36 protein-coding genes are annotated in these 50,934 nt (G+C 51.0%); 22 read left to right on the forward strand and 14 right to left on the reverse strand.

The features are described from left to right. Nucleotides 1-180: 180 nt before the first annotated feature. Nucleotides 181-681 carry a nuclear transport factor 2 family protein gene (locus RIC19_RS17565; RefSeq protein WP_350179655.1) on the reverse strand — a complete coding sequence of 167 codons (501 nt, stop codon included), beginning with the start codon at nucleotides 679-681 and terminating at the stop codon, nucleotides 181-183. 230 nt (nucleotides 682-911) lie between these two features. Here RIC19_RS17565 and RIC19_RS17570 point away from each other — a divergent pair, with 230 nt between their 5' ends. The 6 genes from RIC19_RS17570 (at nucleotide 912) to RIC19_RS17595 (ending at nucleotide 11,416) form a co-directional block, all read left to right on the forward strand. Continuing rightward, nucleotides 912-1,997 carry a glycoside hydrolase family protein gene (locus RIC19_RS17570; RefSeq protein ID WP_350179656.1) on the forward strand — a complete coding sequence of 362 codons (1,086 nt, stop codon included), beginning with the start codon at nucleotides 912-914 and terminating at the stop codon, nucleotides 1,995-1,997. After that, nucleotides 1,997-3,466 (forward strand): sulfatase, encoded by a 1,470-nt coding sequence (locus tag RIC19_RS17575; RefSeq protein ID WP_350179657.1) that lies wholly within the window; start codon nucleotides 1,997-1,999, stop codon nucleotides 3,464-3,466. Before RIC19_RS17570 ends, RIC19_RS17575 begins: the two co-directional genes overlap by 1 nt. A gap of 54 nt (nucleotides 3,467-3,520) precedes the next feature. After that, the gene (locus RIC19_RS17580) at nucleotides 3,521-6,154 is read left to right on the forward strand and encodes a GH116 family glycosyl-hydrolase (protein ID WP_502930847.1); all 2,634 of its coding nucleotides are present in this window, start codon (nucleotides 3,521-3,523) and stop codon (nucleotides 6,152-6,154) included. A 4-nt stretch (nucleotides 6,155-6,158) separates the two neighbouring features. Beyond that, nucleotides 6,159-7,343, forward strand: a complete 1,185-nt coding sequence (locus tag RIC19_RS17585) for a DUF6786 family protein (protein WP_350179658.1) — start codon at nucleotides 6,159-6,161, stop codon at nucleotides 7,341-7,343. An 88-nt stretch (nucleotides 7,344-7,431) separates the two neighbouring features. Next, complete coding sequence (locus RIC19_RS17590) at nucleotides 7,432-8,946, forward strand: glycoside hydrolase family 28 protein (protein ID WP_350179659.1); 1,515 nt, start codon at nucleotides 7,432-7,434, stop codon at nucleotides 8,944-8,946. Between the two features lie 10 nt (nucleotides 8,947-8,956). Continuing rightward, complete coding sequence (locus tag RIC19_RS17595) at nucleotides 8,957-11,416, forward strand: hypothetical protein (protein WP_350179660.1); 2,460 nt, start codon at nucleotides 8,957-8,959, stop codon at nucleotides 11,414-11,416. Nucleotides 11,417-11,513: 97 nt separating this feature from the next. Here the strand turns inward: RIC19_RS17595 and RIC19_RS17600 are convergent, their stop codons facing one another. The 3 genes from RIC19_RS17600 to RIC19_RS17610 are packed head-to-tail and all read right to left on the reverse strand — an operon-like array spanning nucleotide 11,514 to nucleotide 15,308. Beyond that, nucleotides 11,514-12,707: a M43 family zinc metalloprotease gene (locus tag RIC19_RS17600; RefSeq protein WP_350179661.1), complete on the reverse strand. Its 1,194-nt coding sequence runs from the start codon at nucleotides 12,705-12,707 to the stop codon at nucleotides 11,514-11,516. Then, nucleotides 12,685-14,085, reverse strand: a complete 1,401-nt coding sequence (locus RIC19_RS17605) for a T9SS type B sorting domain-containing protein (RefSeq protein WP_350179662.1) — start codon at nucleotides 14,083-14,085, stop codon at nucleotides 12,685-12,687. The genes RIC19_RS17600 and RIC19_RS17605 overlap by 23 nt, the downstream gene beginning before the upstream one ends. Nucleotides 14,086-14,144: 59 nt before the next feature. Further along, complete coding sequence (locus RIC19_RS17610; RefSeq protein ID WP_350179663.1) at nucleotides 14,145-15,308, reverse strand: T9SS type A sorting domain-containing protein; 1,164 nt, start codon at nucleotides 15,306-15,308, stop codon at nucleotides 14,145-14,147. Nucleotides 15,309-15,712: 404 nt separating this feature from the next. Between RIC19_RS17610 and RIC19_RS17615 the strand changes: the two genes are divergently transcribed. The 9 genes from RIC19_RS17615 (at nucleotide 15,713) to RIC19_RS17655 (ending at nucleotide 28,664) form a co-directional block, all read left to right on the forward strand. Beyond that, entirely contained in the window at nucleotides 15,713-16,909 is a 1,197-nt protein-coding gene (locus RIC19_RS17615; protein WP_350179664.1) for a TolB family protein, read from the forward strand. A 7-nt stretch (nucleotides 16,910-16,916) separates the two neighbouring features. Next, nucleotides 16,917-18,029: a glycoside hydrolase family 88/105 protein gene (locus tag RIC19_RS17620; protein ID WP_350179665.1), complete on the forward strand. Its 1,113-nt coding sequence runs from the start codon at nucleotides 16,917-16,919 to the stop codon at nucleotides 18,027-18,029. Nucleotides 18,030-18,109: 80 nt separating this feature from the next. Then, nucleotides 18,110-19,711, forward strand: coding sequence for a sulfatase (locus RIC19_RS17625; protein WP_350179666.1), 1,602 nt, complete (start codon nucleotides 18,110-18,112; stop codon nucleotides 19,709-19,711). A gap of 187 nt (nucleotides 19,712-19,898) precedes the next feature. Further along, entirely contained in the window at nucleotides 19,899-20,411 is a 513-nt protein-coding gene (locus RIC19_RS17630) for a GNAT family N-acetyltransferase (RefSeq protein ID WP_350179667.1), read from the forward strand. A 92-nt stretch (nucleotides 20,412-20,503) separates the two neighbouring features. Further along, complete coding sequence (locus RIC19_RS17635) at nucleotides 20,504-22,048, forward strand: glycoside hydrolase family 28 protein (RefSeq protein WP_350179668.1); 1,545 nt, start codon at nucleotides 20,504-20,506, stop codon at nucleotides 22,046-22,048. 80 nt (nucleotides 22,049-22,128) lie between these two features. Further along, nucleotides 22,129-23,238, forward strand: coding sequence for an alpha-amylase family protein (locus RIC19_RS17640; protein WP_350179669.1), 1,110 nt, complete (start codon nucleotides 22,129-22,131; stop codon nucleotides 23,236-23,238). Nucleotides 23,239-23,256: 18 nt separating this feature from the next. Beyond that, complete coding sequence (locus RIC19_RS17645) at nucleotides 23,257-25,161, forward strand: heparinase II/III domain-containing protein (protein ID WP_350179670.1); 1,905 nt, start codon at nucleotides 23,257-23,259, stop codon at nucleotides 25,159-25,161. Nucleotides 25,162-25,179: 18 nt separating this feature from the next. Continuing rightward, nucleotides 25,180-26,823: an arylsulfatase gene (locus RIC19_RS17650; protein ID WP_350179671.1), complete on the forward strand. Its 1,644-nt coding sequence runs from the start codon at nucleotides 25,180-25,182 to the stop codon at nucleotides 26,821-26,823. Further along, nucleotides 26,820-28,664 carry a hypothetical protein gene (locus tag RIC19_RS17655; RefSeq protein ID WP_350179672.1) on the forward strand — a complete coding sequence of 615 codons (1,845 nt, stop codon included), beginning with the start codon at nucleotides 26,820-26,822 and terminating at the stop codon, nucleotides 28,662-28,664. The genes RIC19_RS17650 and RIC19_RS17655 overlap by 4 nt, the downstream gene beginning before the upstream one ends. Nucleotides 28,665-28,716: 52 nt before the next feature. Here the strand turns inward: RIC19_RS17655 and RIC19_RS17660 are convergent, their stop codons facing one another. The 3 genes from RIC19_RS17660 to RIC19_RS17670 form a co-directional block, all read right to left on the reverse strand. Next, complete coding sequence (locus tag RIC19_RS17660; protein WP_350179673.1) at nucleotides 28,717-30,951, reverse strand: alginate lyase family protein; 2,235 nt, start codon at nucleotides 30,949-30,951, stop codon at nucleotides 28,717-28,719. A gap of 59 nt (nucleotides 30,952-31,010) precedes the next feature. Beyond that, complete coding sequence (locus RIC19_RS17665; RefSeq protein ID WP_350179674.1) at nucleotides 31,011-32,216, reverse strand: glycoside hydrolase family 88 protein; 1,206 nt, start codon at nucleotides 32,214-32,216, stop codon at nucleotides 31,011-31,013. 148 nt (nucleotides 32,217-32,364) lie between these two features. Next, nucleotides 32,365-33,390, reverse strand: a complete 1,026-nt coding sequence (locus RIC19_RS17670; RefSeq protein ID WP_350179675.1) for a Gfo/Idh/MocA family protein — start codon at nucleotides 33,388-33,390, stop codon at nucleotides 32,365-32,367. Nucleotides 33,391-33,500: 110 nt separating this feature from the next. On the opposite strand from RIC19_RS17670, the gene RIC19_RS17675 reads away from it, so the two are divergent. Genes RIC19_RS17675 through RIC19_RS17685 form a run of 3 tightly spaced genes read left to right on the forward strand, consistent with a single transcriptional unit; the run spans nucleotide 33,501 to nucleotide 38,510 of the window. Further along, nucleotides 33,501-35,534 carry an FAD-dependent oxidoreductase gene (locus RIC19_RS17675; RefSeq protein ID WP_350179676.1) on the forward strand — a complete coding sequence of 678 codons (2,034 nt, stop codon included), beginning with the start codon at nucleotides 33,501-33,503 and terminating at the stop codon, nucleotides 35,532-35,534. 12 nt (nucleotides 35,535-35,546) lie between these two features. Further along, entirely contained in the window at nucleotides 35,547-37,172 is a 1,626-nt protein-coding gene (locus tag RIC19_RS17680; protein WP_350179677.1) for an arylsulfatase, read from the forward strand. Between the two features lie 3 nt (nucleotides 37,173-37,175). After that, nucleotides 37,176-38,510: a Gfo/Idh/MocA family protein gene (locus tag RIC19_RS17685; RefSeq protein WP_350179678.1), complete on the forward strand. Its 1,335-nt coding sequence runs from the start codon at nucleotides 37,176-37,178 to the stop codon at nucleotides 38,508-38,510. Nucleotides 38,511-38,557: 47 nt separating this feature from the next. Here the strand turns inward: RIC19_RS17685 and RIC19_RS17690 are convergent, their stop codons facing one another. Genes RIC19_RS17690 through folP form a run of 3 tightly spaced genes read right to left on the reverse strand, consistent with a single transcriptional unit; the run spans nucleotide 38,558 to nucleotide 41,793 of the window. Next, nucleotides 38,558-39,526, reverse strand: a complete 969-nt coding sequence (locus RIC19_RS17690) for a YheT family hydrolase (protein ID WP_350179679.1) — start codon at nucleotides 39,524-39,526, stop codon at nucleotides 38,558-38,560. Nucleotides 39,527-39,539: 13 nt separating this feature from the next. After that, nucleotides 39,540-40,946, reverse strand: coding sequence for a hypothetical protein (locus tag RIC19_RS17695; RefSeq protein WP_350179680.1), 1,407 nt, complete (start codon nucleotides 40,944-40,946; stop codon nucleotides 39,540-39,542). Between the two features lie 4 nt (nucleotides 40,947-40,950). After that, entirely contained in the window at nucleotides 40,951-41,793 is an 843-nt protein-coding gene (folP, locus tag RIC19_RS17700; RefSeq protein ID WP_350179681.1) for a dihydropteroate synthase, read from the reverse strand. Nucleotides 41,794-41,931: 138 nt separating this feature from the next. Between folP and RIC19_RS17705 the strand changes: the two genes are divergently transcribed. The 3 genes from RIC19_RS17705 (at nucleotide 41,932) to RIC19_RS17715 (ending at nucleotide 44,898) form a co-directional block, all read left to right on the forward strand. Then, nucleotides 41,932-43,329: a c-type cytochrome gene (locus RIC19_RS17705; protein WP_350179682.1), complete on the forward strand. Its 1,398-nt coding sequence runs from the start codon at nucleotides 41,932-41,934 to the stop codon at nucleotides 43,327-43,329. Nucleotides 43,330-43,331: 2 nt separating this feature from the next. After that, complete coding sequence (locus RIC19_RS17710) at nucleotides 43,332-43,913, forward strand: hypothetical protein (RefSeq protein WP_350179683.1); 582 nt, start codon at nucleotides 43,332-43,334, stop codon at nucleotides 43,911-43,913. A 217-nt stretch (nucleotides 43,914-44,130) separates the two neighbouring features. After that, a complete protein-coding gene (locus tag RIC19_RS17715; RefSeq protein WP_350179684.1) occupies nucleotides 44,131-44,898 on the forward strand; it encodes a hypothetical protein in 768 nt (255 codons plus the stop codon). A 179-nt stretch (nucleotides 44,899-45,077) separates the two neighbouring features. Here RIC19_RS17715 and smc read toward each other — a convergent pair whose 3' ends face one another. From smc to RIC19_RS17730, 3 genes are all read right to left on the reverse strand, one after another. Continuing rightward, nucleotides 45,078-48,641: a chromosome segregation protein SMC gene (gene smc, locus RIC19_RS17720; RefSeq protein ID WP_350179685.1), complete on the reverse strand. Its 3,564-nt coding sequence runs from the start codon at nucleotides 48,639-48,641 to the stop codon at nucleotides 45,078-45,080. Between the two features lie 671 nt (nucleotides 48,642-49,312). Continuing rightward, a complete protein-coding gene (locus tag RIC19_RS17725) occupies nucleotides 49,313-49,615 on the reverse strand; it encodes a type II toxin-antitoxin system RelE/ParE family toxin (RefSeq protein WP_350179686.1) in 303 nt (100 codons plus the stop codon). Continuing rightward, entirely contained in the window at nucleotides 49,612-49,872 is a 261-nt protein-coding gene (locus RIC19_RS17730) for a hypothetical protein (RefSeq protein WP_350179687.1), read from the reverse strand. The genes RIC19_RS17725 and RIC19_RS17730 overlap by 4 nt, the downstream gene beginning before the upstream one ends. Before the next feature lie 37 nt (nucleotides 49,873-49,909). On the opposite strand from RIC19_RS17730, the gene RIC19_RS17735 reads away from it, so the two are divergent. Next, nucleotides 49,910-50,365: a helix-turn-helix domain-containing protein gene (locus RIC19_RS17735; protein WP_350179688.1), complete on the forward strand. Its 456-nt coding sequence runs from the start codon at nucleotides 49,910-49,912 to the stop codon at nucleotides 50,363-50,365. Nucleotides 50,366-50,798: 433 nt separating this feature from the next. Here RIC19_RS17735 and RIC19_RS17740 read toward each other — a convergent pair. Continuing rightward, nucleotides 50,799-50,934: transposase (locus tag RIC19_RS17740; protein ID WP_350176855.1), on the reverse strand; the 136-nt coding region annotated here is incomplete at its 5' end.

Consider the following 50,934-nt stretch of genomic DNA (forward strand, 5'->3'; position numbering starts at 1 on the left):
GTCGAAAACTAGCAATTTTTTGGTTAGACGAGACCCGAAAACCGGAGTTTAGCCTAAGCTAAATGAGGATTTTCGGGGCGAAGTATAAGCGAAAAAGTGCAGTTTACAGACCGATTACTAAAGTCCCAACACGCTCTAAAACAGAACTGTAATGGTTTGGTATCTACTTAAATGTCCTGACTATTTTTTACCGGGGGATTGATGATCGTAACTCAGTATACGCTTAAGCTTCCACTGGTCATTTTCAAGTATCCAAACATGGGTAAATTTAGCCGTACTTGTCAAATACTTAGGCTTGCCCGGCTCTTCTCCGTAGAATTCATGCTCCCCTTTCTGTATGGCACCGTATAGCACCCCGTTGGAATATAATGGAAAAACCTCCATGCTTCCATCTACCAAAACCCGAGTGGGCTTGTAATTCATATTACAAAGATTGGGGATGTTCCGGATGAAATTTTCTTTTGAATCCAGAAGTCCGCTTTGGTCATGATAAAACTCAAAATCATCGCTAATCAATGCCCTTAATTGGGCAGTATCACATTCGTTGAAACCGAGGTTGAAAACCAAGCTGTCTTTCTGCATTAATTCTGTGAATAATTTCTGAAGCGTAAAATCATCCTGCTGGCTAAATACCGGGGCAGAAAGAAGAAGGCAGCATAACACATTCAATGTCAACTTCATAATCTGTTAATTGGGTGCTTCAACTGCCTAAGATATCAAAAGCCACATTATTTACTTCCCCTTTTTCGACGTACTTCGTTTTCGATCCGTGATAATAGCGAGCATATGCATGGATATAACAACTAATTAATAACAAGAGCCGAGGTTACCTAACCAGGGTCTACTTAACCTTATTAGCATGCCTGAAGCAATAATCTGGAATTATCCATTCTCATCACAGACTGACTAACATGAACAGGTTCTTACTATCATTACTAATCCCACTATGCGGCTTCCTGAGTTGTAATGCTCCGGAAAACCCAAGTGGGCATATCACAGACTTTTCTAACCTTCTCCTCCCTGCGCCAATAAGTGGCGGATTCAAAATGGAAGAATACTGGATCTGGGGTGGATCAGCCATCAAGAGCCCCGATGGACAGTACCATCTTTTTGCTTCCCGCTGGCCTAAGCAATATCCCTTCAATCAGGGTTATGTGTACCATTCCCAGGTGGTTCATGCTACAAGTGATAAGCCAGAAGGCCCCTATACTTTTAAAGATGTCGCACTCCCCCGCCGCCCCGGATACTGGGACGGCAAAATGACCCACAATCCGACCATACAGCAATGGGAGGATACCTACTATCTCTTTTACATTGGCTCCACTTACGAAGGGGAAAGCCCGGATGCGGATTCACTTCGTAAAATCCGCAAAATCTATAAGAAGCCGGCTTACAAAAACATTCGCATTGGCGTGGCACGATCCACTTCCCTGGATGGGCCCTGGGAAAGATTGGACAGCCCCATACTCGCACCTCAGCCCAATGGTTTTGACAGCGTGGTCGTTACCAATCCTGCGCCTTACATCAACGAAGACGGCAGTGTGGACCTCATCTACCGCACCCATATCCGCGGTACCGGCAACCGCCTGGCTTACGCCCGGGCAGACCATCCCTTAGGCCCTTACCGAAGAGTCATACAAGCGCCCATTTCCACTGCTATTGTGGAAGACCCGTTCATCTGGAAACAAGACAGTACCTACTACATTCTGGCCAAGGATATGGAAGGCTCCATCACCGGAGAAAAGCACGCGGGCGTTTTCCTAACCGCCAAAGACCTGACACAATGGACGCTGGGTGAAAACCCTAAAGCCTATTCCCGGACCGTCAAGTGGACCGATGGCACCCAAACGGTGCAGGGATCCTTCGAGCGCCCTCAGCTCCTCATACAAAACGGAAGGCCCACCCACCTGTTTGCCGCCACTGCCGATGGACCGGGCGGATTCCGTAATGCGAACCACACTTGGAATATGGTGACGCCTTTAAAACAATCCGAATAATGATTTCAATAGCGCAACCCAACCATCTGATATTCCTGACCGCTGTGCTAAGCGTCTTGTCATTTTCTTGCGCTCAAAGCCCGGCGGATGCCACGCTGAGTGGTGGCAATCAGCCCAATATCATCTTCATTTTAGCAGATGATTTAGGCTGGGCAGATGTCGGCTTCAACGGAGCAAAGTACTACGAGACACCTAACCTCGACCGTCTGGCCGCCTCAGGTATTACCTTTTCCAACGCCTACGCTAATGCGGCCAATTGTGCCCCCACTCGTGCAAGTATACTGAGCGGGCAGTACACGCCCCGGCATGGCATACTGACCGTTAAAGCCTCCAATCGGGGCGACCAAAAGGCGCAGCGGCTTATCCCTGTCCCCAATCAATCGGTACTGGATACGGGTACCTTCTCTATGGCAGAAATGCTTAAAACAGCAGACTACCATACCGCCTTCATCGGCAAATGGCATATAGGCAACCACCTGGAAAGCAGCCCACTAGCTCATGGCTTTGATTACACGCTGGCCGGATGGGAGCGGGGCAGCCCGCAGTCCTATTTCAGCCCCTATCAGAACCCTGCCCTGGAAGACGGCCCCGGGGGCGAGTACCTCACCGACCGCCTAACCAGCGAGGCCATGAAATATATTCAGTCCCGAAATGCCAGTAAAGACCCTTTCTTCCTCTACCTGTCCTACTACGCCGTACATGCCCCCTTTGAAGCCAAAGACTCACTGATCGCCAAATACCGAAGCAAGAACCCGGCGGTAGAGGGCCGCGACAATCCCATATATGCCGCTATGATCGAAACGCTGGATGCCAATATCGGACGGCTGCATCAGTATCTGGAAGAACAGGGGCTCATGGACAATACGATCCTGGTGTTTTGGTCAGACAACGGCGGCTCTTTCCGGGCTACTGTAAATGACCCGCTAAAAGGAGCCAAAGGGATGCCCTGGGAGGGCGGTATCCGGGTGCCGGCTTTCGTGTATTCCCCCACCATTTTTCCCAAAGCCCAATCGATAGACGAACCCGTCATCAGCACAGATTTGTACCCCACTCTTGCGGAATGGGCAGGCGCTTCCCTGCCTGATGACTATCCTTTAGATGGAATGAGCCTTGCGCCCTTATTGAAGGGACGCCCCTTGAATGAGCGGTCGCTCTACTGGTATGCTCCGGTCTACCTGCCCGGCGGTGAAGATTATGCGTTCCGGATGGTGCCTTCCGCTATCATTCGCAAGGGAGATTACAAGCTCATTTGGGAATACGGGACGAACCAAACCCGATTGTACAATCTGAAAGAAGACTCCGGGGAAACCCGGGACCTCAGTCTGCAGCAGCCCGGGCTGAAACAAAAGCTTTTGAGTGAACTGAGGGACTGGCATCAGGCTACCAGAGCCAAAGTCCCAACCCTTACTAATCCTCAATTTGATCAGGATTACACCAAAGACCGGTACGAGTCAATAGGGTATGAATGATGCCTCTACCAATGGGGACAGCACTTTTCCTTATAAGCACTTTACGCTTCAACTATGAAAGACTCCAACTTAAGCTGTTTACTTTTGACCTGCTTTTTCGCCTGCCTCCTAACCCATTCAACGCAGGCACAACAAACCCTCCTTAGCGAGCGCATACCGATGCTCAAAACCTACGATGCCGACCATTTGCTGCAAGTGGCGTTGCCATTGGGCGGCATCGGCACCGGCACAGTCTCCCTGGGTGGACGCGGGGAACTGCGTGACTGGGAGATTATGAATGTGCCTGCGAAGGGCTACAGTACCGTTACCGATGGCAATGACGCCCCGTTCTTCGCTATCTATGCAAAGCCCGAAAACGGAGACCCTATAACAAAAGGGTTAATGGGCCCGCTGTACGATGCAGAATACCAGCATGCGGAAGGGCGCTCGGTCAACCACCACGGCTTGCCCCGTTTCCGCGAAGCCTCCTTTGAAGCCACCTACCCCTTCGGCATCGTCAACCTTAAAGACAGCGTTTTTCCTGCCACGGTCAAAATCGTGGGCTACAACCCCTTCATCCCAGGCGATTCCGATGATTCGGGCATCCCAATGGCCGTTTTTGAAATGGAAGTACACAATCCCACCGGACAGGATATGGAAGTGGCCATTGCAGGAAGCATCCGCAACTTTATCGGCAAAGACGGGCGGGAATACCAAACCGACTGGAAGGGCGACTACATCCCCCTGGGGGCAAAAAACAATGAAAATACCTACCGCAGGGGCAAGGGTTTTTCGGGGGTTTTCATGCACTCCAACGGGCTGGATTCCCTGCACCCTGCCTGGGGCACAATGGCCCTGACCACATCCGCACCAATAGGTCAGGTTAGTTATCGGACCAGTTCCGAAAAGAACGCCTGGAGCCGCGGCATCCTCGACTTTTGGGACGACTTTAGTGCTGATGGAATGCTAACGGAAAAAACAGCATCCGCCGACCCCGACCCCATGGCTTCTTTAGCCGTAAAACAGGTAGTGCCAGCCGGGCAAACCAAAGTTTACCGTTTTTACCTCACCTGGCACTTCCCCAACCGGCAGTCCTGGGGAAGTTGGAGCGAGGTGCAGCCCGTGGTCAGGGTGGGGAATTACTACATCACGCAGTACGCGGACGCCTGGGAGGTTATCAAACAAACCCTGCCCCGACTGCCACAGCTCACCAACAAAACCCTTGCTTTTGTGGAAGCGATGATGGCGAGCGATTACAGCGAAGTGGTGAAGGAAGCCGCCCTGTTCAACCTCAGCACCCTGCGCTCGCAAACGGTTTTCCGTACGGAAGACGGCAAGATGTTCGGCTGGGAGGGCGTGTTCGACCGCTTTGGTTCCTGCTTCGGTTCCTGTACCCACGTTTGGAATTACGAACAGGCGACCGCCTTCACCTTTGCCGACCTGGCACGCAGCATGCGGGAGGTGGAGTTTGGGCATGCCACGCGTGAAGACGGCTTCATGAGCTTTCGGGTGAATTTACCCCTTGACAGTGCCCACCTCTACCGCAAAGCCGCTGCCGACGGGCAAATGGGTACGATTATGAAGTTTTACCGGGAATGGCAACTCTCCGGAGATGATGCCTTCCTGAAAAGGCACTGGCCGCAGGTCAAGTCTGCCTTTACCTTTGCCTGGATAAAAGGAGGTTGGGACGGCGATCAGGACGGTGTGATGGAAGGCGTGCAGCATAACACCATGGATGTGGAGTACTTCGGCCCCAATCCGCAGATGCAGTTCTGGTACCTCGGTGCGCTCAAAGCCATGCAGGAGATGGCGAAGTATTTAGGTGAAAAAGACCTGGCGAAGAAGTGCCAAACGCTTTTCGAATACGGCAGCCAATGGACGGACAAAAATCTGTTCAACGGAGAATATTATATCCACCAGCTACAAGTCCCGGAATCACTCGATGACATCGCCAAAGGGTTGATGGGCGGCATGGGCAGTGAAGATCTGGAACACCCAAAGTACCAACTGGAAGAAGGCTGTCTGATTGACCAACTCGTGGGGCAGTATATGGCGCATGTGGTGGGGCTGGGCTATCTGGCCAAGCCCGAAAACCTTAAAACCACCCTCCAAAGTATCAACCGCTACAACAAACGGGAAACCCTGTTCGAGCATTTCAACAACATGCGGTCCTACGCTATGGGCGACGAAAAAGCCCTATTGATGGTGAGTTATCCGAAAGGCGGGCGTCCTGAGGTTCCCTTTCCCTACTGGTCGGAAGTGATGACCGGCTTTGAGTACACGGCCGCTATTGGCATGCTTTACGAAGGCATGGAAGCTGAAGGGCTGGAGGTAATCCGGAATATTCGAAGCCGCTACGACGGCAGCAAACGCCCCCCCTTTGATGAAGCAGAATGCGGGCATCATTATGCGCGGGCGATGGCTTCCTGGGCAGGTGTTTTGGCACAGAGTGGTTTTCAGTTCTCAGCGGTGGAGCAGTCAATGCAATTCCATCCCAAGGCCGGTAAGTGGTTTTGGTCGAACGGGTCTGCCTGGGGCACTTGCCTTATTTCAAATGAGAATGGGAACTGGGTGGTAAACCTGAAAGTATTGCATGGGAAGATCAGATTGAAGTCCTTTCAGTTAGGAGAAGGGGTAAAGAAACGCTTTAAGGAGGTTCAAACCGTTGGTGAGGGCAATAGATTGACTTTTGAACTTTATACAAAATAAATCCATGAAGCAAATAAAAACCCTAATCTGGCTCCTGTCTCTGCTTTCTATCGTGGCTTGCGATGAACAGCCTGGGGAAGGTACGTTCGGATACGATATCCATTTTCTGAAAGCCCATAAGAAAACAGTCCTCCTAAAAGAAAACGATGGCCAATCTCAGATAGCCATTGTACCCGACTATCAGGGGCGCGTGATGACAAGCACTGCTCAGGGTGAAAAAGGGAAGAGCTACGGCTGGATCAACCACAAGCTGATTGCCTCCGGAGCAATCCAACCAAAGATCAATGCGGTGGGCGGTGAAGATCGGTTTTGGCTGGGTCCGGAGGGTGGTCAATATTCCGTTTTCTTTTCCCCTGGTGCTTCTTTTGACTTTGCCAATTGGGAAACACCGAAAGTGATTGATACCGAACCCTTCGATATAAGTTCAGTTTCCGCGGACCGTGCTGTATTTGAAAAGCGTTTCCAGCTTAGAAATTATCAAGGCTTTGTTTTTGATTTAAAGGTAGAACGGGAAGTTTCCATTTTTGGCAAGAAAGAAATAGAACAAAATCTCGGCATCACACTGAAGGATGATTGCGCTTATGTAGGGTACCAAAGCCAAAACAAAGTGACCAATCAAAATGTGGAGGACTGGAGCAGGGACAAAGGACTGCTGTCTATCTGGATCCTAGGTATGTTCGCCCCTTCTGAAGAGACGGTCATTCTGTTGCCATACAAGGATTCCCTTCAGCTCAACTCCGCATATTTTGGCTCTATTGATGATTCCAGGCTTCAGGCAGATAGCGGTGTGGTGTACTTCAGGGGCGATGGAAAATACCGGTCTAAGATTGGCCTTCCTCCGGCTAATGCGACAGGGCGGTTAGGCAGTTATGACCCGATCAATCAGGTGTTGACCATTGTAAAGCATTCTTTTGACGGAGACAGTTTATATGTCAATTCACTTTGGGAGCACCACGAATACCCCTACCGTGGCGATGTTGTCAATGCCTATAATGACGGCCCGCTGGAAGATGGCAGTCAACTGGGTCCATTTTTTGAGTTGGAATCGTCCTCCAGCGCGAAGGCCCTTCAGCCGGGGGAAGCTATGACGCATATCCATGCTACTTTTCATTTTGAAGGCAAACAAGAGGCTATTTACCGGATAGCCCAGGAAGCATTGGGTATAGATTTATCTAAAATTCCTTATTAAAAAAACGACTAAACACAAACAGCTCAGCCTGGCCCTATTCCTCCCAACAAAAGGAACGTTCAGCTGGCCAAAAATACATCGGAAAAATATGCCAACTACCATCCGTCAAGTCTTATTGCTTTCCTCCTTACTACTACTCTTCTCAGGTAAAGGTGGTGCAAAAACACCGCTTGTTCAATATTCGATCACCGATTTTGGGGCCGTTGGGGACTCCATCACTCTAAATACAGCAGCTATTCAGGCTGCCATTGACACTGCGCATGCAAGAGGGGGTGGGGAAATCATTATCCCGCCCGGCATCTTTTATTCCGGATCAATCGTACTAAAAAGTAATACCCATCTTTTCCTGGCTCCCGGCTCCAAATTACTCGCCAGCACTGAGCTAAAGGATTACCCTATGTTGGAAGTGGATTATACTTCCATAAACCGATCTTATGGAGGACACGAAGTAATGGCAGGTAAGACTCGTTTCGCCTTTATCATTGCCTTTCGTTCCAAAAATATCGGTATTTCCGGACAAGGCACCATAGATGGAAATGGCGGTAATGGTGCGGACTTTAAAGTGACTGTTGATGATCAAGGCAAATGGCATAAACCCAAGAGGCCCGCCATGATCCACTTTATTTCCTGCGAAGACATCCTGCTAAGGGATGTTGATATACAGTACTGTCAGAACTGGCACGTCCACATGGAAAACTCTGAGCAGATCAGGATCGAAAATATTGATATCACTGGCCATGCTAATGCGAATGACGATGGCATAGATATCAATTCCTGCCGGGATGTTACTATACAAAACTGTAGGGTTGACGTAGGAGATGATGGCCTGGTGTTTAAAACCAAAGGCAAAGCACCCAATGAAAATATCATGGTAACCAACTGTGTATTTGCCAGTGAAACCCGGTGCATTCAGTTTGGGTCAGAAACGGAAGGTGACATGCGAAATATCGTCATACGGAATGTGCTGCTCAAACCAACAGCCATTCGCCCGGAATGGCCGGAACCCGGAGCCAAACCTATCAGCAAGTTAATAAAACGAAGCCTTGGGACAGGGATTTCTATTAACTCCAATGATGGAGGAACACTGGAAAACATTACCATCAGTCAGGTACGATGCGTTGACCTTCCCTCTCCGCTCTACCTGCATAACGCCAGGCGCCTCTGGAAATACTCAGAGGGGCGGTACGACACCACTATGGAAGCTGGCACTTTACGGAATATTTTCATCAACGACTTTGTGGCCACCGGGATCAAAAATACGGCCAATCCAACAATTATGGGCCTTCCTGAGCGCCCGCTCGAAAACATCCATTTGTCTGATCTGTACTTTGAGTTTACCGGAACCTTTGACCCAGCAAGCCTATTGACGGATTTAACTGATCTGACTGAGCATTGCGCCTGGCCAGGCTATTGGGGTAAAGAAAAGCACTATCCTGCTTATGGGCTGGAATGCCGTTATGTAGAAGGCTTATCCTTCGACAACCTTACGTTTAGCATCAAAGAAGACCCCAGGCCCGCCATTATTCTTAGTCATACCGGTACATTACAGATTGGATCAGTAAGCAACCTTGGAGGGACAGGAAAAACTATTGTGACCAAATAATGGAATGAATATGACCTACCGGATAATAACACTGCTCCTTTTTTTATTCCTACTTAATTCCTGCACGGAGGAGGCTAAGAAATCTGATCCGCTGCCTCAACTCAGCGGCATCTACCCTCACCTCGCCTACTACAACAGCGAAGGCGAGTGCGGCACCGGAGCCATAGTGCCCTGGGCTGACCGGCTTTGGGCCATCACTTACGGGCCCCACCTGCCTAACGGTTCCAGCGACAAGCTATACGAAATCACGCCGGACCTCAAGCAGATTGTACGCGAAGAAAGCATTGGAGGAACGCCTGCTAACCGCATGATTCATACTGAAAGCCAGCAGCTGTTTATCGGGCCCTATGCTATTGATCAGGAAGGGCAGGTCAGAACTATCCCCTACGAACAGATGCCGGGACGGCATACCGGTAATGCCCGCCACCTGGAACAGCCAGAAAACAAGATCTACTACGGCACCATGGAGGAAGGCTTCTACGAGGTGGATGTCCACACCCTGGAGGTACAGGAATTGTACCAGGATGCCAATACCCTGAAGGGCGATCAGTACAGCACGCTTTTACCGGGCGCCCACGGCAAAGGGCTCTACACCGGTCAGGGCGTTGTGGTGTATTCCAACAACGGGGAGCCCTCCGAAGAAGCGCTGAAGCAGTTTGATATCCCCTCCGGCGTCCTCGCAGAATGGGATGGTACAGATTGGAAAACCGTCAGAAGGGCTCAATTCGTGGAAGTGACTGGACCGGGAGGGATTCATGGCAATAAAAATCTGGCTACTGACCCTATCTGGGCTACCGGCTGGGACTACAAGTCCGTCCTGCTGGGTGTACGCGATTCCGAAACAGGATGGAGCTTTTACCGATTGCCAAAGGCCAGCCACAGCTACGATGGAGCGCACGGCTGGAATACGGAATGGCCCCGAATCCGGGATGTAGGTACTGAAAACCAACCCGACTACCTGATGACCATGCACGGAATGTTCTGGCACTTCCCGGGAAGCTTTACCCCAAGTAGCAGCGCCGGGCTGCGCCCACGGTCCGCCTATCTAAAGGTCATCGGCGACTTCACCCGCTGGAATGACCAACTGGTTTTTGGGTGCGATGATTCCGCCAAAAAAGAATTCTTAAACAAACGCAAAGTAAAGGGTGGCATTGAAGGGCCCGGGCAGTCCAACTCCAATCTCTGGTTTACTGATTTGGGAAAGCCTGACCAACTGGGGCCCAATACCGCCGCCGGAGCTGTTTGGTTAGAAGAACCGGTAACAGCCCATACGCCATCGGAGCCCTTCCTCTTTGCCGGTTGGCCGAAACGCAGCTGCTGGCTGCAGAATGCAGGCACTGCAACCGTGACTTTCACCTTCGAAATCGATACCGATGGCACAGGCAACTGGCAGCCGCTTACCACCCAAATCATTGAAGCGGGCAAAAACGCACGCGTGGCTTTCAACCGGGGCCAAAGTGGAGAATGGATTCGGGTGAAAGCAGATCGGGCAACCACCGCCACCGCCCATTTTTACTACGCAGATGAAGAAGAGCGTGATACAAAGGCAGCCCCCGTATTTACCGGCCTTGCCTCTGTCGACCAATCCGAAGTTCATGGCGGATTGCTATACGGGCTGGGCGACAACCGACGGGCGCTCGGCCTAGCCGCCACGGCCTTTTCCGGCACGGAAGATGGTGATTACCGTTATTACGAACTCAACGAAAAGCTGGAATTACTGCCTAAAAAAGATCCAGAGACGCTGGACTTCATCACTGCCCAATTTGCCATCCCAAAAGAGGTCGTGACAGTAGAAGAAAGCTCCGTATTGGTAGTCGATGACTCCGGAAGGCGATGGCGGTTCCCACTCGGAGACCCCAAGTTTTCCGCACTAACGGATGCCGGAGCATTGCGCATCGCCCGGGAGGTCGCCACCGAACGCGACCTGCTCAACCTGCACGGCACCTTCTACGAGCTGCCGGCTGAAAACGCCGATGGCTTTGCCAAGGTCCGGCCGGTGGCATCTCACTCATTACGCATTCACGACTACGCCAGTTACCGGGGATTGCTGGTGATGACAGGAATTGACCCCGAAGCCGGAAAAGACAATGAGCATGTGATCGTTTCAGCAGATGAGCAAGCAGCCGTTTGGGCAGGAGCGATTGATGACCTTTGGCAGCTGGGCAAGCCCACCGGGCAGGGCGGCCCCTGGAAAAACACAGCAGTTCAAGCCGGCGAGGCTTCCGACCCTTACCTCATCGGTTTTTACGACCGCCGCAGCCTTGAGCTTTCACATCAATCCGCTGAGCCGGTTACCTTTACCATTGAAGTGGAGCCCATTGGTCATGGTCCGTGGATGGAATATCAGCAGGTCACAGTACCGCCTGGCGAAACCTATACCCATCAGTTTCCGGCAGATTTCCAGGCGCGGTGGATTCGGTTCCGGGCGGATCAAAACACGACGGCTACGGCCTGGCTGGTTTATGAATAGCAGGAAGGAGTCTGATTTAAACGCAGATCAAGATTCAGTATTAGCTTTATTTTTCGGGTTTTATAATAGACTTTTCTGAAATCTGTTCAACAACTTACTAAATCTTAACTAACCTGTATATTTCTCTTTCTATGCTCAGAAAATAAACACCTGCCGGAAGTGTTTCAAGGTTAAGATAGAAATCTTGGTTGATTAGCTGCTCTTCTGCTCGAATAAGCTGACCGACAGCGTTATAAAGTCCATACTTTATGATTCGCATCGGAGCGACGCTAAACCTACAATGGAATAAGCCTCTACTTGGATTGGGGTAAATTGAAAGCGGAGATAACTGAAGGCTATTTGGCATAATACATTTATTGTTGCCACTCAGAAGTCCACTTCTATAGGTATTTAAAGTTGCTAATATTCTATTGGATTGCCCCTTCGTGAACAGAAACATGCACGGATCATCTACATAATCCATAAAATTCATAAACATTTCACTTTCTGAGCAGCCGCTTTGTGGATAACCAGGACAATTCGTATGCGCGTTTCGCTGTGGTGGTGTGTCTTCGACTTCATCATCAGTGGTGCAATCCCTGTCGTCAGCCCATAAATGTCTCAAACCAAAATAGTGCCCAATTTCATGCGTTGCTGTCCTGCCCATTCCGTATTTCCGGTGCCTGTTCATTCCAAAATATTTTGGATGAATGACTACTCCAGTCTTCTCAGGTATTACCGAATTGGGATAGCTTCCAAAACCAGAAATCAAGTTCCCCGTATTGGCTACCCATATATTAAGATATTTTTCGGTATCCCAGGCATCTGAGCCTCCACGGGCACTGAAGAATACATCCTCAGAAACGCCCATCTCGGGCCTATCACATTGTACTCTGATAATACCTGTCGTATAATTGCCGCTGGGATCAATTGCTGCCAAGCAAAAACGAATACGTGGGCTTCCAATCACTGGCTTGAACTCATCAGGTACATTTTGAATGTCACTATTTTCTGCATTGAAATCTCTGTTCAGGGCGTCTATTTGAGATAAGACCAATGCATCTGATAGATTTTCTTCGCCCTTGTGCCATACGATGTGGACTACTACCGGTATTATGATTTCAGAACGAGTATTTATGGCGTTTTGCAACAAATAATCTTCTATGATTTTATCTGCTTCACTCATTTTTTCAATTGAAACCCTATCGGTAAAAAATACCTCGTTTCCGCAAACAGGCTTTTGCCCATTTAAGCCAGCGCAAAAAAACAAACCTATGAGCAAGCAAATACTATCTAAGAATGTGTACTTCACCACTGATGGTTTTATGGTTAACCATGCCATTCCGGATGTATTCGTATTCAAAAAACCAAGCATAGACGCCGGGATCAAGCGCTTTGCCTTTGAAAGTGCCGTCCCAAATGATACTTTGGATATCTGACGATTTATTGGAATAGACGAGGCCTCCCCAACGGTCAAAAACCTGAAAGCGAATAGCTTGATATGGAAAATCACAACCTATGTAGCATTCCAAAACATCATTATTGCCATCGCCATTTGGTGAGAAAGCAGTCGGTATGTATACATTGCAGCCACAGATTTCAGTTGTTACTTCGAATGAATGATTAAAAACACCACAATCGTTTTGAATCTCAACCGTGTATGCCCCATCCTCACGGATTGAAATCTGATTGCTGCCTGAGCCATCTGACCATAAATAAGTGCCCGGCAGCGGTATGCTCAAGTCAAGTTCTTCGCCTTCGCAAAGCAAGGTATCAGCTGGCAGCAAGCTTAACTGCTTGTCATTTTCTAAGACCACAACCGTATCGCTAAATACACAATTGCCCAGGGTCGCATTTACGATGTACCGGCCTTCCTGATTGATGGTCAAAATGCTATCGGCCGCACCTGTATTCCATGAGTACGTTGCGTCCAAAAATGATTTCCCGATGGTTCGCGATTCGCCCTTGCATAAAACCAGTGTATCTGGCAACGGGTCAAAATCATACACGCCTACATCATCTACATAGTAATAGGAGCCGGTTACGCCAAAGCAGCCCTCGCTTTGCGTATTAGCGCTGGTTTTGAAACTGCCGATAATCGCGTACTGCTCCGTTCCGGTAGCCGTATAGCAGCCACTGATTTCCATCCAGTTGAGGGTATCGTTTAATATTCGCCCTGCCGGATTTTGAACGGCTGGAGTAAAGGGCGGTATTTGCTCCGCTCCTCCTATTACCGCTTCCCGGTACAGGGTGTCCGAAAACGCTAACCCCATTGCATCGGAATGGCAGGGTTGATGACCGTCACAATTACGGGAGGACACGAAGAACTGTATGTAGTATTGCCTTCCTTTGGTCAATTTTTCATTTATCTTGGCCTCCATGTATTCGGTAGTACGAGGAATTGTAAAATACTGAGTAATCCCAGCATAACCATTCCCGCTGTGTGCCGGTTGATAACAATTGGTGCTATTTAATGGTATCCCTCTATCCTGTGAAGAGGAGCATCCGTTAAAAATATCAGGAGTTGATAGTGCTTTATCCCAGGAAAATGCTAAATCTATTGATGCATAATCTATACTTGGACAATCAGAGATTAATTCGAAACTAAAATTGGGGATTAAGTTATGTTGTCCAATTGCACTATTGTTGATCAATAATAAAACAATTACCAGTACAGCAATTTTATTCATAGCAAAATAATAAAGTGGATATACCTGAACAAACAGGCACATCCACAGATGAAAAAAAATTATTTTACTATTGAAAGTTTGGTTGTAAGCAGTCTATTGCCGTTCTCCCAGATACTTACTAAATAAAGCCCATTAGCGAGGTCTGAGATATCAAAACCTGGTGAACCTATATGTTCAAACGATTTTACTATTCGGCCATTCATATCCATCAGTACGATACGCTGCTGTTTAGTGATGTCTACATCATAGTTTAGCAATTGAAATGAATGGTTGGCAGGATTTGGGAAAACTCTAATTTCTTCATTTTCTGCAATACGGCACCCAAGACCTGAAGGGCAAACGGCGAAATTTCGGTTCAAATTCGTCCAGGAAGTGTTACATTCAGCAGAAATTGCGAATTGAACAGTATAGGAAACGGGAATTTGAGCAAAATCGTTAGTTCCACTTTGAAAAGCCCCACTCGTCAACGCGTTTAAATCTATCTGATCACCTGGAATTTGCCCTTCTGTCCAGTAATTTGACCACCAACGGTTTTGCCCTCCGTTCTCAAAAATAGCAACCCACCAGGCATCATAGTTTTTTGTTCCGGTTGTATTCATTCTGATTGGTTCCCCTGGGTTGAACAAATCATTTCCATTAGCATCAATGAAATTCCAGGCAATGTCACTTTGATCTGTAACACCAACTGTGACCGTATTGCTGTAGGTAGGTGGAGTGCCGCCAAAGGGGCTATTGTCCCATGTGCCCAAATAACCGATAAACTGACCATTGTCGTTGAATAAACAAGTACGACCCCTGATTATGTTGCCAAATTTATCTGTACCGCATGCATTTTCCGCAATATCTGGATTTTGAACTTTGATCCTATAGGTTCCTTTTGCCAAATTGTTAAATACTGTACTCGTTTGTGGCCCTTCAACTTCAAGCCAAGAACCACTACCATATTGCAATTGCTCTAGATATATACGAGGTTTGCTAGGAGTGCCAGGGCTAGGCAATGATCGGCAACAAGCTGGTCGCCCATCTTCGTCACAGCCTGCGTAAAAACCGCCACCATCTCTACAAGCGAGAAAACTGCCCTGCATATATACAGTTGGGTAAGGAGGCAGGTTTGTTACTGTAATGCTATTGTTACTACAATTTACCGTTGCAGTTTGTGCAAAGGAATCTTGAGCGATGAAATGGCTCAAAAAAGCCAACATAAAAAGTTGAAAGAATTTCATCTTTGAAAGAGTTTACGTTGTCCTTACTTTGTTTTTAAGTAGTGTTCAGGAATAATTCCACCATTAATTGATATTTATGCTTAGATTCAAGAAAACGCTATGAACTGGCAGAAAGCGACTGTTTTGATTTTTACCCGTGTTGTATTTCTTTTGGGTTCTGCATGGTGTTCCTTTCCGCGTTCAGAAAAGGAAATTGTATTTATTTCAAAACTATACCTAAAAAAGCTATAAACAAATGACAAATGTCATACGGTTAGATGACATTGCAGTGTGCTTTAGAGTAAATTACGAATAAGCCATAAGGAGCCATTCTTTTGCATTACAGTCCTGACACCAAATAGTCATTACTTTAGACACAGGCTCCTGGTCTTAATTCCTGACTATGAGATAAACCATTGGTGTATATGCGATTCCTGCACCTCTTTTTCCTAATTGTTTTGATATCCGCTTCAGCAAAGGGGCAAAAACTCCTTAGCGAATATGTTACTCCAGTCTACAATGGGCCGGAAAGTACGGGGTTAAGCATCTACAACACCAACCCAGAAAGCCCGGACGGCCGATTACTGGCCTTCATAAAGTACAAGCATATTGTGCAGGGTGGACACGCCGGGCCGCCAACTGAAGCCTACCTGATGATCCGGGAGCGGGCGACCGGGAAGACCCGGCTTTTGGACACCGTTTGGGCAACGAACCACAACGGCGCTAATGCCATTTGGATTAATGATAGCCTGATTGCTTGCCAAATCGGGCATGTAGAGGATTTCGAAGTGTTCCACGCAGGAACCGGCGCGTCCGTGTCGGGCAGGATAAGAGGAGAACTGGGCCACAAAGCCGTGCATAACACCATTTATTTTTCCCGCTCCAACGAGCGGATGCGAGACCGTCACCCTGACCGCCTACCCTTCCGGGCAAGCGAGGAAGGTATTTGGCGTTACGAAGTGCTCACCGGAAAAATGGAGCAGGTGGTGCCGCTCTCTGAAATCATTCAGGCCTTCCAGCAACAAAATCCAAATATAAACGGAGCGGGCGCCCAACTGCTGCACGTCGACCCCAATGCTACCGGTGAACGCATTCTGTTTGACTACCGGCACTTCCGGCAAAAGACCGATAAGCGCAGAAAGCAATTGCAAGGCTACGTCAACGCTGATGGCACCGGCCTGCGTTGGGTACCCACACGGCCCATGCATGTGATCTGGTTTGACGACACCACTATGATGGGCGTGGACATGGAAGACCCGGAGAAGAAAATATACCGGTACGACCTGTACGGTCAACAGCTGGAATTGCTGGCCGGAAAAGCCTGCCACCTGGGCATTTCCCCGGATCGAAAATGGATAGCCGGGGAGTTCGGCTTTTACCGGGCTGAGCCGGACGGTTATACCCGTCTTTATCTTTACGCCAATGGAGAACCGGAACCGCGGGGAATCGTCGACCAATGGACCAATGAAAAGATCACCTGGTGGTGGGTCGCCCATGTTAACCCTTCCTTTTCGGCGGATGGCCAGCGGCTGTACTTTATACGAGCCGTGGATGGCGAAGAAAAGTTTGAAGCTGCCGTGCTGGACTTAACAGCCGCAGAGATAATTACCAAGAAAAAATAAATGCCTTATGAAGAAGTGGATTTACCTTTTCAACCTCGTGCTGCTCCTCTCAGCTAACCCGCTGCTGGCCCAAAATTCTTTCGACGTGCAGCACATCAAACGCACCATGGAAAAAGCCACATTCTGGCAATTGGACCATCCCAAACACAAGGATTACGACTGGACCAATGGCGCGTTCTACGCCGGCGTCTTTGCCGCTTATGAGACGACCCGGAACGAGGCTATTTTCCAGGTGCTGCTGGATATGGGCAAGCGCGTGGACTGGCGCCCGGGGCTAAGGCTTACCCACGCCGATGACCACGCCATTTGCCAGACCTATATTGATGTGGCCCGGGTGCTGGAGGAAAGAGGCGAAAACACCTGGCGCATCATGAACCCCACCCGTGTGGTCTTTGAAGACTTCATTGAATTTGAATATGTACAGCGGGAACGCCGGGACTCCATCACCTGGTGGTGGTGCGATGCCTTATTTATGGGGCCACCAGCACTCGCCAAGTACGCCAACTTCACGGATAACAAACGATTTCTGGACTTCAATGATTCCTTATTTCAGGAAACCTACGATCTGCTTTGGGATGAAGAACACCACTTGTTTGCCAGAGATGTGGATTACTTATGGAGAGGTACAAAGAACTATAAGAAAGAGGCAAATGGGAAGAAAATCTTCTGGAGCCGTGGCAACGGCTGGGTCATGGGCGGGCTGGTGAGGCTGTTAGACGAACTACCCGCTGACTACTCTAAACGTTCGTTTTACGAGCGCATTTTCAAAGATATGGCAGCCAGGATCGTATCTATTCAGCAAGAAGACGGGCTTTGGAGAGCCAGCCTGCTTGACCCGGAATCCTATCCCGGCGGAGAGACCAGCGGTAGTGGTTTTTACTGCTATGCCCTGGCGTGGGGCATTAATCAGGGGCTGCTGGACCGTGCAACTTATGAACCCGCCATCCGAAAAGCCTGGTCTGCCCTTTACCAAAATGTAAACGAAGAAGGCCGCGTAGGCTGGGTACAGCCCATTGGTCAGGATCCGCGGAAAAACTTTGGGCCGGATAGCTGGGAAGTTTACGGTACCGGCGCTTTTTTGCTGGCGGGGAGTGAGATGGTCAAGATGATTGGAGAGTAACGGCTCATTGTCCGTCTTTTGAAGAGCCGTTTTGGGAAAATCTAAGTACCTTTTACCAACCATAGCAAAACTACTCAGGTATGAAACAACGATCTCACCTATGGCTCCTGGCAATTGCCGTGGTGGCTCTGGTCGCCTGCAATGGTGAAAACCCTGCCGACTCATCAGAGACGCCACCCAACATCGTTTTTATACTCGCCGATGACTTCGGCTGGAAAGACGTCAGTTACAATGGCTCTGGCTACTATGAGACCCCCCACATCGACCGGATCGCGCAGGGAGGCTTCACTCTCACCAATGGATATGCTACTTGCCAGGTCTGCAGCCCCTCGCGGGCGAGTATTATGACTGGCAAATTTCCGGCTCGGCATGGCATTACCGATTGGATTGGAGCCCGGGCGGATACGGCCTGGCGGAGTGCGGGGCGTTTCAACCAACTCCTGCCAGCGGAATACGAGCGGGTGCTCAATGCAGAAGACACCACGCTCGCGGAAGCTTTCAAGGCCGCAGGCTATCAAACATTCTTCGCCGGCAAATGGCACTTGGGCAATAAGGGCTCCTGGCCGGAAGACCACGGTTTTGACATCAATAAGGGAGGCTGGGATAAAGGCTCACCCATCGGCGGGTACTTTTCCCCCTGGACCAACCCAAACCTTGATAACCAGCAAGCGGGAGAAAACTTATCGCTGCGGCTCGCAGACGAAACCGTCAACTTCTTCCAAACTCACCACCCGGACACCACGGGCCAGCCTTTTTTCGCCTTCTTATCCTTTTACGCCGTCCACTCCCCCATACAAACCACAGAGGAGAGGTGGGCCAAATACAGGGCCAAAGCCGAGGAGCAGGGCATCGCACCAAGCGGCTATAAAATGGGGCATTTCCTGCCCATCCGGCAAGTGCAGGACAACCCCATCTACGCCGGACTGGTGGAAACCATGGATGAAGCTGTTGGAAAAGTGCTTACAGGACTGGATGAACTGGGGCTGGCAGAAAACACCATCGTGATCTTCACTTCCGATAACGGCGGTGTTGCTGCCGGCGATGCCTTTTCCACCTCCAACCTGCCCCTGCGTGGCGGCAAAGGTTATCAGTACGAAGGGGGCATACGGGAGCCTTACCTGGTCAAAGTGCCCTGGATAAAAGAAGGGGCTGCTGAAATCACCACTCCTGCTACTGGCACCGACCTTTACCCTACCCTGTTGGAATTGGCAGGGTTACCACTCCTCCCCCATCAGCATCAGGATGGAGTAAGTCTTGTCCCTGCTTTCGAAGGCAAAGCAATACCCGAACGCCCGCTGATTTGGCACTATCCTCACTATGGGAATCAGGGCGGAGAACCTTCGTCTATCATCCGGCTGGGGAATTGGAAACTGATCCATTACTACGAAGACGGCCGGCAGGAGCTCTTCGACCTGTCCAGAGACCTGGAAGAACAAAACGACCTTGCAGCCGAACGCCCGGAAGTGGCACAACGACTGCACCGGCAATTGTTTGAATATTTGGAAGAGGTTGGTGCCCGGTTCCCCCGGAAAGACCCACTTTACGATGCCCAAAAGGAGCAGGCCTATCTGCAAAGTATCGAGAATGAGCTATTGCCCCGTCTGGAGGAGCGACGGCTACACACCCTTTCCCCGGATTTTGACGGTGGGGATTGGTGGGGTAGTCAGGTGGTAGAGGACTAGTTTATAGCGTTTCTTGAGATGTACAGACAAAGACGTACCCCCGGTTGAGCAGAAAATACAACTATGCCTGACTTCACCGGGTAGACCGGTTATCCGAAGTCTTCCAACGATGCTGGTTGTACCAAGCCTCCCCTGGTTACGGATAACGCTCCAGGAACCAGCCCAGTAAATTGGAAAAATGAGACCCATGATAACACTAAGGTTGGCCACCCCACAAGACCAGGCCCTACTTGAATACTGGGATACCAAACCTCACGTCATTGCCTGCGACCCTGACAGCGATTGGGAATGGGAAAAGGAGCTACAACGGAGCCCTACCTGGAGAGAACAACTGATCGCTGAATTCAATACAAAGCCCATTGGCATAATTCAGATTATTGACCCTGCGGAGGAGGAGACTAAGTACTGGGGACAGGTAGAGCCAAACAAAAGGGCAATCGACATTTGGATAGGCGAAGCGTATAACCTCAACCAAGGCTATGGCACGATCATGATGAAGTTAGCTATAGAGCGATGCTTCGCCAACCCTGACGTGACTTCTATTCTGATTGACCCCCTAAAATTGAATACCCAGGCCCATCGGTTCTACGAGCGGCTTGGGTTTGAGTTTTTGGAAGAACGGCAATTTGAGGATTACGTTTGTTTCGTTTATGAATTGAAGAGGGCAGCCTGGCATGGCAGGCATTACAAGGGAGGCTAAAAAAGGTCACTCTGAGGTAAACTGTGTTCATCAAACCTGATCCACCGGGTCAACTAAAGATGTAACGAATTGAACCTTAGAAAAAATACAATATGCCAACGTGTAATAGACCTTGTCCCTATACTTTCCCCGGGTGCCAATTATTCTTTTTCATTGCCCTGCTGCTTACAACGGTTTTCAATCAGGCAGGGGCTCAAAATGGTGCTTTCCGCATTACCGATTACGGCGCAGTGGGTGATGGCACCACTCTGACTACTCAAGCCATTCAGGCAGCTATTGATGCCGCGGCAGAAGCTGGGGGCGGCAGGGTCATCGTTCCTCCAGGCAAATACCTCACCGGTGGCATTGAGCTGCGCGATAATATCATTTTCGAACTACAGGGCGGTGCGACCCTGCTTGGTACCGACCAACTCAATGCCTACGCCACCCACGAAGGGACTGATCAGCATGGGAAGGCCATACAAAGGCGCTACCTACTCTCCGTTACCGGAGTAAAGAATGTCCTGATTGAGGGTAAAGGCACCATCGACGGACAGGGTAAATTTTACTGGGAAACTCCTGCCTCCCCGCCGCCGCAGTGGATCAAAGCCAAAACGCCCCGCCCTAATGCCCTGCTGGAGGTTGCAGATTCTGAAAATATTACCATTCGCGATATTACCCTGACCAATTCGCCCAACTGGACCTGCCATATTATGCACAGTCAGGACGTGGTAGTGGACGGCATACGGATCATCAACGACCTCTTTGCCCCCAACGCCGATGGAATCGACATTACCGGCAGTCAGCGGGTGCGGGTCACCAACTGTGACATTACCACTTGCGATGATGCGATTGTATTGAAAACCTGGAAAGACGGTCAGCCCTGCGAGGATGTAACCGTGACCAACTGCACCCTGGAAACACTATGTGCAGCATTAAAGCTCGGTACCGAATCCTACGCAGATTACCGCCGGATCACCTTTAGCAACTGCGCTGTACGGGCCGCTTCCCGCCTCTTTGCCATTTACGTGCGGGATGGTGGAACGGTGGAAGACGTGCTGGTCAGCAATATCACGGGTAGTACCAAAGCCCCACTGGTGCTGAACCGCCCAATCCAATTGATGGTTTCCAAAAGAACTGCTGACTCTCCTCTGGGACGGATCCGTAACGTGAGTATTGAACAGGTGAGCTGCGAGACAGACGGGCGTATCCTGCTTACCTCCATTGAGCCCAACCGTATTACTGATGTTCGTATCCGCGACCTGCACCTCCGCTATCCATTTGTGGAAGACCCTTCAATGCCCGGGTCTGATATTAAGAGTTCACAATTCCCAATTTCATTGCCCGAAGTGCTTACCGCCAAAGCAGCCATCGTTGCCAAAAATCTAAGCAATCTCCAACTGGAAGGACTGACCATTACCTGGTCGGACAATCCGGTCCCCGAAGACTGGCAGATTCCTGTCCGGATTATCAACGGGGACTTCAACCAAAAATTCCGGTACGATTATCTGCAACCGAAACAAACCGAGCTTGGTGTCTTTTGGGGCGAAAACCTCAACGGTGGCAGATTGGTCATCCCGGAAGCAGCACCTTCTTCCCCTACGGTGCAGAAAGTCGAACTGAATAATGCTACCATTCAGTATCAGGCTACAAATTGATAGATTAACCATGACCGGTTTTTTGATGACAATCCATAATTGAAACGACCTTCTGTTGTAAAGGACAAAATCGTTTCTGAATGGACAACCCTGTTTTAAAGCAATCATTTTTGCTGTGCTTGGCACTCTTTGCCGGACTGCTTGCACAGAGCTGTAACCCAGCTGAGCCCAAGGTAGAAACCGCAGCGCCGGCAAACCCGTCAAAGGATAGTGACCGGCTTCTGGGCGCCTACTATTTCGGTGCGGGCTATTTTACATTAGTACCTGAAAACATTCGCCACGACCTGGATGAAATGAAAGGCCTAGGTACCGATATCGTGTGCATCGGTATCACCGAAAGTGACATCAAGTACAATGAAGGCAATATCCGCTTTATCATTGAAGAGGCCCATCAGCGGGACATGCAGGTCTTTGCCGTGCCCTCACGCATGGCCGGTATCACCGCCGGGCAGCCGATCGAACCGCCCCTGTTTGGCTACCATCATCCGGAAACGGCAGTCCAGCGCAAAGATGGCACGCCCGTTGTCCGTAAAACCCACGGGATCCTCAGCAGCTTTTACCACCCGGAGGTCAAAGACTACTTCCTCGAAACCACCTCAAAGATGCTGGAGCAGTTCGATCTTGATGGCATCATCTGGGACGAGCCCAAATCCACCTGGTGGGAATGGCAGGACTTTTCCGAACTGGCGCTTAAGGACAACCCGGAAGGCGATTACATCAAATACATGGAAGACTTTGCGGACTTCTTTTCTGATATCAACGCTGAACTAAAGACCCAGCAACCCGACCTCACCATCGTCCACTTCGATGAGGCCTGCCGGGACGATACCGTAGTTAATGTGTCTGCCACTATTCGCCACCTCGACTACTTTGGTACGGATGGCAAGCCTTACCCCCTCATCAAGACCGAAAACATCACTAACCGGGACACCAAAGTACTGCCCAAATACGGAGAGCGCTACCTCAAAGCAGGGCGGAAAAATGACCTTAAGACCATGATGCTGGTAGAAAACCAACGCATGAGCAAAGCCGAAGTCGACAAAATGGACGCAGCACTGCCCAACATTCTGAAAATGGACGTAGACCTGTTACTCTACTATTACTACGGCTTCTACGATGAAGATCCGGAATACAAAATGGAGGTCATCCGGAAACATATCCCGAAGTTCAAAAACCAGAATATTCAGTAAAGCGAAGTTCTACCAAAGATGATGCACAAAGCTGTAAAACGCTATTTTTCCTGCCTTTTCGGTATCGGGTTAAGCCTGATACTGAGCCTTTGCACAGCCACCGTTCACGGACAGGTCGTGACCGATGAATCCATTAGCAAAGAGTGGCTGCGGGAACACCTCCAACCTCAGACGCCCAGGCTGATTTTCGATACTAAAACGGAGCAGTTGCTCGCTGAAAAGCTGACAACCGATGCCAACATACAGCAACTCTACCAACACATCAAAGCTTTTGCAGATTATAGTCTTCAGCAGCCGCCTTTGACTTATCAGAAACGAGGCAGAAGGCTGCTCAGTGTCTCCCGGGAGGCGCTCCAACGCATGCTTGCGCTCGCCATGACGTACCGTATTGAACAGCAACCGGAATACCTGCACCGGTTGGAAGCCGAACTCCTGACCGTAGCGCACTTCCCCGACTGGAACCCCAGCCATTTCCTGGATGCTGCCGAAATGGCCACGGCCGTTGGGCTCGCCGTAGACTGGTGCGGAAAAGATATGGCTCCGGATATTCTGAAGGCCTCTAAAAAGGCCCTGCTCGAAAAAGCCATCAAGCCCGGCATCGGCATCACCTGGGATAATTGGTGGTGGGTCTCCGAGCACAACTGGAACCTGGTCTGTCACGGTGGCTTAGCCATAGCTGCACTGGCTATCTTTGAAGAAGAACCCGATCTGGCCTCCTTTGTCCTCGACAGGAGTGTGCGGCAATTTCCTTTGGGCCTCCTGCCCTATCAGCCCGATGGTGCCTACAACGAGGGCCCCGGTTACTGGTTTTACGCTACTAACTACCTGACCCTTACGATTTCCGCTTTTGAATCAGCCGTGGGCACCGGATTCGACTTCCTGGAAGTGCCGGGTGTCGCCCGCAGCGTGAAATTTAGCGAAATGACCGCCGGGCCCTCCGGCGATTACTACAACTACTTTGATGCCAGCACCAGAGGGTACCACACCCTGAAGCACATCGGGCTGTTAAGCTGGTTTGGACAACGCGAAGGCTTCCGCCCTCCGGATAAAGCACTTGAACAGGCGATAAAGGACGTACCGCCACCTGAGCTGCAATCGAAGGGCCGGTTTTCCACCCTTTACCTGCTTAATCTGCTGCGCCTGTCCGAAGATGCGCCCGAAATCAAGCGGGAGCCCGTATGGCTGGCTCAAGGTGATGCCCCTCTGGCTGTTTTTGCCCAAAAGCAACCCGATGGGCTCTACCTGGCTGCAAAAGGGGGCAGTGCCAACGACAACCATGCCAATATGGATGCCGGCTCCTTCATCCTGGAGTGGCAAAAAAAACGCTTCGCCATTGACCTGGGCAATCAGGACTACTACGAGCTGGAACGCACCATCGGCGTAGGCGCGCTCTGGAACCGGGCGCAGGATTCTCCCCGCTGGGACCTGCTGACCAAGAATAATTTCGGTCATAGCACCCTAACTATCAATGAGACTAAGCACCAGGCTACCGGACGTGCCCTCATCCACGATTCTGACCTTAATCCCGAAAGTCCTGAGGTAGCCTTTGACCTATCGCCTTTGTACGGCAACCTACTTAAGCGTGCAATCCGGACTTTCAAAAAGATAAGTGACTCAGCACTGCTCATTCAGGATGAAGTGGAGCTTTCCGAAAACACCCAATCGCTCACCTGGCAATGGATAACTGATGCTGAGGTGCAGTTGGACGATCAGACCGCCACCCTCACCATTGATGGGAAACAGATTCAGCTCGAAGTGATGGCTCCGGCAGATTTTGAACTGGCAGTGGTGGCGCTGGACCCACCGCCCTCCAAACTAGACAAGGTCGTACCTAACCTCAAACGTATTGAAGTCCGCATGCAGCCTCAAAGCTTCAAAAAGAAAAAAGGTCGTATCACCGTCAAAGTCACCGGTTTGCCCTGATCAAAATTGCCAAAATTCATGGATGACAAACTTCGAAGATCAAATCGGCTTTTTGCATTCAGCAGTATTTTGCTGTTGCTAAATGCCTGCACACCGGCAACAGAAACGGTAACCGCTCCCCCCAACATCCTGCTCATCCTGGTGGATGACATGGGGTATTCCGACCTCAGCTGCTACGGGAGTGAGATCGCCACACCGCACATCGACAGCCTGGCTTATAACGGGCTCCGGCTCACCCAATTTTACAATGCCGCCCGCTGCTGCCCTACCCGTGCTGCCCTCCTTACCGGATTGTACCCGCATCAGGCGGGTATGGGGCATCAAAACCAGGACAAAGGGCTGGTCAGTTACCGGGGCCGGATTACTGAAAATGCCACGACTATAGCCGAAGTGCTGCAACAACGGGGGTACGCAACCTATCAGGTTGGTAAATGGCAAGTCGGCAACACCGAACCCTTTTGGCCCGGCAATAAGGGCTTCGATCAGTACCTCACGCTCATTGAAGGCGCGATGAGCTACTTCAATGACTGGCCCTGGGCGAAAAACCAGGATACGCTGGAAATGCGGTACAACGGCAGCACCTACCGGACTTCACCCGACTTCTTCGCCACAGATACGTTTTCAGATACCGCAGCGGCTTTCATCCAAAGGCACGACAGGGCACAACCCTTTTTCATGTACCTGGCTTACAATGCCCCGCACTGGCCTCTGCACGTGCGTCCGGAAGACCGGGGCTTATACGATGGAGTTTACGATGATGGCTGGGCGCCAATCCGCGCAAACCGGCTAAAAAAGATGCAGGAATTAGGGATTGTTGAGCCTAATGTGGAACTGACCGAGCCCTACCCTACCGTTCCGGACTGGGAGACCCTTTCCAGAGCCGCCCGAAGTGAATGGTCAGACAAAATGGAACTCTACGCGGCTGTGATGCACCGGCTCGACCTCGGCGTAGGAAAAGTGGTGCAGGCATTACGCGAAAGCGGCCAGCTCGACAACACCCTCATACTGTTCCTCAGCGACAACGGTGCCTGTCAGGAAGACCCGCTGGGCCCGTGGATTACCTATCCTTCTACCGGAGAACCAGGTGGCCCCTTTTCCTTCCCCGCCTATGAACTGCCCTGGGCAAATGTCAGTAATACCCCTTATCGTTTGTTTAAATCTTATCTGCATGAAGGTGGAATGCGCACGCCATTTATTGCGCACTGGCCGGAGCAGATACAAGCAGGTCAAATCGATCGGTCCTCCGTGGGGCATATTATTGATGTGTTGCCAACCTTAGCGAATATCACGAAGGCCACTTATCCCACACGAATTGGACAACGCCATATTTCCCCGACTCCGGGGCAATCTCTGGACAAGGTCCTCCGGGGCGCTCCGGACATAACGGGCAGAACCCTTTTCTGGGAGCATCAGTTCAACCGGGCGGTAAGGGAAGGCGACTGGAAGCTCGTCTCCGCCCGCCGGCTGCCCGGACAAGACTCAAAAGGGGAATGGGAACTCTACCACCTCCCGTCGGACCCCACAGAAATCAATAATCTCGCCGCAGAATACCCTGAAAAAGTGGAATCCATAGCCCGGCAATACCAAATCTGGGCGGATGGTGTAGGTGCCTACGATAAAGCCACCCTACAACAACTCACGGAACAAAAGAAAAGTCAATGAACCCACGAATACTCCACCTCCCGTTACTTGTTCTTTTTACCAGCCTGCTGCACAGCTGTCAACCTGTCCCGGAAACCGCTCAGACTGAGGAGCGCTTTTCCTACCGGGGCTGGAACATCCTGTCTTCCCACCGGGAGAACGGGCTGAAAACGCTGGACAAAGCAGTAGAATACGGCATCAACCACATCGAACTGTCCCACTACCAACTCGTACATGACCTGAAGGACTTTCGCAAGCCGGAAAACCGGGAAGCCACCAACTTTTTCATTGATGCGGCGCACGAACGCGGTATTGAAAACGTCTACGTCTGGGACCACGCCTTCTACCCCATGGATTACTACCCCGATCGGTTCAAGGTGGAGGCAAAAGCCAACGAAGATTTCACCCACCATACCACTAAATTTGAAGGGGGCCTGCAGCAACAACTGAACCTCGACGACCCCGAATTCTGGCAGTGGGTATATCAGGATTATGACAGCCTGCTCGACCTGTCTCCAAATCTGGATGGGATCGTACTGACCTTCATCGAAACCGGCAGCTACGTGATCTACCAGCATTCTGAAAAGCTGAAAACCAAAAGCGAAAAGCTGGCAGCCCTGGTCGACTCCCTGGGCGGCTACTTCATCGATCAGCGCGGGCTTAAGCTGACCATCCGCACCTTCATTTACAATCAGTTTGAGCGGGACATCATCCTTGATGCGCTGAAGCAAATCAAACGCGACGATATCACCGTCATGATCAAAATGACGCCCCACGACTGGTTCCTGACCTATCCTTACCAGGATTACGTCACGGACATCCCTTTCCCGGTCGTGATCGAGTACGACTGCGGTATGGAATACGCCGGGGAAAACCTCATTGCCAATACCTTTCCCCACTATTTCGCTGATGCTTTCCGGCACTATGCGCAGTTTGACAACGTGGTGGGCTACTGTGCCCGTACCGACCGTTTTGAGGAAACGGCAGCTGTGGGCACGCCGGGCGAGCTTAATCTGTTTATCCTTTCCCAATTGTCAAAAGACCTCAGCACGGATACCGACAGCCTGACTAGCACATTTATCGCCCAAACTTACGGAGCCGAAGTGGCCCCACTCCTGAAACCCGCCTTTGACAGCGCCCTGTCCATCGTCCTCTCCACCTTTTACACCCTGGGCACCCACACCGCCAACCACTCCCGCCTCAACTACCACCGAAAAGGGCATTATCAGACCCACACCACCGGAGAATGGTTTGCGCCGGACGATCAGTACACCTGGATTGGGCATGACGTCAACAAACGATTGCACCATTACAAAGACATTCTCAACGCCCTGTCCTTCCCCGCCTACAAAACCGATACCGCCGGCATGCGGAAAGATCTTTCCTGGGTAGTAGACAGCGCCTGGCTTTCGCCAAATGAAGCGCTCACCCCTGAATACTATCAGGACATTCTTAAGGAGAGATCGTATGCTGTCAAGCTGACAGAGGGTGCCCTAAAGCTGGTGGAAGAAGCCCTGCCGCTCATCCCCGATACCGCTGCTGCGCAACGGCTCTACCATACCTTCAACCGTACACTGATTGTTGCGAAGGAACGAAGGGGCGCAGCACAAGCAGTCTTCGGCTACCGGCTCTGGTGCAAGGCCCCGGAGTACCGCACCCCGGAATTGCAGCGGAAGATTTACGACGGGCTGGAGGAGACTGCTTCCATGCTGGAAGTGATCGACAACTACCCGGTGCACACTCCGCTTGGGCAGTGGCGCTGGCAGCGCGACCGGGAGTCATTTGAAATCTATTACAAGGCGATTACAGAAACAGGTTGGCCGGAGGTGGGGCTGTATGAAGTGGTGCCTAGGCCGGAATAGCTTTAGAGAGCTTGTTGGGGTTTTACACTTCGGGCTGCTCTCAGAGCCCGTTTTAATAAACTCTATTGATTCTGACCGTTCCGTCAAATGTCATGTACAAATTTATTTTTTCATCGCCCACCGTAAATTCAAAATGTCCTGAACTTTTATCCATCTTGATCACCTCATACTCCACTTCAGGCACATCCCCATTTGCAGGCACCATAATCCAGGCAAAGGTTTTACTTTCATTCGTATCTAATCTGTAGACAGCACAATAGGCCGGTTCTTTTTTGTTATAGCCAGGACTGTACCATCCCTGTATTTGTTTTTCATTCGGTCTTTTTACCATGTCCGGTTGCCACATCCGGTAACGTGTTGAATCATCAGGGTCCGTTTCTCCTTTAGCGAGCCTTACATCCCATTCAAAGTCTGCGACTGGAACAATGCGTAAGTTACCTTTACCAGAATCTGTTGTAACCACCTCCTGCCCCCTGACCTGCACATTACAATCAGGATGGAAATGCCAAAGCGGTTGCACGGTCCGGTTATAGTTTTCTCTGTCATTATATACCCTGTCCAACACGACCCAGCACAATCCTTTGATGTAGCAAACTGCGCGTTTGTGCAAAAAAGTCCCCCGGGTGTCGCCTACATCTACATAATCAGAAATAGCGCCACTGGCATAATCATATTCCTCAGTGACCTTTGCATGGCTTTTCATCGGAATTTCTACAGTTTCCAATTCCTCATCCTGACCCCGGCCATCCATCAGGATTACATTATGGCTGTAAGAACCGATGAAGTACTGTCGCCAGTTATCCGGGCGATGCGTAAAACGTCCGTTATCCACAAGTAATGGCCTGCCATGAGCATATAAGCTAAGATGCAACTTGTCATAATGCTGATGACCGTTAACGCCGGTTGGCCCCACATCAAAGTATCCCCACTGTGCTTCTTTATCCCACCCCGAGCGCATGATGAGCTGCCCTGCCCAGGGGAAATATACAGAAGGCGATGCTTCCGGCTCTTTTCCTTCCTTTCCATTGGTCATAATATACAACCATTCAGGTTGATGGTATTGATGTTTGCTACGGTATATTAGATTTTCATTAATATCCCGGTTAAGATCAGAATCATTATTCAATAAATTATCACCATTCGGCAATGCTGACCATGCCAGATAATTCCACGCATTTTTGAAGGAAAAAGAGGCAGGCAGTTTTTCATCAGATAAGATATTGAATATATCCAAAAAATCCTCCAGTGCGCTCATCGCTACATATTGGTAATGGGTAGTCAATTCTTTTTGTGAACCATCAGGATAAAATTGATGATCAGCCTGTGGCACCACCCTGTCCCTTGCGTATTTAACCCAATCTTCCGCCTTTTTAAATTCGGGCCAGGCCAGACCAGCCATTGCCAGACCACTCATTTCCATCGCCAGGTGGTTAGGGTGATTACCATGATTACCCTGGAGATGATTTGCCTGTTTATTAAGACTGTACAACATCAAAATAGCCGCAGAAGAAGAAAAATGATCATCATTTATGAGGCCGAAGAACGCTGCAGGCCATGATTTCCAAAGCCTCTGCCCAACTTCCAGCACGCGCCATGCAGGGTTATACTTATAATCTTCATCTTTTTGTACCGGAGGTTCAGGTACATTGACAACCCAATCGACAATCTGTCCATTCAGTTCATTTACATACACTGGGTTTCCAGTTAGATAATAGGCTGTCAATAATGGGATAAAGTACCGGTGCCGATTTAAACCAAAAGCAAATTCCACATCTTTTTCCGGACCGTAATTGATCCAATCCAGTTTCCCCTGATCATCACGTGGAATCTTAGCATCAATGATGCCGTATTTGTATATATCATCAAGAATGGGGTCTACTTTGGGTTCTCTTTGATCAGTATTCTGGCTCGGGGGTGCTGTGTACCATTTTTTATCCAAATTTGGGAAATGATAGCCTGATTCTTTCATAACTAGCCCTGTCACTGACAGTTTCAATATCGGAACAGGATCTTTCGTTTTGTAATAAGCGATCAAAGCGTCACAGGCTTTCGGCAGATCATTTTGATTATAACGCTCCTTCACTTTTTCCAATCCCGGATAGTCAAGGTTAAGATTATTAAAGAGCGATTTCACCTTTTCCTGTTCCTTCTCACATAATTCTTTGCTATCGGCAAAGGCTGGAAAACTAATATTATTCCATTTTTGAGCCTTGTCAGAAACATTTTGCCCTTTAGCATAACAACTTAAAAAGAACAATGGCAGAAATAACAATTTGGCGTACTTCACTTTATAAGATTGGTTTAAGAACTGATGTCTCTTGTTCGGTAAATAGTAAAGACCTCTACCTAATCATCTAGAATCCCATTTTTATCCTTTCCAAAATAATTCATATACCGCACTACTGCTTCCAAGTAATAGTAATCACCGTAGACCACTGAACTTTTATTCGGATGGTATGCATTACAATAGTTCACAAGAAAAAAGTTATCGCTGGATGGGTCTACACGGTAAGGTGGTTGTGAAAGACTCATTACCATGTCTTTTGCAAATAGGGCATATTTATCCTTGTTTGTAACCTCTGACAATTGAAATAATCCCGAGGCAATGATAGCACCAGCTGAAGCGTCTCTTTTTTCTATTGCACTTTCTTTTGGCATGGATAAATTGTAGTTTGGTAATTTATCATGCGGCAAGTTTGGACTATTCATATAGTCTGATGCAATACCTTCAGCCAGGTTAAGAAAATCCTGGTTTCCTGTCTCTTTGTAACAAAAGGTATAACCGTATAATGCCCATCCACGGCCCCTGGCCCAGTCCATTGTTTCACCAACACCACTGCTTTTCACTTTCTCCCTGTAATATCCTCCTTTTGAGGCTACCTCCCAAGTTGAAGTATCAAAATCCACAATCTGGTAGTTGGAATAGTCCTCATTAAAAAAATGTTTTTTTGTATTGAGCGCATGATTCAATGCTACCTTATAGTAGGTTGAATCACCCGTCATTTTGGTTGTCCAAAACAACATTTCCAGGTTCATCAGGTTATCAATAATTACTGGGAAATGCCAGCGTACATCCGCATCCCAGGATTGAATTAAGCCAATTTTTTCATTGTACCTTTTGATTAAGGTATTAGAGGCCTCTATGATCACTTGTTTATATTCTTCCTTACCGGTTAAGCGATATGCATTCCCAAAGGGGCAGAAAATCATAAAGCCAAGGTCGTGGGTCGTAGTATTATTTTTCTGATCCTCTATTAAAGAAAGGAATAATTCGGCCTGATCCTGCCATTTGTCATTACCCGACAGCTCATATAAGTACCATAGTGCACCAGGATAAAAACCACTTTCCCATTCTTTTGGAGAAATATAACGAGGTGCATTATCTTTCCTTATCCACGATAATGGGAGTTTCTGCGTAGACAAAAGCGTGTCAGGGTGGACTTTACCATATTGATCACTTACATACTGCGCCGGGTGGTCTATAAAATCTTTTTCAACTTCACACGAAATCAGTAAAATGACCATTGTAAATACAATCAGGTTCCATTTCATATTTAATGCTGTTTTAGAGCGTGTTGCCAGTTCAGGGATTAAAAACATGTACGTGATACTCTTTTTCTCTTCACCACCCTTCCTAACACTACCCCCATAATCAAAGTCTCCGAAAAATCGGACAAAAAACGCCGAAACACCCGATTTTTTAAAGCCGGACCAGTCGCCCTTCCGCCTGAGACCGGTATACGGCTTCCAGGATTTCCACAGATTTCCGGGCTTCTTTTCCGTTGACCGAAAAGGGCGTTCCTGTTTCTAATGAACCTAAAAACTCAGCGATACAGCGGGCATGATTAGCGTATTGGATCGCCATCGGGTCCGCAGCCCCACTTGTGCCGGCCTGACCAAAATCCGCCCTGAATTTCTCATCTTCCGGGCGTGCTTCAGCAAAAGCCCAGACGGCCAGGCTGTCTTCCACTTGCTGAATAGTGCCTTTGGTCCCCATCAGGTCCAATTGGCGGGGTTGCCCGGGGTAGGCGGCGGTACTGCCGTAAATCTGCCCCAATGCTCCATTAGCAAAGCGCAGGCCCACCACGGCGGTATCTTCCACCTCAATGTCATGCGCGAGGGTATCGGTGTAGGCGAACAGTGACTGCACCGGACCCATCAAATGCTGCAGCAAGTCGACCATGTGGATGGACTGATTCATCAAAGCGCCACCACCATCGAGAGCCTGCGTGCCCTTCCAGGAACCGGCATAGTAAGCCTCGTCGCGCCACCAGGGCACCCGGACAGCCGCATAGGTGATTTTGCCCAGGCGTTGCTGTGATAAAGCTTGCCGGATATGCCCCACTACCTCATCATACCGGTAATTAAAGATACAACCCAGGGTCGTACCCGCCCGTTCATGAGCCGCAATCATTTGATCAATCCGGTCCGTAGTGATTTCGAGGGGCTTTTCGCAAAGGACCGGTTTGCCCTGCGCTGCCGCCAGAATAACAGGCTGCAGGTGGAGCCCACTGGGGGTGGCAATGAGCACCACATCGACGTCCGGCGATTCGATCAGCTCCTGATAACCGGTAAATGCAGTAGCGCCGTATTGATCTGCTAACGCTTTAGCACGTCCGGAGCCCCCATCACAGCAGCCCGTTAGCTGTGCGTTGGGCAGGGAGGCGATGGCTTGTGCATGCAGGTCGGCGACAGCCCCGGCACCAACGATACCCAGTTTATGCATAGACTCGTTTACAACAGGTTATTCCCAACCCCAAAAGGTAACCATAATTAACAGTTGTTCCGGTTACAAGCTTAGGGGGCAATCCACTTGATAATAGAAAAACCATGGCGATGAACCGACTCCTTCTTCTCCTTCCAATTATGGGCCTGCTGCTCTTTAGCTGTAGCAATGAGCCCACCGCTGAATCTCCGGAATATGACCTCTGTATTTACGGCGGCACTTCTGCCGGAGTGATTGCCGCTCATACTGCCGGCAAACTCGGTCTCAAAACCCTGCTCATTGAGCCGGGTACTCATTTGGGAGGCCTTTCCTCCTCCGGGCTGGGCTCTACGGATATCGGCAACAAACACGCCGTCACCGGACTGAGCCGCGATTTTTACCGCCGCCTGGGCGACCACTACGGCATTTTTGAAGCCTGGACCTTTGAGCCTTCTCTAGCTGAAAAAACCTTTGAGGAATACATCGCTGAGGTGGAAGTGGATGTATGGCGGCAGCACCGCCTGCAATCTGCTGCAAAAGAAGGGACCAATATCCAACGAATCATCGTGGAGGATCTGACTGCCGGAAGTGCAAGCAAACAGGTTTCCGCAAAGATGTTTATTGACTGCACCTACGAGGGCGACCTGCTGGCAGCGGCGGGCGTTTCCTACACTATTGGCAGAGAAGCCAACAGCACCTACAACGAGACCCTGAATGGCGTTCAGCTCCGTAAGTACCATCAGTTCGAGGATGGTATTGATCCATATGTTGTTCCCGGCGACTCCACAAGCGGTCTGCTATGGAGTATTAATGACGAGCCCCTGTCTCCCGATGGCACCGGCGATAAAAAAGTACAAGCCTATAACTTCCGCCTCTGCTGGTCAGACGACCCTGAAAATCAGGTGCCCTTCTCAGAGACCCGTCCAGATGCATACGACCCGGATAAGTACGCGCTGCTCCTTCGTCTTTTGGAATCCCGGGAGGCAGCAGGACGGAAACGGCATTGGGCTGGCGACTATTTCATCATCAACCGAATGCCAAACAAAAAGACCGACATCAACAATATGGGCGCTTTCTCCACAGACCATATCGGCGCCAACTGGGACTACCCCGAAGCCTCCTACGAAGAGCGCGAAGCCATCCAGAAGGACCACGAGAGCTACATCAAAGGTCTGTGCTACTTCCTGGCTACCGACCCGCGGGTGCCCAAGCGCGTACAGGACGACCTGAACACCTGGGGCTGGGCGAAGGATGAGTTTACAGACAATGGGCATTTCCCCCACCAAATGTACGTGCGCGAAGCCCGCCGCATGATTGGAGAAACAGTCATGACCGAACACCATTGCCTGGGTGATGAAGTCGTTCAGGATCCTATCGGTCTGGCCGCCTACACCATGGATTCCCACAACTGTGACCGCGTAGTCGTCCACAAAGATGGCAGGGCGATGGTCAAGAACGAAGGCAATGTGGAAGTCGGTGGTTTTCCGCCCTTCCCCATCGGCTATTCCGCTCTGACCCCGAAAGCCTCTGAATGCACCAACCTGCTGGTTCCGGTTGCCCTGTCTGCTTCCCACATCGCCTATGGCTCTATCCGGATGGAGCCGGTCTTTATGGTCATGGGGCAGGTCACGGCTATTGCTGCCCAACTCGCGATTGAAGGGCAGCAATCCGTGCAGGAAGTCGACCATCAGAAGATCGTGGACCTCATGAATACCGATCCCTTGCTCAACGGCACCCGCCCGGACATCCTGGTGGACAATACTGATGCTGATCAGGTGGAAGCAGTAGGCACCTGGCAGGACACAAGCCGGTGGATGGGACAATACAAAACGAACTACGCGATGACGGATGCGAAAGCGAGTGAGGAATCCCAATTCTCTTTTCAGGCCACTGTGGAAAGCCCTGGTAAGTATCAGCTATACCTGTATGTCCCGAGACGCCCACGCGGAATGGAAGCGGAATGGGCAACCAACCTGCCCGTCACCATCACTCATCAGGAGAGTCAAACTCAAAAAACGATTGATCTTCAGGCACACGAAAGAGACTGGGTCGATTTAGGCAGTTACAGTTTTGAGCAAAGCGGGCCATGCCAGCTTACGCTAAATGCCGGTACCGCTAACGGGCCCGTAGCCGCAGATGCCCTCCTACTCGTGCCAACAAACTAAAAACCGGAACCGATGCATTATAGATTTTGCTGGATTGCAGGCCTATTCTTGTTACTCGGAAGCTGTCAGGAAAAAGCCCCCGATTCTACCCAAACCGACGAGCGCCCGAACATCATCATCATTCTGGCCGATGACATGGGCTACTCTGACCTCGGCTGCATGGGTTCAGAGATCAACACCCCCACCCTCGACCGGCTGGCGGGCAATGGGCTGCTGATGACACAATTTTACAATGCCGGGCGCTGCTGCCCCACCCGGGCCTCCCTGCTCACCGGGCTATATCCGCATCAGGCAGGGATGGGCTCCATGACTTTCGACCTGCCCGAGCTGCCAACATACCAGGGCTACCTGAACCAAAACTGTGTGACCCTGGGAGAAGCGCTTGGGGATGCCGGCTACACCACGCTACTCTCTGGTAAGTGGCATGTCGGCGAACACCGCCCCCACTGGCCGGGCGACCGCGGCTTTGATCAGTATTTTGCCTTTATCAATGGTGCCTCCAGTTACTATAATCTAGACCCCTACCGGCCAGGCAGAGCACCGCTGGAAATGACCCTGAATGGCGAGCCCTACACGCCCGGTGAAGGCTTTTATATGACCGATGCCATTTCGGATTACGCCACAGACTTTGTTGCGGCGCAAAAAGACAGCACGGCTCCATTCTTCCTTTACCTGGCCTACACCGCGCCCCACTGGCCGTTGCATGCTCCCGAGTCAGAAATTGCTAAATACCGCGATAAATACAAAGTGGGCTGGGCCAAAATCCGGCAGCAACGCTACGAGCGCATGCTCGAACTGGGCATTATAGATTCGGCATGGGCTTTATCCCCGGCTTTCCCGGACCTCAAAAAGGTACCGGACTGGGATACGCTCTCCGAGGAAGAACAAGACCTTTGGGACCTGCGCATGGCCACTTACGCGGCGATGGTCGACCGCATGGATCAGGGAATTGGCAAAGTGGTGGCACAACTTGAAGCACAGGGCGAACTGGATAATACCCTGATCCTCTTTTTATCCGACAACGGCGGCTGTCACGAGGAGGTCTACAACTGGAATATTGCCTACGACCAAAGCGGGAGGACCGGCGGGCCCAACTCCTTCGACGCTTACGGGTTTGCGTGGGCAAATGTCAGCAACACCCCTTTCCGCCTCTTCAAATCCCTGACGATGGAAGGAGGCATTTCCACCCCGCTGATTGCCCATTTCCCGAATATGATTGAAGGGGGGCAGAAGAATCCCGCGACCGGGCATGTGACCGACCTCATGCCTACCTGCCTCGACCTTGCCAATGCCACCTACCCGGAGGAATTTCAGGGCAACATCATCACCCCAACTCCGGGCAAAAGCCTGGTCCCCGTATTCCGGGAACAGCGCCAAACCCACAGAGAATTGATATATTGGGAACACAATGACAGCAAGGCGATCCGTAAAGGCGACTGGAAGCTGGTGTTGCCATCCTGGGGTGGGCCCGAGGACTGGGCCTTGTACAACCTGAGGGAAGACCGGTCTGAGCTGAGGGATTTGTCCAGACAGCACCCAGAAAAGGTAGAGGAAATGCGCCTGGCCTTTGAATCCTGGGCAGATAGCGTCGGGGTGATGCCCTGGCCGGAAGTGAACGAGATTAGAAAAAACAGATAAATCATGCAGAGAAGAACTTTTATCAAGCAAGCCTCCGCCAGTGCAGCGGCGCTGTCCCTGGGCGGGCTTACGGCTACGGCTCAGAGCTATAACCGGATTATTGGAGCCAATGAGCGCATTAATGTTGCCATTATTGGTTGTCAGCGTCGCTACGGTGGGTTGCTGGATAGCATTTCGAAAACCCCAAATATTCAGGTCGTTTTTGTTTCAGACGTCAACCAGCAACGACAGAATAAGGCCATTGAAAAAGTGGCGAAGGTGATGGGGCAAAAGCCGCAGGGGGAAAAGGACATGCGCAAGATCATGGAAAACAAGGAGGTGGATGCCACATTCCACGCCACGCCCGATCACTGGCATGCTCCCGGCTCCATTCTCAGCATGCAGGGAGGCAAGCACGTTTACGTTGAGAAGCCCTGCAGCCATAATCCGGCTGAAGGTGAGATGCTAATCGCCTGGCAAAAGAAGACCGGGCTCCAAGTCCAGATGGGTGCTCAGCAGCGGTCTTCCCTGGAAAGCCAGGAGATCGTACAGGCTATCCACGAAGGGCTGATTGGGGAAGCCTACCATGCCACCGCTTTCTACTCCAACAACCGGGGGCGGGTGCCTGATGCCAATAAGATCCCAGTACCGGACTATCTGGATTGGGAACTGTTCCAGGGCCCGGCACCTCGTACCGACTTTATTGATATCGCAGGCGACTATAACTGGCACTGGTACTGGCGCTGGGGCACAGCAGAAACCGGCAATAATGCTACCCACGAATTCGATATCGCCCGCTGGGCGCTGCAGGTGAAATTCCCGGAAGAAGTGCGGGTTAACTCTGCCAAAAATCATTTCAAGGACGACCCCTGGACCATGTACGATACCATGTATGCTACGCTTAAATTCCCGGGCGGTAAGGTCATCAACTGGGACGGAAAGAGCCGAAACGCTAATCCGACCTACGGCGGTGGGCGGGGAACCGTCATCTATGGCACCGAAGGATCTGTATTTGTCGACCGGGGCCATTACAAGCATTATGACAGAGATGGCAACCTGGTTACGGAGAAAGTCTCTGGTGGAGATGAAGCGGGTACAGCGCTGGGCGGCGGCGGTAGCCTGACCGACCGGCACGTGCGCAACTTTTTTGAAGCCATTCGCGGTAAAGCTAAGCTCGCCTGCCCGATCGATGAGGGCGCCATCAGCACCAATCTCTGCCACTATGCCAATACGTCCTCAAGAGCGGGCGATGCGGTATTGGCAATCGATCCGCAGACCGGCAAGTACAAGAGCAAGAAAGTCATGAAAAAGTACTGGGGCCGGGATTACGAAAAAGGCTGGGCTCCGGAACAGGCCTGATGATAACAGTCGGCCGGATCACTTCTTGCTTCCGGCCGACTGGTTTTTTAATTTTCCAGATGTTGGTTCAGAAAATCAAATGTCCGTTTTTCTGTCCAGTAATACCCATCCCGGTTGACGGTGACAAAACCAACATGGCCACCCCGTTTTGGCGCTTCAAAATGGAAGTATTTGTGGTCCCGGGCCAGATCAAAGGGGTAACAACTTTCACTCAGAAAAGTATCGTCCTGCGCGCTAACGAGCAAAGCCGGGTGCTCAATGGTCGGAATGAAGTAGATGCTGCTGCAACTGGTCCAGTAATCTTCCGCATCTCTAAAACCGTGGATGGGCCCGGTAAACTGGTCATCAAATTCGCGGAAATCCCGAGGCATGCGCTCCGGAATCTCTAATTGCCCGGGGAACCGGTTGGCTTTTTCCACCATCTTACCGTTGAGTGTTTGCATAAACCGCTGCCGGTAGTGCCAGTTGTGCCATTTATCGATTTCGGTATTAGCAGATTTAACGTCACAGGGTACTGAAAAAGTTACCCCGCCCACCAGTTCTTCAGGGTGGAACCCGCCCTCACCGAGGTATTTCAGGATCACATTGCCGCCCAGGCTGAACCCTACCAGCCCAATATGCCGGTAACGGCCCAGGCTCAGCGCATGCTCAATCACCTGACGGAGGTCTCCGGTTTCACCGATATGGTAAGAACGCACCAGGCGGTTGGGCTCACCACTGCACCCCCGGAAATTCAAGCCCAGCGCATCCCAGCCCCGTTCATTAAAGTAGCGGGCCATACCCCGGATATAGGGGCGGTTGGCTGAGCCTTCCAAACCATGCAGCCCGATAATGAGCTTGTCGCTGCCCGTGCAGGACCAGTCGATATCCAGAAAGTCGCCATCGGGGAGCTCCAGGCGCTCGCGGTCGTAGGCCACTTCCGGGACCTTACGGAAAAAGGCCGGATAAATAGTGTTAACATGATGGTTGCGAAACCAGGGTCTTGGACGATAAGAAGAGGGAGTGATCAAAGGCATTTCAATTTATAAGTTATTCCAATGGAGTGAGCGATCGCAGCTGCAAATTTAGGTTTAAGACGTTATCGCCCAACCGTTGCTGATAATTATCCAGGCTGGACCGGGCGGCGCCGGGGTCATCGAAAATCAGGCCGAAGTACAAAGCATAGCCGCTTTCCAGCTCGTCAAAGCAGCCCAGCCAAACAGCACTTGCCGTAAAACCAAAGCCCTCCAGCTCCCGGATACGGGCGGTCACGGCGCTATAGCTTTGGTACACCCCTTCCTGAATAATGTACCCGGTAGAGGTCAGGGGGCGCAGGCGGGAACAGTCATACGTGTAGGGCGAAGCACCGTCCAGATGCCCGACAAAACCTTCGCTGGAAGCCCCGGAACGCGAGACCGGAGGCACTGGCACCGATTCCGGCTGTGCAGGCTGCAGCGAAAGGTAGGGCTCCATATCCTTCCGAATGGGATAGGGCCAGGTAATCAGGGTATCCAATACAAACGTGATGGGCTGAGTGTAGCTTTCGTTGCGTTTCCGCACATCGGCCATTCGTCTGAGGTAAGCTTCCGGAGATTCCTCCTCAATCGTTTTAAGCTCTTGCATTTCCTGATATAGTACGCCCGAGGTCAGGGCCAGACAGATGCCAACCGTCAGCATTTGGTATTTATAGCGGCGCTGGAACCGCATCAGGTTTTCGGGCTTGATGGCAGACATCCATTCCGGGTAACGCCCTTCGTCGAGCATCCGTTGCAGGTCACCCGTATTCAAGAATTCTATACGGCTCCGTTTTTTGCCGAAGAGTTCATTCCGGGCCGGACTGATTTGCATGAGAATGGACTTATCTGCCCGTACAATCAGCAGGCCCATACCATTATTTATGCACTGTTTTTTCAGCTCGAGGTAGTAAGGGTCGCTGGTCAGGTTGGCAAAAACATCTTCTCCCAGAGATACCCACTGCTCATCGGCATGGTAGCGCTTGAATTGCTCAATGGCATAAATATACCGGTAGCGCCGCCAGTTTCGGAAAAGCGATAAAAAGGTAAAGAAACCAATAGTGAAAAAGACGATAAAAACGGCTATGGCGCCGGTAAGGGTCAGCCCCTCAACCGAAAACCAGAAGCGGAACAGCCCCAGCAACAGCAGGCCGCAGGCCAGGCAGGCCGCCAGCGCAGCAGCATCCCAGTACAGCAACGTCCGCTGCTTCCGGTAACGGACTTCATTTTTGGTATGGTAAGAGGTCGCTTCAAAGGTTGCCCGAAAGACCTCACCGGAGGGCTTAACGAAAGACAAAAAGCCATCGGCTACAATCCCCCCCTTACCCCTGAGGTCGGAAGAGAGCTCCCAGCCGCCCTGCCGCTGCCGGAACCGGTAGTGGTGCTTCAGGTACCGCAGGGTCACTGATTGAATGTCTTTCTCGGTGAGGGACTGCAACTCCATAGGCTTATACTATTTCGAGTTGTTGCCACAGCCGAACGGCTTCCACAGCCGGGCGTACATCGTGTACCCGGAGTAACCTGGCCCCTTGTTGCAGGGCAACCATGTTTAAAGCAGTAGTTCCATTCAACGCATCTTCAGGCTTGATTTTCAGCACTTTATTAATCATTGACTTCCGGCTCAGACCTGCCAGCAGCGGGAGGTCGAGCAGACGGAATACATGCATATTCTTCAGCAGCTGATAATTGTGCTCCACGGTTTTACCGAAGCCAAATCCGGGGTCCAGTACAATATCGCGCACATCGAGGGCCCGCAGTTTGCCTGCCTCCGCAATAAAAAAGTCCAGCACCGTCTGCACCACATCCTCATAATCCGGGTTGTCCTGCATGGTCTTCGGGCTGCCCTTCATGTGCATAAGGATGTAAGGCACCTGCAAGCGGGCCACTGTTGGGTACATCGATTCGTCGAAAGCACCGGCGGAAATATCATTGACGATGGCAGCGCCCGCTCCTACCGCTTCCTCCGCCACCCGGCCGCGGATGGTATCTATACTGAGGATAGCCTCCGGAAAAGCCTGATGCAGGGCTTCAATCGCCGGCAGCACCCGCTGTAACTCCTCCTCCACCGAGATGAGCTCAGCGCCCGGGCGGGAGGACATCCCACCGATATCCAGAATCGCAGCCCCTTCCTTTAACATTTGTTCTGCCTGCCGCAGCAAAGCATCCTGACGGGTATACCGCCCACCGTCGAAGAAGGAGTCCGGCGTCACATTCAATATCCCCATCACCTGAGGCGATTGGAGGCTCAGCAGTGTACCGCGGCAGTTTAAAGTGAGGCGAGGGTTCAACATAAGTGGGTCAATAAAAAGACAAAGGTAATAATTCCACAACCAAGGCCGCACCTTTACCGTTGGGTAGTTTGATGGAAACACCGGAAACCATAGGTCGTTTCTGTCTCCGTTCAACGCAATTCAAACCGATAAAGTGCTATGAGATTTTTTTGGTTTATCCTCGGGCTTATCGCCCTTTCTGCCTGTCAGCGTTACAGTACGCTGCCCGGCACAGCCACCGACAACGACTGGAAAGTAAAGCCCCTGCCAGCTTCCCCGCAACAAATGGATGGTGACCCGGAAGCGGGCTACGCCTTCATCGGAGGGGGCTCCTACATCGGGTCCGGTGTGCCCTTTGAGATGATGAAAAAGCGCCTCTCCGGCACCACCGATACCGTGCTGAGGCGAGGCGGTGTCAATGCCAACCTGCCCTACCCCGTTAGTGCCTTCGAAGCCGCCAAGGGCGGAACGCTCGTGATGAACGGCAACTGCTTCACCTGCCACGCCGGAGAGGTCAACGGGCAGATTGTACCGGGGCTGGGCAACAGCTTTTCAGACTACCAAAAGAGCTTCAAGCCGATGGGCAAGGTGATCCGGGTGGGCGTAGACTTCAAGTACAAAAAGGATGAGCCCGAGTGGGAGGCCTACGAGGACTTCTCCCGCTATTTCAATGCCATGGCGCCTTACATTCAGACCAATCAGCCCGGTGCCAATCCGGCCTTCCGGCTGGCAGAAGCCTGCATGCGCCACCGCGACCCGGTTGACCTGACCTACCGGGAGACACCCAACTACGATATGATGGACTACACCATCGCCACCGACGTCCCCCCTCTTTGGCATGTTAAGAAAAAGAACGCCCTGTACTACAACGGCATTGGGCGGGGCGATTTCACTAAGCTGCTTTTCCAGGCTTCTGTGCTGGGCATACCCGACAGTACGGCGGCACGGGAAGCCATCATTGGGTTCAAAGATGTCCTGGCGTGGCTGCAAACACTGGAGCCCCCGGCTTATCCCGGCCCGGTTGATCAGGCACTGGCGGCGGAAGGGCAGGTCATCTTCGAAGAAAATTGCAGCAAATGCCACGGCACCTACGGCGAGGAAGAGACCTATCCCAATAAGCTGGTTTCACTGGCACTCGTCAAAACCGACCCCATGTACGCCAATTACGCGAAAAACAGCGGCATCGTGGAATGGTACAACAGCAGCTGGTTTGCGCAATCAGAGCCGAAGTCGTACTTTGCGCCCGAGCTGGGGTATGTGGCACCTCCTTTGGATGGCATTTGGGCGACCGCGCCCTACCTGCACAATGGTTCGGTCCCTACGGTGGCTGCCCTGCTCGACAGCAAAAACCGGCCCGATATCTGGGTGCGGTCCGGAGACAGCCGGGACTACGATCACGAGCAACTTGGCTGGGCTTATACGGAGCTGGACAAAGCCAAAGGCGACTGGGCATTTGACACCAACCGCCCCGGCTACAGCAATAAAGGCCACGATTTTGGCGATAAATTATCAGTGGGTGAACGCACCGCTGTTATTGAATACCTTAAAACATTATAAACATGCGAATGCTATTGCTTGGGATCGCTTTGCTGGCTGCCTGCACGGGCGTTCAGGCACAAGCCCAGGATGTACAGGATATCAAATCCCGGATAAATCAATACTTCACCGCTACCGAAGACAAAGACTGGGAAACGGTGGTCGATTTCCTTTATCCGCCGCTTTTTGAGCAAGTCTCCAAAGCAGAGATGGTGCAAATGTTTGCCGACATGAGCGGCAACGGTATGGAAGTGGATATGTCGGGCTACCGCATTAAGCGCATCAGTGCTCCGTTCGCCTTTGAATCGGAGCGATACGCCCCCGTCAGCTACATGGGCACGATGACCATACAATTCACCTCAGATTCTTATAAAACTCCGGAAATGGTTGGCATGATCAAAGGCAACCTCGAAGGCACGCATGGCACGAACGCCGTGTCCTACGATGGCGCCACCAATACCTTTACGGTCCTTGTAGATAAGGTCATGTACGCCATTGCCGACGAGGGGACTAAGAACTGGTACTTCATCGAAAATGATGCCCAAAACCCAATGACGCAGAAGCTCATTCCTGCGGAGGTGAGGGCTCATTTTGCGGATCAATAGACTATGTTGTGAATTTCACTTTTGGAGCGAATGAAGTCAAATTTCATTCTGAACAAGGCGCGATGAAGGAGCCTAGCCAAAGCTAAGCGACTGAAGAGCAACGAAGTGCAGGATTAAATTTGGCAAATGCAGCCCAAAGGGTGAAGTCACATCATAGTCTAAAGCATCGAATTAAGCTGTTGCTGCGTTATAGTGGTGTGACCAAATCCTTAACCCTATGACGCGGCAGCTTTCTCTCCTGCAGTCCCCGGCATTTCTCCTGAGCCTGGGCTTATTACTCCTTAACGATTTTTACCTGAAAGGCGCTTTTCCGGGCCTGCTTACCGGTAAATTATCCGATTTTACCGGGCTGTTTGCCTTTGCGCTGTTTTGGATCGCCCTTTTCCCTGCTTACCGCAAATCCACTTGCTGGGGCATCGCCTTGTTTTTCCTGTATTGGAAAACGCCATTCAGCCAACCGCTGATCGAAGGCTGGAATAGCCTGACCGGGCTGCATTATGCCCGGGTGGTGGACTACACGGATTATCTGGCGCTGCCAGTCCTGATTTTGGCCTACCGCTATAGCCTGGCGTACGCACCTGATTGGAAGGTCCGGGTTCCCTACGCGATTCCGTTTTCTGTGGCCGTTTTTGCCTTCCTGGCCACGAGTACACCGGATGAATATGACTTTTTCCTTGTTCTGGATGAGACCTATGAGCTCCCTTATGGGAAAAATGAATTCGTGCCGCGGGTGGATGCTGCCGACAGCTTGTTCATTGAGCATGGATTGCCGCTTTCCGAAGGGTTGGAACCGGATACGGTAAACATCAGCTACTACGCGGCTCACTGTGGGGGCTATCAATGGGCGGACATTATTCTTATCCCCCGCAACGATAGCCTTACCAACCTGCAGGTCATCGGGCTGTACTATTGTACGGATGATCAGCAGCGCCGCCCCCTGGCTAAGGCGGAATTTGAGCGGCAGGTGATTGATAAGATTGATTAGCGTTTTTACCAATTGCAGAGATCGGGGATAACGTGCGACTTCTACGAAGTCGTTCTTCCATAGTGTTGCAGGGGGATACTAAGGTGTGACTCTACCCGGCTGTGCCAGGCAGACAGGTTCTACGAAGTCTTCCGGAATTTAATACAGGGGTATAGAGCCAAGTTGCACATTGGAACCTACTAAGCTTGTTCCTTTACCTCGAAGGTGGTGGAGTGCTCGAAGTCCCGGAAGTCGACCGCGCTGACACCGGATACGCCTTGCTCAGCCATGTAGACACCGTAGATGGTATCCACAGCGGCCATAGTCAGCTTGTTGTGGGTAACGATGATGAACTGAGAGTCTTTGGAGAATTTCTTGATGATCTTGTTGAATTTCTCGATGTTGGCATCGTCCAGTGGGGCGTCCACTTCATCAAAAATACAGAATGGGGCGGGCTTGAGCAGGTACAGCGCAAAGAGCAGTGCGGTGGCCGTGAGCGTCTTTTCGCCACCCGACAACTGACTGATGGTCTGCGGGCGCTTGCCTTTGGGTTTGGCAACGATTTCAATTTTGGATTCCAGCGGGTCATCCGGGTCCATAAGGATGAGGTCGCAGGTATCTTCTATGGTGAACAGGCTGCGGAAAACATCGATAAAGTACAAGCGGGCCTTCTCGAAGGACTCCAGAAACTGCAGGGTGGCCGTTTCCTCGATTTCTTTAATGGTGGTTTCCAGGTCTGATTTGGCCTGAAGGATATCGTCCCGCTGTTTGGTGATGTTCTCCGCCCGTTCTTTCATCTCATCGAAGGCTTCCACAGCCATGGGGTTGATCTCTCCGTAGTTCTCCAGGCGGCCACGCAGGCGATCTACCTTCAGGGCGATTTCCTCCTCCGGCATGCCCAGGGTTGGCTCTTCATTGATGATGTCGTTGATCTCAATATTGAATTCGATGCGCAGGCGCTGAGCCACGGAACCTACCTTATACTTGACATCATTGACCTTATCCTTGAGCGTATTCACCAGGATTTGTGCGTCCTGCCGCTGCTTGTTGAGCTTGCGAAGCTGATCTTCCAGTTCGTTAATGCCGCCCCGGGCTTTGTAGTAGGTCTGTTCGGCCTCGGTGAGCTTGGCTTCCCGCTGCTTGCGCAAATCGTAGAATTCCAGCAGCTGCTTTTGGAGGGCATCCGTAGCATCCTGCAATTCCCGGATTTCGAGCTGCGACTGTTCTAGCTTTTGGGCGTTGCCGGAAACGGTCGTGGTGGCTTCCTGCAGTTGCTTTTCGCGGAAGCTCAGTTCCCGCTGTAGGGCCGATACTTTATTCTGTTGCCGGATGAACTCGATGTTCTTTTCATTGAAGGCCGTGGAAGCGGCACTCATTTTCTCCGCTACGTCCCGATAGGTGATATCGGTGTCGGCAATGCGCTCCTTCAGCAGGCTGACTTCCCGTTTTTTCACCCGGAGCAAGCCATCCATCTCCTCGTTTTCGCGGTCCAGGGATGTGACCCGGTCGGTATGCCCCTGCAGCTTATCCTCCGCTTCTTTTATGAAGGACTCGAAGTTTTCGAGGCGGGTGGCATGTGCTGTTTTCTCCTGCATCAGCTGATTGAGCTGACGGCGGGCTTCCTGAATTTCCCGCTCGGTACGCCGGGCCTTGAGCTGATCCATGCGGCCCTTGAGGCTGTAATAGGCAGACGATAGCTTGTCTTCCTCCCGTTCCAGCTTCCGGATTTCCTTTTCGAGGACTTCCAGATTTTTCTTGCGGCCGATTTTTTTGCCCTCAAACAGGCCGATAGACCCGCCCGACACACTGTAGCGCCGCTGAATGAACCGCCCGCTTTTGGAGAGCAGTACATAATCACTGTCCTCTATGGCGCCCTTGATTTCTTCCTGATCAGTTACCAGCACATTTTCCAGCAGGTGGGCCACCAGTTTGCGGTAAGCCGGGTCGGTTTCCACCAAATCGAAAGCCTGTTGGGTATCGGGCAGCATTGCCATCGGGGGCACGTAGCGCTCGAAGGCGTCGAGCAGGAAGAAGTTGGCCTTGCCCTTTTGGGTGCTGTTGAGCAGGCGGATGGCTTTATAAGCCGCTTCCAGGTCCGGCACCACGTAGTAATTCAGGTAGGGCTCAAGGTAGTTCTCTATGGCGACCCGGTAGTCTTCCTTAACGTAGATGAGGTCAGACAGCAGGGGCGTTTCCGAATTCCACTCCTTGGATTTAGCGGTGCTCAGGAACTTAATTGACTCCGGAAAGCCCTCCAGGCTTTCGACCATGCTTTTGGTCAGCTGATACTCATTGCGGCGGGCATCGAGGGTACGGTTGACCTTGGTGCGTTGTTTATTTAGGTCGTCGAGTTCCTGATCAGTTTTTTCGAGCTGCTGTTGGCGTTCCTCTTCGGCTTTTTCCAGGCTTTCCACAGCGGCCTGCCGTTCGGCCTGCTGAGCCTCCAAAGTTTTCATCTTGTCCTGTAAGCCGACAATCTCCGTTTTCCGGCGGTCGATTTCCTCCAATCCGCGCTTGAGCTCGCGCTGACTGCTTTCAATCTGATTGGTATTGATGGCTTTCTGCTTCTCCAGCTCGAAGGTTTCCCGCTCCAGGGCTTGCTGTTGGCTGACCACCTCGTCCAATCCGGCCTTTAGCTGCCCATGGTCTTTTTTGATGGCCGCCAGCTGTTCTTCTGCCTGATTCAGCTCTTCTTCCAGGCGGGCTTCGATGCGCTTTTCGCCATTCAGCTCTGATCGGTATTGTTCAATATCTTCTTCCAGCTGTTGAATCCGGACCTTGGCATTTGTGGTCTCCTCCGTCAGTTTTTGCAGGTTATCGTGCAGAAACTGCTGCTTTTGCTGCTGCATCCGCTTGTCGTTCTCCATGCCGCGGATGTGTCCGACGAGGTTGTTCAGCTCGCGCTGATGCCCGGACAGGGCTTGCTCTTTGTCCAGGTTGGCTTTGCGCTCCTGCTCGAGTGCCGCTTCCCGGGTATTGATTTCCACATCGTACTGCCGGTAGTTGTCTTCCTCCTGTGTCAGCTTCTTGCGCAGTTCTTCCTGCTGCTTTTTAAGGCTACCGATTTTGAGAATGGCCAGCTCGGTGCTATAGCTCTTATACTTGTCCTTAAGCTCGAAGTACTTGCGGGCACGTTTAGCCTGCTTTTCCAGCGACTTCAGGTTGTTGCTGATCTCAAAAAGCAGGTCTTCCACCCGGTCGAGGTCTTCCGACGTGTGCTTCAGCTTGTTGAGGGTCTCGCGCTTGCGGACTTTGTACTTGGAAATGCCGGCGGCCTGTTCAAACATCTTTCGCCGGGAGTTGTCCTTATCGGCCAGGATGTCGTCCACCATCCCCAAGGCGATGATGGCGTAGGAATTGGAGCCAATGCCCGTATCTAGAAAAAGGGAAGTAATGTCCTTGAGGCGGCAGGTGACCCCATTGAGCCGGTACTCACTGTCCCCGCTGCGGTAAAGCATGCGCGTGATGGTAAGCGTGTGGTACTCGGTAGGCAGGAGGTTTTTGGTATTCTCAAAGGTCAGGGAGACCGAAGCCACGCCGCCCGCTTTGCGCCGTTTGGTACCGTTAAAGATCACGCTCGACATGGAATCCAGGCGGAGTTCCCGGCTTTTCTGCTCCCCGAGCACCCAGCGGATGGCATCCACGATATTAGACTTGCCGGAACCATTGGGGCCCACTATGCCAATGACGTCCTCCTCGAAGTTGATGATCGTTTCGTTGGCAAAACTCTTGAACCCCTTTATTTCCAGCTGCTTCAATCTCATAGCCCACAAAAATAGCACTTTCCGGGACATTGAAAACCGGAGGGGCGGTATATTTTATCCACAACGTATTCTCCATGGCTATTTAAGAACACCGGGGGAAGGGACCACCTCCGTCAAGACTATGGCGGTCAGAGCGTGCCCCCGGTGTTAGGGACGCCAGGCTGAATACCATCAATGTCTGGATTCCCATTAATATCATCAATGGACCTATTTCATAGCCAAATGGGTAATAATCAGTAGCGGCCTGAGTATGGGCTGGCGTAGTAGGTTCACTAAGGAGCTGCGACGAACACCGCTTTTCTGCGCTTGGGCTAGGTCTTGCGCATAGAGATTAGAGTTCGTCCCATTTACCTGGACTCTCTTTGTCGTGTATAAAATCAATCACACTAACTTGATCTTCCTTCTTGAAAACCTGAAAGATAATTCTGAAGGACCATTTTTTAGCATAACGGTATGGTGGAGAAGCCTTCTTTTTGTGGGAAGTAAAGGTACCAAGTGTTTCTTGTTATAGAGTTGTCCCGGTCATGAAACTGTTTCCACACCCGGTCTTGGTCAGGCTTATACCTATATAGCCATTTGTTCCTCGACGAAGTAGTGTATGGTATGGTAGTTACAAAAGGGAGTCACGATGAGTATCGTTTTCTTCTGTACGGGGGATTCATGGTAGGCCCTCAGGGGCGCATCTTGTCAGGATCTTGCCGTGTGTCAAAGACATCAGTCACAAAGATAATGTGCTTGGCGGCCCGATAAATGACCTTAATTTTTTTCTCAACCAGTATGTATCGGTGCCCTTTGCCAAAGTGCTTCAGCCTCTCTTCTTCCTGCCCGAGCATTGGATGCCCTTTGAGGCGCTCTGTACCCTTGCGTACTGCTTTGATGATCTTCACTCCCTTTTTTGGGTTCCCTTGGCTTGCATGGTAATCCCTTATCTGGATCAGGCGGCGCTCTGAGTTCCGGGTAAACTTGATTTTCATGACCCCAAAAGCCTTTCCATCACTTCATCTATATCTGATACCCGTCCGGCCTCGATGTCCCGTTCTGATTCTTCTGCCCGGGCTATGAGCTCCTCAACCGTGATCGGGCTCCCGTCCGGGGCCGAGCCCACTATCTCATTCATGCCGGCTTTGCCTTCACTGGCGCGCCGGATCGCTAGCAGTTCTTTGAGCAAGTCTACATCCTGAAGGTTGATTACCCATTCGATGAGCCTGTATTTCTCTGCTGGTACGTTCATTGGCCTTAATTTTTGATACATAAAGATAACGGTTTTATTGATTAATCCGTTTTCATTCCAGCGGGTGTTTACAGCTTGCCCTCATTTTCAGTTCCTCCAGTCCTGTTTGCTGGCAGGCCTCCGTGGAAGCAGCGCGCCGGTGCCCCGTGAAGGCTCGGAACGCATCAAATTGCCGCGCATACGGCGCAAAACCTCCCAGCCGGAGCTGGCGCCCATGGCAGAAGTCCACCAAAAAAACATCTCTAAGTATGAAAACGACGGCGTCGTGCCTTCGGCATTGACCCTCAAGGCTATCGCTGACGCCCTGGAGGTCACCACCGACTACCTGCTCGGCAGCCAGCGCGAGGATGCCATACAGGACAAAGTGCTCCTGAAGTATTTAAGGGAAGTAGACAACATGCCCGAGGATATGCGCCAGGCGATCATCAAAGTGCTCGATGCATGCGTGCGCGATGCCAAGACACGGCAGGCCTATGTTTATGCCGGCCGGTAGCGTCGGTACCTCCTGACGCAAAAAAGCCCCGCCACTCGGCAAGGCCTTTCTTCTTTGCTATACAGGATAACTGCGCGCTTTGCCAGCTGTAACTCTGCAAAGGCTGGGGGTCTCAGACCACTTGCAGCGTTGCTTTTTTGTGCGGGGGCGTAGGCTTCTTCCTGCATACTTCGCGCAGCGGGGTGCGCTTGATTTAAGCTACGTACAGCGGGGGACAGACTTAGGACATCGGGGCAACCAGCTTGCAAAATCACTTGCCATCGATTAAATAGAATTTAGAAGCCCCATAAAAATGCGATATCCTATAGCAATTAATATATATAAAGGGATTATACTAAAAAGTGTAAAAGTGTAAAAATCGGCTTGGTAGTTTTTGATTTTGACCTGTAACAGCCCCCTAAATACTCTGACAAAAGTCTAAAAACTTTTGGCTCTATGCGGATTTGTGTGGGTATTTAAGATTGAGTTTACCTGCTAATAAATAAATCATAGTGATGAAGTTATTGATATTCCGGTACCCTCTTGCTCTTCTTTTTGCCAATTGAATTTTAGCGTTGATGCCTTCTAAT

The organism is Phaeodactylibacter sp. (assembly GCF_040219495.1).
In the GTDB taxonomy this organism is placed as follows: Bacteria; Bacteroidota; Bacteroidia; order Chitinophagales; family Saprospiraceae; genus Phaeodactylibacter.

Coding starts and splice junctions, on each gene's coding strand:
- RIC19_RS17730 (WP_350179687.1), bottom strand. CDS start 49,872: ATGAACGTACCAGCAGAGAAATACAGGCTCATCGAATGGGTAATCAAC.
- RIC19_RS17710 (WP_350179683.1), top strand. CDS start 43,332: ATGCGAATGCTATTGCTTGGGATCGCTTTGCTGGCTGCCTGCACGGGC.
- RIC19_RS17695 (WP_350179680.1), bottom strand. CDS start 40,946: ATGGAGTTGCAGTCCCTCACCGAGAAAGACATTCAATCAGTGACCCTG.
- RIC19_RS17640 (WP_350179669.1), top strand. CDS start 22,129: ATGGACAACCCTGTTTTAAAGCAATCATTTTTGCTGTGCTTGGCACTC.
- RIC19_RS17635 (WP_350179668.1), top strand. CDS start 20,504: ATGCCAACGTGTAATAGACCTTGTCCCTATACTTTCCCCGGGTGCCAA.
- RIC19_RS17715 (WP_350179684.1), top strand. CDS start 44,131: ATGACGCGGCAGCTTTCTCTCCTGCAGTCCCCGGCATTTCTCCTGAGC.
- RIC19_RS17625 (WP_350179666.1), top strand. CDS start 18,110: ATGAAACAACGATCTCACCTATGGCTCCTGGCAATTGCCGTGGTGGCT.
- RIC19_RS17595 (WP_350179660.1), top strand. CDS start 8,957: ATGACCTACCGGATAATAACACTGCTCCTTTTTTTATTCCTACTTAAT.
- RIC19_RS17650 (WP_350179671.1), top strand. CDS start 25,180: ATGGATGACAAACTTCGAAGATCAAATCGGCTTTTTGCATTCAGCAGT.
- RIC19_RS17665 (WP_350179674.1), bottom strand. CDS start 32,216: ATGAAATGGAACCTGATTGTATTTACAATGGTCATTTTACTGATTTCG.
- RIC19_RS17575 (WP_350179657.1), top strand. CDS start 1,997: ATGATTTCAATAGCGCAACCCAACCATCTGATATTCCTGACCGCTGTG.
- RIC19_RS17685 (WP_350179678.1), top strand. CDS start 37,176: ATGCAGAGAAGAACTTTTATCAAGCAAGCCTCCGCCAGTGCAGCGGCG.
- RIC19_RS17670 (WP_350179675.1), bottom strand. CDS start 33,390: ATGCATAAACTGGGTATCGTTGGTGCCGGGGCTGTCGCCGACCTGCAT.
- RIC19_RS17610 (WP_350179663.1), bottom strand. CDS start 15,308: ATGAAATTCTTTCAACTTTTTATGTTGGCTTTTTTGAGCCATTTCATC.
- RIC19_RS17675 (WP_350179676.1), top strand. CDS start 33,501: ATGAACCGACTCCTTCTTCTCCTTCCAATTATGGGCCTGCTGCTCTTT.
- RIC19_RS17705 (WP_350179682.1), top strand. CDS start 41,932: ATGAGATTTTTTTGGTTTATCCTCGGGCTTATCGCCCTTTCTGCCTGT.
- RIC19_RS17680 (WP_350179677.1), top strand. CDS start 35,547: ATGCATTATAGATTTTGCTGGATTGCAGGCCTATTCTTGTTACTCGGA.
- smc (WP_350179685.1), bottom strand. CDS start 48,641: ATGAGATTGAAGCAGCTGGAAATAAAGGGGTTCAAGAGTTTTGCCAAC.
- RIC19_RS17615 (WP_350179664.1), top strand. CDS start 15,713: ATGCGATTCCTGCACCTCTTTTTCCTAATTGTTTTGATATCCGCTTCA.
- RIC19_RS17655 (WP_350179672.1), top strand. CDS start 26,820: ATGAACCCACGAATACTCCACCTCCCGTTACTTGTTCTTTTTACCAGC.
- RIC19_RS17605 (WP_350179662.1), bottom strand. CDS start 14,085: ATGAATAAAATTGCTGTACTGGTAATTGTTTTATTATTGATCAACAAT.
- RIC19_RS17580 (WP_502930847.1), top strand. CDS start 3,521: ATGAAAGACTCCAACTTAAGCTGTTTACTTTTGACCTGCTTTTTCGCC.
- RIC19_RS17620 (WP_350179665.1), top strand. CDS start 16,917: ATGAAGAAGTGGATTTACCTTTTCAACCTCGTGCTGCTCCTCTCAGCT.
- RIC19_RS17585 (WP_350179658.1), top strand. CDS start 6,159: ATGAAGCAAATAAAAACCCTAATCTGGCTCCTGTCTCTGCTTTCTATC.
- RIC19_RS17645 (WP_350179670.1), top strand. CDS start 23,257: ATGATGCACAAAGCTGTAAAACGCTATTTTTCCTGCCTTTTCGGTATC.
- RIC19_RS17630 (WP_350179667.1), top strand. CDS start 19,899: ATGATAACACTAAGGTTGGCCACCCCACAAGACCAGGCCCTACTTGAA.
- folP (WP_350179681.1), bottom strand. CDS start 41,793: ATGTTGAACCCTCGCCTCACTTTAAACTGCCGCGGTACACTGCTGAGC.
- RIC19_RS17590 (WP_350179659.1), top strand. CDS start 7,432: ATGCCAACTACCATCCGTCAAGTCTTATTGCTTTCCTCCTTACTACTA.
- RIC19_RS17565 (WP_350179655.1), bottom strand. CDS start 681: ATGAAGTTGACATTGAATGTGTTATGCTGCCTTCTTCTTTCTGCCCCG.
- RIC19_RS17725 (WP_350179686.1), bottom strand. CDS start 49,615: ATGAAAATCAAGTTTACCCGGAACTCAGAGCGCCGCCTGATCCAGATA.
- RIC19_RS17570 (WP_350179656.1), top strand. CDS start 912: ATGAACAGGTTCTTACTATCATTACTAATCCCACTATGCGGCTTCCTG.
- RIC19_RS17690 (WP_350179679.1), bottom strand. CDS start 39,526: ATGCCTTTGATCACTCCCTCTTCTTATCGTCCAAGACCCTGGTTTCGC.